Below are 57,671 nucleotides of genomic sequence, written 5' to 3'. Positions count from 1 at the left end.
ACGTTTTATACTTCTGCAACGCAGGCTCCGTTTCTTCTATTTCTACATCTGCCTCATCGTTCTCCTGGGGCTTCACGGACGGCTTGAGCCGATTGATCCGTTTAAGGTCCTGAATCTCTTGAAGCGTCTCCTGATCCTCATGTATTTTTTTCTGATATTTCTGGCTCCTTGAGGCGAAGAATTTAGATTCTTCTCCTTGCCCATATCTTCCTCGACTCGTCGAATGATCGGCTGACGGAAAAGATTTTCCGTATACATCTGTTGAATGCAATCCGTCACGCTCTCCTTGAACTCCCATTCGAACACGGGTATCTCTGCTGCTTCCTTCTCCATCTTCACTTTGAGGGCTAAAGCTGTCTGCGCCGACCGTCATCCCTTGCAACAGTAGCTCCTTCAACGCTCTCGGATCAAATTCATTCTTGTCGCACAGTTCAAATATGCGCTGCATATGGTCCCCTTGAAAATGAACCACACGTGTCATCAAGCGAATAACCAATTGCTTAAATTGGCTCCCAGCCTGTCCTTCATACAGTACACCCTGCAAAGGAACATAGGTTAAACTGACGTTTTCCCTTGAGCCTGAACCGCTCATAAAAATATAATCCTCATGCAAAATAAATTGGCGCCTATCCAGCATATATTGCGGGCTACGATGAAGGGCATCCGCCACTTCAAAAAGAATCCGGTAGAAATCGGAAGTCGATACTCCTCCTCCCTTCCATACCTGAGACAGCATACGTTGACCCGAAATATCGTAGTGCAGCTCCACCTGAAAATCGACTTCCTTGATTCTCAGCTCCAGAAGACCGGGAATCCGATTGCCAGTCATCATTCCGGTTTGCACGGAATTTAAATCATCGGTCTTAAGCCCGCCTTCCTTGTTCAAAATCATAAATGTCCCGCCGTTGCGGGCAAAATCCCTGCTTAAACCAAACAATTCATGACCTCCTTAGCATTTTCCCGATCCCCGTGAGTATCATCATATCTACCCAACTGCGTAAGTTATGGCAAAAAATAAAGATAAGCACTGATCGCTCCCGGAATGACGGCGGTCATAAAAGGAAACCTGAGGTGTGCTTCCCTCCCGTTCGTCAGCGCCTTGCCGCTGCGAAACAGAAAGAATCCTCCCAGATTAAAAGCCACACGCCGCAATCTCATGATGGTTTCCCGTCTCCACAGCAGGATCACCAAACCAATAATACCCGCGAAAAAAATCGAATAGAGAGCCGATTGCCATGCAAAAGCGGCCCCCGTCCATGCTCCGATCAAGCCAAACAGCTTCACATCACCAGCACCTACAGCTCCCATCCAGTACAGAATCAACATGAAGCCAAATCCCGTACCCAGTCCAGCCGCTGCAAATAAAAATCCATGCCAGCCCCCAAACACCGTATTAAACAGCAAGCCCACCGCCATGCCGGGCATCGTAAGCTTGTTAGGAATTTTCATACTACGTAAATCCGTGACCAGCGCAATCGCCAGCAAAACACCACATACGATATACATCCACGTCAATGCAATCCCCCCCTTAATGATAAGCACGAAGCGTTTCAAACCTTTTCCATCGTTATTTTCTCTATCTATTCGCATCGTTCCCATATATCCGTGCTATGGCGAACCATCCGTGTTCCTCTCCCCGTCGGTCGTCTTCTCTACCGAAAATGGAACCTCGATACGTTGTCCATCGTCCGTTTCGATCACAAAGCTCCATTGACCGGGTGTCGTGTTTGTACCTACAAACCAGTTCCATTCAATAATCCCGTCCGCATCGGCAGAGATCCAGCCCAAGTGTTGAGCCGTGCTTTGGCCCGACTTATAAAGTACAGAAAGATTAGCTGACGTTCCGGGTTCCACTTTGGCCTTGATCAAGTTATATACACCCTTCACGGCAGGCTCAGGCTTGGCAAGCAGCTGTATGGAACCCCGGGCATCCTTAACCGCTGTAGCATCTCCTGTACCTGCTCCCTCTCCCGTATCACCGATCCAAAGACGTTCTTCTGCCGCCGCCTGAAGCACAATGCTACGATACAGAAAGGGAACCTTCATCGGCAGCTCATAAGACAGCTCCACCCTAAAATAAGGGTCCTTATTTCCCGTAAGAGACGGCACATGCACGTTCGTTACATGTATACGGTCATACTCCAGAATGCTGTCCTCTATAAAAGGCTTTAACAGCGGCTTTAGAACAGGATCAAGCGCGGCTTCTGTCAAGCGCCCACGTAGCTCCTCCATGGGCTTTTTTCCCCCCTGCACAGCGCTTTCCACCCAATCACCGATGGGAGGTGGCAGCTGGGCAGCGAATTGGCTTGCATATTCACTCACAGATAACTTGGGCAGCTCATCCAGCGGCTGGCGGACTGCATCTATTTTCGCAGACGCCGCATCCACCGCCAGAGACACCGGATAGATTTTAGCCGAAACCTGTTTAACCGCTTCTGAAGCGGTGGTCTGCAAGGCAGTAGATACCAGCGTCATCTGTACCATATAAATTAGAAAAATAATAAAAAATAGAAACAACGGCAACACTAGCGACGCCTCTAAAACGATACTTCCTTGTTCACGGCGACTCCGTCCACCAATCCGCTGTAAATACCGATTAATAAGAAAAATGCGCTGTTTTCGTAACATAGTACACACTTCCCTTAATGCTTTCGCCTTCCTCTGAGGCAGTGCCCAGCATCTTCATCACCCCAGGTAAAAACCACAGCCGCATCCCATTCTTAACCTCGCCCCTTGCATACGTTTGCCGTTCAGCAGGATTGACATCTGTATTCAGGCGGATCAGGGCCAGCATACGGGACATTTTCCGTTCATTATTGCTATGGAGCATGAGGAACAATCTCAAATGATCCTTATACGTCATTCGAAATTTCAGAAAATCAGACAAAGGCACATACCCCTTCTGGGCCAGCATAATCATATCTTCAATCGCCTTCTCTACCCCATATAAAAGAGCTGCCGCCAAAACGACCAACGGATTGCCCTTGGAGCTATTTTTGACCAAACCCTCCATCGTGCGAATGGCCAGCCTCATAGCAAAAATCTCGCCATAAGCGGAGGCTAGGTTTCCAGTCGGATTATGGAAACCGTACAAAATGTACTCGACCTCCTGATTATTCAGCTCCAGTTGATCTCCCAAAATTTGCGCTGTATTTCCCACCCTCCCACCTGATCCGGCTAAACTGCCAAATCGGCTAAAATCCACGTGATTAAAGTAAGAAAGCGCATATTCATTCTGGAAAAATTCATCCCCCAGTTGCGTCAGCAAGCCGGATGCCGCCCCGTATAGACCATCCATACTATCCATGGAAGCTCCTGCCGCATCATAGGTATCATAGGACAAATCAGCGGATACAGACGGGCTGGATGCAGACTGGTTAAAAGAGATACTTTCATTGTAATACTGCTCCAGCTTTTGAAATGGTCCGGCACTTTGTGTACCTTTTGAAAGCATTTCAATGATCTGATAGGCTTGCTTGAGCTTGCTCTTCGCCTCTTTTTCCATCTTCTTGCGTTCTTTATCAGGTCCACGTCGCGTGTCCATTGCTCTGGCTTCACCATCGAGTACATTAGAAGGTCCTGACCAGGCATATGCATTCAAATATTGATCCATTTCCTTGAGCGTTGAGATCACTTCTTGTCTGAACATATCTGTATTGAGATTCGGATCTGTATAAAAGGATAGCGTACGGATCATACTCGTTAATCTGTTGTTAACCGTACGAATAGCTATTCGTTGCTTTTCTATATTCGCTTCCATCTGATCAAATTCCTGATCTGGAATCAATAAATCGTCAGCCTTCTGCCTTGCGCTTCCTACAGACGGATCAGCACTGGAGCTCCCTCCACTCGGAGTAGGGGCTGCGGAAACCTCATCATACCCTGCATTGGCAGCCCTCTGTTTATATTGAGCAATGACTAGACGCATCTCTTCGTTAATTTGCCTGGCTTCATTCAGCGGCTCCTTAGCCTCTACAAGCAGCTCATCATGCTCTTTTCCTACCTTGGTCATGGCTTGACCCAGACGATCAAGTGCCGATCTCGCCCTGCTCGCATATTTCTCGATCTGCATGATTTTAACGTCGTCTACACTCTTTTTATTATCCTCATACACATGCACGTAATGCTTATATTGGGCAGCAATATCGGCTACAACCTCAAGGGAATCCCAAATATACTGATTAGGAATATACGCGCCCCTCTGTTTAATGATCCGTTTGCGAACCTCTTCCATATAAGCTCCTGCCTCACGCTGCTTTTCCAGCATGTCATCCAGCTTGGCCTCACGTTTGTCATACAGCTTTTGCAGCCGTTTCAGCAAATCAACCGTATGCGAGGCCTCTTTCATGTTCTGAGAGAGCGGCTTCAGCTTTTCCAGCACTTCCACTGTAAAATCGACAGGCGCTTTATACTTCATTTCTTCACGAATCTGCTCGTTAAATATGGCATATTTACCAAGCTCTCTTTCCATGTGCAAAGAGCTTGAATCCAGCTTCGTGTTCATAAGTGGCAGTGTGTCTGCATGCGGTGTGCGCTTGGCGCTGTCGTTCAGCACTTTGACCATAATTTGCTCTCCGCTGCTCTCACCATAGGCAAACAGACCGTAATCCTGTTGCAATGCCGGATCATAGGCAGACATAACTGAACGAACCGCCGCATGGGTCAAGCGTTCGGTTTGCACATGCAGCGCGGCAATTCGTGCATAATCAATAAAAACAGCAATAAAGCCGAACATGACCGCTAAAATCAGAATCAAAAAGACCGTGACGGCTCCTAACTCGCTATCCTTAGCATTACGTCCTTTTCCAAACACTTGCTTCCTCCCTTCCATTCCATTCGTGTTCTCCGCTTCTTACGGACCGTTCTGTCCATATTGCGTTAATACTTGCCCTGCAACTGCCGGATTTATCTTTTCACCTGAGCCTCTGCCCATAAATTTTGCTCCGTAATATCGAACCAGCTCTACCGTGCGAATCCATTCCACAGGCTCTACCACACCCGAGCTCATTGTTCCCTGTAAATCCGTCTGATCCAGAAACTGGTTCAGCAAAGGAACCTTCACCATTTTATTCAGCTCTGTCGTCACCTTGCGGCTGATCAGGCTGTTCTCATATGTCATCTGTCCCTGCATACCGGCAGGCATACCTCTTTCGGCATTGGACAGCTTCTGAGCAGGCAAATCGCCTCCACCACCGCCACCGGGCACCTGCACACTTACCTGATTATTGGCTCCCGCCCACCCAAACAAAGCACCCAGCATAACATCATCCTTCAAACGCCAATAGAGCGAATCCCGTTGTCCTTGGGCAAAAGCGCCTGTACGCGGTTCCTTTAGGCTGTTGTCCCAGCTATAAGCGGCTCGTTCCGAAGCCGTAGAAGCGACCTGCACCAAGATGGATTTTTGATATATGTACAGGCAAAAAAATAACATCACAAAAATGATCAGCAACAGTATGGGAAAGACGAGGGAAGCTTCCAATGAGAAGCTCCCGTCCTCTTTGTGTGCCAAATTGCGCAGCATTATGAATCCATGAAGTCGTTACTCTTTTTATCCGCTTTTTTCAACAGACCTTCTACAATCTTCTTGATCTGATCCTTGAAAATAATCGCCACCGCAATCAGAATCGCGATAATCAGAATCATTTCTAACGTACCCAAACCGTCCTCATCCTTGTACAATTTACGAATACTGCCTGCTACTAATATCATCATCGTAGTATTCCTCCTACATATTCATCATCATTAAAGCGGGAGCACCCACCAGCACAATAACCGTTAGCAAAATCAACGCCATCGGAAATACCAGCTTAGATGAAGCCTGCTCCCCTCTTGTGCGGCTAATTGAGGTCCGCTTGTTCCATAGTGTCTGGGACAACTCACGTAAAGCCATCACAAAATCGCTCCCCCCGCGTCTCATATTCAGCAACACCGTTGTCGTAAATACCGTCATTTCTTGAATGCCGCAGCGCTTGCTCAAATGCTCAAATGCCTGTTGAAAGGAATAGCCGCTTTCCCATTCCCCCACCGTCTGACGCAGCTCCCGGTACAACGGATGTACCGTATCCGCCCCTTTGCGCTCCACGCAATGAAGCAATGCCCGTTGTACCGTCTCGCCTGCGCCGACCAAAAGCATGATTTTACTCAGTAATTCAGGCAATTCCATTAAAATTTGCTGATCCCGCTTCTGTACCTTTCCGTGTAGATCCTTGACCAGCGCGATGGGCACCAGAATACCCAGCCCCAATCCGAGCACCAGCCCGGTCGCATCCCCGCCCATCATGAGCGATATTAAAGCTCCACCAGCGGCCATCATGTATCCGTAACCCACCATCTCGGCCAGAAAAAGCATCGTTTTTTCCCCGCTGTTGCGCATACCGTACAGCTTTTGTACCGAGCGCTGGAGCTTGAACATCAGCAAAGGCAGTCTTTGGGCAGCACGTGAAGCATGGATCATGTGTACGAAAGGAACCGAGAGCCTTTGCAGCCGCAGTCCCTCCAGCTTCATATGACGAAAGCTCGCATACTTAGCAGCGTACATCCGGTTCAGCACCACCCAACCTCCCACTTGCAGAACCAGCATGACCAGACAAACCAACATCATCACGCCTATCTCTCCTTACACCTCAATTTTCATAATGTGGTTGATCCATACGAGACAGCCACCAAGCACCAATAGGCAAAAGGTAGACAAAATCATACCTGTCCCGCTGTATAACGGCATCATGTAATCTCCCGCAGTCATTGTCATAAACAGTACAAACAGAAAAGGCGCCGCAAACATAACCCTTGATTCAAAACGTTTCTGCGCGATCATCACACCGATCTCTTGCTGAATTTCCAGCTTCTCCCCTATAACACTTGAAGCCCGTCGCACGACCTCCACCAGATCACCCCCGGTTCGTTTGCAAGCTGCAAACACGTCCGCAAAATTCGTAATGTCCTCCATCTGCGCTCGACGAGCAAAATCCTGCAAAGCCGTCTCCACGGGTTGTCCAATTTCCAGACAGGCTGTAATAATGTTAAATTCAAAAATCAGATCATGATCTCCATCCGGGCTAAGCAGCCTTAAATCCTCCACGGCCTCACGAAAGCCGTTCTCCACCGACCTCCCCGCCGAAAGGGAAGACGAGAGCGAATATAAAGCCTGCTTGAATTGAATGCTTAGAGCCGACCTGCGCCGTTGCAGCAAAAACTGCCGAAAATAACGAGGCGTCACCAAAGCTCCGGCAGCGCACAGCAACGACAATATCCATTGATGATAAAAAAGATAGCCGATCATCGCGAATAGCACGCCACTAAAGAGGATACACAGGCTTTTTTGCACAGATGACAATGTATATACCGTATAGTCTGGCAGGGAAGTAGTCTGACGGGATGCTTGCTCCGGCTTCACAGCCGCTTTTCCTGGCTTCATACCGACGCTTTCCCCCTGCTCCAGCTTTCCGGCTTCATACCGGCCATTTGCAGCTTCAACGTATGTTGCAGACCTTCACCACAACGCTCCAGCCCTCCGACGATTCGTCCTTTACTTTCGCCCCGTTCCTGAAAACGATAGAGCGGATTGAGCATCACTTCACCATTTTCAAAGCCAGTTACCTCGCTAATTTCCAGCACCCGTCTGGACTTGTCGCGCAACCGTGACAGATGAACGAATATATCAATGGCCGAGCTGATCTGCTGCCGGACTACTCCAAGCGGAAGCTCTGCCCCTCCGAGCACCATCGTTTCCAGTCGGCTGACCATATCACGGATATTATTTGCGTGGCCAGTTGACAAACTTCCATCGTGGCCAGTATTCATCGCTTGCAGCATATCCAAGGCCTCACTCCCCCTGACCTCACCCACCACAATGCGATTGGGACGCATACGCAGGGAGGAACGAATCAGATCACGAATCGTGATTTCCCCCTTCCCCTCGGTGTTGGCATTCCGTGTTTCCATGGAAACCAGATTAGGGACAGTTACAATTTGCAGCTCTGCCGAGTCCTCAATCGTAATAATCCGTTCCGATGGCGGGATAAATTGGGATAATGCATTTAGAAAGGTCGTTTTACCAGACCCCGTACCGCCGCTTATAAAAATATTGTACTTGCTGCGTACCAAGTCCTTGAGCATATTGGCTACTTCTGCATCCAGCGCATCCATTCGTATCAAGTCATCCATCGTCATTGGACGCTCGGGAAACTTCCGTATCGTCATCGTCGGTCCTTTGAGAGCGACTGGCGGTAGCACAATATTTACGCGTGATCCATCCTTTAATCGGGCGTCGACAATCGGCGAAGACTCGTTCACAATCCGGTTCACCCCGGCAACAATCGTCTGGATCAAATCCTCCAATCGCTCACGGGATTCAAATTGATCGGGTGCCTGGATCACCTCACCTGCCCGCTCCACAAAAATTTCCCGATGACTGTTAATCATAATTTCCGTAACCGTGGGATCATCGATCAACGGCTGGAGCACATCCAGCCCACGGAAGGAATTGAAAATTTTACGGACCAGCGCATGCTTTTCTCTGGAGGTCAAACCTGCCAGCTCTGTGTCATGCAAAATTCGATTTTCAATATGCCGTACTAACTCTGCATCCCCTACCGAGGACGTGACGTCCAGTCCTCCCCGGATATCCGCTCGTAGTGCACGAAACCGTTCTTCATTCATGTTCATCGTCCTCCTTTAAGACCAAGCGGCGGGTGGCTGTGTTACAGTCTCCACATTCAGCAGCTCGCGGCACAGCTGGCGAATTTCCCGCTGATAAATTGGCGAACTAAGCAGCAGCTCACGATGCTGCATCTGCTTCCATGAAGGAATATAGGGCAGCGCTCCGCTCAGCTCCATAAAGTCCCGAGGTAACGAGTTGACCATACTCCCCATATAACGGTTCACCACAAAGCGGGTTTTGGTCAGCATGGCTTCAAGTCCTTCCGGCTGTGTGGCCTCCAGAACATCCAGCCATAGCCCGCACTTGTGCATGCTCATTAAATCGTCCGCCAGCAGCCAGATCAGCTTATGGCTGGCTTCGAGTACAGCTTGAGCCCGGTCACCATTTTCGGATTCGCCATCTACGATTACAACATCATACTGTCCGCTTTCGGCAATCGTCCGAATCAGCTCTACCGCCTCATCACAGGTCATGTCCATCAGTTCCTTGCGGTTATCGACAGGCTGAAAGGTGTCGGCCTGAATTTCAGAACGGCGCACACAATACGAAGCGACAGATAAGGGATTTCCCTCATGCCCCGCTGCCTTGAGATCATAAAGCAGTCTGGACAGCCCCTCTCCTTCTGCTCCGCTAGAACTGCCGGAACCCGTGAACAACGAACTTGAATCCACCGTTTCCAAATTCAAATAAAAAACCGAATACCCCTCATTTCCCAGCTGCTTTGATATATTGAGCGCAGCCGTTGTCTTACCCAACCCACCGGAAGCCGCAACCATGCCAATAATCATTCCGCCTTCCCGGCTGTTCACGCTCTGCTGCCCACTTGTCCGCTGTCTCGCCGTTTCCAAAATAAAGCCCACCAATTCAGACAAGGGCTGATATTTTAATAAAGGTTGTCCGTATTCGCTCACCTGTTCTCCCTCATGTAGCACCAGACAAGGAATATCGGAAGCTTCCCGATCTGTCCACAGACTCAAAAAGGCTGCTTCACCCACCACTACATCCGGCTTTTTCATTCCAGCCGTTTCCATCATGTATTGGCGAAATGCCTCCGGCTGCGAAAATGCCGTTACTCTCAGCCTTCTGGCGTACTCGCTTCCGTGTACATAATTCAGCAGTGGCTCGATATAATCCCGACTACCTACAGCCAGAACCACTTTTACCGGAATCATGATGCTCATCCCCTCCCCCAAAACAACAACGCAAAAAAGCACCGTTCATCAAACCGTACATACATACGGTTGGTGAACGGTGCTTCCGTCACGTGCAATCTATTTACTGGTAGAATAGCACAGCGCCTATTTTAGAGCAAGCATTTTTTATGTTAGAATTTTCTTCAAGTCCTTATGTAAACAAAAGGCGGGCATTCAAGCCCGCCTCCCATTGCCTTAATCTTAGTAGAATTTGTGGTGACGACGATGGCAGTCATGATGGCGATGATGGCGATGTTTCCGACAGTGACATTTTTTACTAAAGTCTTCATGTTTCCAGTGATCACGTTTAAATTTAGGCTTAAACTTAATGACAGTCACCTTAATGATCTTCTTAGTAATGCGTTTTCTTGGCTTGGAAAAATGACAATGATGCGAACGATGTTTAAACATTTCAAATTCGCCTCCAATTCTTTGGGATAGAATATACTATGGAAGCACTGAACAACCGGAACCCAGCATCTGACTATTTATAAAAGGATTGGGCGATTCAATCCTCTTCCTCCAACTTGATGTCCGGGTCATAGTCCGCCACGATCAGAACATCCATATGACGCGCTTGACGGAGAATTTGCGGGACGACCGCATCCTTTCCCCAACGACTGTTTCTGGAGGACTGCCCCACAATTAACTGCGTACCCGTATACCCTTCCACCGGAGTAACCAAGTTGTCAGCAATCTCTCTCCGACTGGAAACAAGCCGGATTTCGAAGGTTCCTCCCAGACGGTGGGTTAGCATTTTCAACTGTTCCAGCCGGGAGTTTAGCTTCTCCGGTATGCTTATACCGACATGAACATAGGTCACGATCCATACCGCCTTCAGACGAAAAGCAATACGAAAGCCGCGTCGAATCAGCCTTTCGGCATTGTTACTAAGCGTCACCCCTACGAAGATTACTTCCTCTCTACGCCACGGCCCTCTCAGCGATTCGTGTCGATCCCAGGATTCCAGCCGTTCATCTACATCATCTGCCAATTCCCGCAAAGCAAGCTCCCGCAAAGCAATCAGATTGCCTAATTTAAAAAAATGGCTAAGCGCTTGCTCCACCTTGACAGGATCGTATATTTTGCCATCACGCATACGCTGCTGCAACGATTTGGGAGCCACATCAATGAGCTGCACCTCATCGGCCAGCCGCATCATACGGTCGGGAACGGTCTCCCTCACCCGAATCCCGGTAATCTGCTCAACCGCGTCATTCAGGCTTTCCAGGTGCTGTACATTCATTGTGGAAATGACAGAAATCCCTTGATCCAAAATCGTCAGTACATCCTCATAACGCTTGGATCTTGAACTGCCGGGAACATTGGTATGCGCCAGTTCGTCAATAAGGACCACCTCGGGATTGCGCCTGAGAATCGCTTCGGTGTCCATTTCCTCCAAATGTACGCCATGCCGCTCGATAGTCTGACGAGGAACGGTATCCAGAGAGCCCACTTGTGCCAACGTTTCTACCCTTCCATGCGTTTCCAGTAGTCCGATAACAACATCAATCCCACTTGTCAGCAGATCATTTCCCTCTCTGAGCATCGTGTACGTCTTGCCGACACCAGGAGCAGCGCCAATATATACCTTGAGCTTGCCGCGCCGAATTTTGGCAGCCTCAGCCTGCGCTTCCTCATCGCTCAGACGATGATACGGATCATTGTCTCCTTCTTCCTGCCTCATCGTCGGCAAAATACGTTCACCCTCCTGCTCTGCGCGGTCGGCAATAAGCAGCAGGTCCATATTTTTCATCCGCTTAAAAATTCCGTTCACCAGCGAGCCCCTGATCAGCTCCTGCCACCGGGTCTGCCGGGAATGTCCCATAACGATCCGGGTAACATTACGCGCCACCGCATAATGGATAAGCTGCCGAGGCAATCTTCTGCGGGAAATGAGCGGGATTTCTTCAAATTCCGATCCTACCTTTTCAACCAGTTGCTCAATCGAGCGCTTGAAGGCCGCCGATTCCTTGGACAGCTTGCGCTTCGGATCGACAAAGGAGGCCACCAGCATATCTCCGCCCAGCCGCTTGGCGACCTGCTCCCCCCTGCGTACATAAATGGACCCGTTCCAGTGATACTGGACAGGCACCAAAATACGCTCTGTGGCTCCTGACGCCCCGTGCAAACCCAACTCCTCCCGGTGCCGTTCCAGCGAATCGTTCACATCCTCTGCCACCAATCGCAAAGCCAGCTCACGCAGCTTACCCAGATTCCCCCGGTGAAACATCTCAGGATTGGGCGCATGCATGTATCCTTTCGCCAGCCGTTCCAAAATCGTTTCCGGTGTGACATCAATCAAACGAATTTCATCCGCCAGCTCCAATGTATCGACAGGAACTGTATATTCTGCTTCTATCCCTGTTAGCTGATAAACCCACTCCGTAATTCCTTCCAGCTCATATACATTGACCGTCGTAATGACGCTAATCCCCAGCTCCAGCAGATATTGAATATCCTCCAACCGGGTTGAGAATAGGGCTCCTTCCCGGTTGCGATGTGCCAAATGATCCACCAGCACCACCTCGGGATTGCGTTCCTCCAGTATTTTCAGATTCAAATCCTTCTGCTCCACACCATCCTGAATCCAATGGATACTGAGTATCCGCTCCAGCGTGCCCACCTGCTCCACCGTCTCGCGCCGCTGCATGGTCGATACTGCACAAATTACAACATCAATACCTTCACGCTGAAGCGATTGTCCTTCCTGAAGCATATGATACGTTTTGCCCGACCCACTGACCGCTCCAATGTATATTTTGAGTCTGCCCCGATGCAGTTTATTAATGGAATCCAATATTTCCTCTGGTGATTTACGTTTAAAGCTCTCCATTTTCGTGCCTCCCTGCAACGTGACAGATCGTTCCGTCCGTTCTTGTATCGCTGTAATGAATGTACTCCCGTGTCCACAACAATTCAAGACGACCCACTCCAGCTTGCGCAAAATAAGCTACACAGAGCAGCATACGCGCAAAAAAACGCGCATTCAGGCATTTTCTACCTGTCTGCACGCTATTTTAGGCACTCATAGATGATCGCTTTCTGCGAATTGCTTGCTGTCTTCACGAACCAGTCCCCGTTGCTGGAGTAACTTTTGCCACACCACACCATGGGACGGGGAAAAGAGAAAGGCCAGCAGCAACAGCAAACCTGATACACACAGCATACATGCCGCAATAGAGGCATCCAGCACACTTGCCGTGTAAAAGCCTGCTACCGAACTGATCGCCCCAAACCCGACGCTGTACACAATCATACGGGATAACTTCTCCGTCAGCAGATAAGCCGTAAGAGGCGGTACCACGAGCATTCCGACCACCAGAATCGCACCCACGCTCTCAAACGATGCCACTGTCGTAAGCGAGACGAGACTCATCAGCAGATAGTGAAAAAAAACAACCGGAATACCTACCGAAGCCGCCAGCGCGGGATCGAAGGAAGTGATTTTAAATTGCTTGAAAAATCCCCCTACCACGAGCAAATTAATCAAAAACATCGCGCCCGTAATCCACACAGCCCTCGGACCGACATCGAAGCCGGCTATCTCCAGCGTATTCCATGGCACATATGCAATCTCACCATATAGCACGTGATCCATATCCAGATGGACATTGGAAGCAAACACGCTAACCAGCAGAACACCTATGGCAAACAATGTCGTAAACACCACACCAATGGCGGCGTCACTTTGCAGACCGCTTTGCTGGAACAACTGAATCAGATACACCGTCAGGAGTCCCAACACCGCCGCACCGAACATCATCCACACCGAATCTCTGGAACCGCTGATCAAAAAAGCAATGACAATCCCCGGCAGCACCGCATGGCTGATTGCATCACCGATCATGGCCATTTTCCGAAGCACGAGAAAACAGCCGACAATGCTGCATCCCCCTGCCACTAACATTCCAGTCAAGATTACATAAAATGAACTCATAGGGCACGCTCCTCCCTTGGCTGTGTTCCGACTGCCTGCTCCAGATTTTTCCTGGCGTTCAACCGAACGATAGCCTTGGAAATCATCCCACGCTGCGGTGCAAAAATCAGGCTCACGCCGAACACGACAGTCGCACACAGCACACACAACGGCCCTGTAGGCAGATTTTGCCCCAGAGAACTAATAATTGTTCCACCGAAGCCCGCTATAGCACCAAACAAACCCGACAGACACACCATGACACCCAGCTTCTCCGTCCAATATCTTGCAGACACCGCGGGTGTAATCAACAAGGCCGCCATCATAATGACACCCACCGCCTGAATACCGGCAACCACCGCAATAACAATCAGCAGCATCAACAGCTTATCCAGCAAGCCTGCCGGAAAACCAAGTCCACGAGCAAAGCCGGGATCAAAGCTAAGCAGCTTAAATTCCTTGAAGAACAATATACAGATCCCGATCAGTACCACCGAAATTGCCGCCATCGTGTAAACATCAGACAATACCATCGCCGCTGCCTGACCAAACAGAAACTTATCCAATCCGCTCTGATTCCCCGCCCCGCTGTGCTGGATTTCCGTCAAGAGCATAATGCCGAAGCCGAAAAATACAGACAGCACGGCTGCAATCGCCGAATCGCTTTTGATTCGTGAGTACCGGGTCAGCGCACTGATGGCAAAGGTCGCAACAATGCCTGCAATGGCGGCCCCGATCATAAATCCAAATACAGATTTTGTGCCCGTAATCATAAACGCTACACATACCCCCGGCAAAGCCGCATGTGCCAAAGCATCCCCCATGAGCGACTGCTTGCGCAAATACATAAAGCTGCCAATCACGCCGCTGCTTAAACCGAGCAAGATGCAGCCCAGTAAAATCCACTGCATATTCGGGTCGGCCAAAAGCGTAGCCAAGCTTATCATACCGCTCACCTCACTCCGAGTATCGTGCCGGAATCCGGGCTTGTTTTGAGTATACTCAGACGTCCGCCATACGTACGTTGCAGATTTTCCTCGGTAAAAATATCTGCCGTCTCTCCGAACGCCATCAGATGCCCGTTCAACAGCATGACCTGATCAAAATAATCTGTGACCGTAGACAAATCATGATGAACGACAAGTACGGTTTTTCCCTGCCGCTTCAGATCGTTGAGCAATGAAATAATGGCTTTTTCTGTCGCAGCGTCCACACCGACAAACGGTTCATCCATAAAATAAAGCTGAGCGTCCTGCGCGAGTGCTCTGGCTAAAAAAACACGCTGCTGCTGTCCGCCAGACAACTGACTGATCTGTCGGTCTGCATATTTGCTCATACCTACCTTGTCCAGACTCTCCATCGCAGCTTGACGATCAGCGACTCCAGGTCGCTTAAACCAGCCCAGTCTGCCATACCGTCCCATCATAACCACATCCAGCGCATTCGTCGGAAAATCCCAATCCACCGACTCCCGCTGCGGTACATAGCCAACCTTGAGTAGCTGCTGCTTGTAAGGCTTGCCATAGACCAGCACCTCTCCCCTGAGCTTTGGTATCAGTCCAAGCGCTGCCTTAATCAGCGTAGATTTTCCAGCCCCGTTCGGGCCGATAATACCAATCAGCTTGCCTTCCGGCACCTCGAAGGAAACGTCAAGCAGAACGGGCTTTTTTTGATAAGCTACAGATAAATCACGAACCACAAGCGGTGAATGCCCCATGTGTTTTCTCCTCCTTTATTTAAGAGCTTTAACAATCGTATTAACGTTATGCTTGACCATTCCAACATACGTACCGTCTTCCGTGCCTTCCTCACCCATCGCATCCGAATACAGCTCGCCGCCAACCTTGATTGTATGGCCCTGCTGCGCTGCTCCCTGGATGACCGCATCTATGGCCTTTCTCGGAACGCTGGATTCCACGAATATAGCCTTGATTTTATGTTCAACCAAATAATCACGCAGCTTGGTCACATCCTGAGAACCCGCTTCGGACTCTGTGCTCATTCCTTGAAGGCCTCTCACTTGAATGCCGTAGGCATCTCCGAAATAGCCAAAAGCATCATGGGCCGTGACAAGCACGCGCTGGACTTCTGGTATGCTGGCAATCTGCTCCCTCGTGTAAGCATCCAGCTTCCGCAGCTCAGCGAGATAGGCTTCTGCATTTGCCTTATAATCCTCCGCATGAGCAGCATCAAGCGCCGACAATTCATCTCTGACGGTTTCTACCGCAGACATCCAGTTTTGTACATTAAACCAGATATGCGGATCATGCTCCGACCCCATTTCCGGGCTACCTGAGCGCAACTGATCCTGAGCAATATTTTTGGACACAGGTACGACAGGTTTTTGCTTGCCGATCTTCTCCAAAATATTCTGCATTTTCCCTTCCAGATGCAGTCCGTTATAAAAAATAATATCCGCCTGATCCAGTTTGCGCATATCTCCCTGAGAAGCCTTGTACAAATGTGGGTCAACGCCTGACTTCATAATGCCTGTAACCTCCACATGATTACCGCCTACCTTGCCGACAATATCAGAAACCATGCCAATGGTAGCTGTGGCCTTTATTTTTTGCCCCGCCTCTCCGGTAGCTCCCTGCTCCGCCTTCTTACTATTAGTGCATGCACTTGCTACAACTAAAACCAGGAACAATGATCCTGCCATCAAAGCCCATCGCGGTACAATCGTCTTAAACCGTTTATTCATGTTTCAACATCCTCCTCTATTATATGTATTTGGGACAAACTATTTCATGATGTCAATTATTTTTACTAATACTATATTTTAGAGTATACACTAAAATGTTTCCCTAAGGAAACATTTTAAATATAAAAATCTATTTATCCTGTCAGTCCGTTCGATTTTAGCTCTCCGAATGTGTAATATATAGAAGATATCCAATCGTTAACCGAAAGAACATATATAAAGAAGGGGAAGATCATGGAGCAAACAGGATACGGCCCTTACCGGGACAAGCATCAACAACATCGAACACGGAAAATGCTGCTCATTTTTTTGCTGCTGTGCTGTCTGATCCCTCTCACTTCCTGTGCACGAGGGGATGTCCATGTAGATGTTCATCTGGATCAGAGCGTGGATATGGATGCTTCGTTCAGTGTAAACAATCAGACGCTGGTGATGCTGAATAATCCCGGGCTGCTGGACCGCTTGGCCAAGCGGATTCAAAGCAACAATCTAAATGTTCAGCCACTATCTGGGCAGGGAAGAAAGGGTTATCAAATCAAGGGGCACTATCAAGGAGATTGGAGTACAAGCGGAAAAAATCCCTATCAGGGTTTAAATTTACCTGAGGGATTGGAATTTAAACGCGTTGTGACCCCACATTTTTTCACAACGAATGTTGATCTTACGGTGAAGCTCGATCTGCCACGGATGCTTCCTGAAGAAGCTCGGGGACTGAGTGACAAATTGGAGCAAATGAATGTGTTCGCACGCAAAATACTGGAGCGGCAGCTTGATCTTAATTTTAGCCTGTCCTTACCGATCCAGCCAGCCGCCAGCAATGCCGACAGTATATCGGCAGACGGGAAAACGCTACGTTGGGATATTGCCCCATTAGAGTCTAATGAGCTAAAGTTATCCGTCAACGTCCCCAATCTGCGTCATATCATATATGTAGCCGTTGCGGGCCTGATCCTGATTGCGGCAGTTGTGATATGGCTGATCCGTCGTCATCGCTCCAAAAAGGGCTCTGAAAAGGAAGCTGCTCCTCCGAAACCTGAATCCTGAACAGTTAAAAAAATCGTTGCCTAATTTCTGGTGGGGGGATCTGACATTGATCCTCTTCATCCTTGCCAAACCAGCGGTATCGGTTACGTGCTACCCAGTTATAGACTGCATTGCGTATAAAGCGAGGAACGAGGATGAAGACATAGGCCATGGGATATGGAAAACAAAGACGTCTGGCAATCCGCAGAGCTGCGGTTGACCTCGTGTAATACATACCGTCTTCAATTAATACGAACGTATCCAGCTTATCCGTTGACAATCCTCCTGCACGCAATAGCTTTTGTCCCTGCTCGGATTGCAGGGAACCAAAATGAAACGTCCCCTTCGGGTCACGCTTAATAATGAAGCGGGCCGCCCCCTGACAAAAATGGCATACACCATCCACCAACACAATCGAATGATCAGACTGCTTCATAAATGCATCTCACCTCCAGGAAATAAACAACAGAATACAATCAACAATACGAATATAAACAAAAAAACGCCGAAATCATCCGACGCTTGTTTAACAATGTATAGGCTTTTACCTGTTTTGAGAACTAGCTCAATGCTTTCTCAAACAGCTGTTTCGAATTAATTTGCTCTAAAAACTCATCATGGAACTTATCCATACACTTGCAGATAAAATCCTTATGGCATACCGGGCAAGGCGTCGTTAGCAGTCGACTAATATTCGTCAAGGTCCACTCCGGATTACGTTGAGAAAAAACGCGGCACTCCGTTCCATCGGCCAAACTCATTTTAAACTCATAAAGCCCTTCTTTTTCGTTGCTGCCAGCCAGCGTGAAATTAACAATATTCGGTCTGTAAGACATCATATCACCCGTATTTTTCAAATTTGTTTCGTACCTGATGACCAGAATCACCTAAGCCATCTTAATGAATTTTGGCGATGATGTCAAATGGTCTCGGATCTCTGCGAATCGAGGTCTAGATGCAAAAGCCGCCGATGAATCGGCGGCAGGAACGTAAAGATTATGTGCTTCGCGATCAAATGACGTTCAGCTCGACGTCAATGTTGCCACGAGTCGCCTTGGAATATGGACAAAAATCATGCGCTTGACGTGCCAAATCTTCAGCCTGGGAACGTTCAATACCCGGTATTTTCACGTCCAGACGCACTGCCAATTGGAAGCCGCCGTCGCTCGGGTCCTTACCGATGGACACGTGGCTGGTTACCTCAACATGATCCACTTTTACCTTGGCTTTGCGGGCTACATTAGCCAATGCACTCTCATAACAGGCGCCATAGCCTGCCGCAAATAATTGCTCAGGATTCGTGGCCTCTCCACCCGCACCACCCAATTCCTTCGGTGTACTGAGCTTATGCTTCAAAACTCCGTCCGATGAAGCGACAGAACCGTCTCTTCCGCCATGTACCGTTGCTGATGCTGTGTATAATGCTTCCATGATTTCATCTCTCCTTCTTTATATGGTTTACATTCGCCGGGATCATCGCCTTGTTAATGATGATTTCCTTCTCGTAGGTACTTTAAACAAACCACACAAAATGAATCACTGGAGAGCGCGGATTGATAATATGACCGACAACCTGTCGTGAGCTAAAATAAGACTAACTTGCTTAACCGCACAAAAGTTGCACTAGACAAAAACTATTGTGGGTGTACAATAGGGATTAGGCAATAGCTATGTCACTAATAATATATTCCAACATGGATAAAGAAGGTGAAGCGTATGAGAAATACAAAAGGTAACCTGGCGGAAATAGCTTCATTATCGGAAGTTAATCGCTCCTTGAACATCCCGAAGGACGGCACGTGGTTTCGGAAATTCCTTGCCTTTGCCGGACCCGGCTATATGGTCGCTGTCGGCTATATGGACCCCGGCAACTGGGCTACAGACATTGCGGGCGGATCGCAATTTGGCTATACACTGCTCAGTGTCATTCTGATCTCCAATTTGATGGCCATCCTACTGCAAGCCTTATCTGGCAAGCTCGGCATTGCCACAGGTAAAGATTTGGCTCAAATGTGCCGCGAAGCCTATAGTCGCCCGGTCGCGATCGGCTTATGGCTTTTATGCGAAATCGCCATCGCAGCCATGGATTTGGCCGAGGTCATCGGTTCAGCCATCGCACTAAAGCTGCTGTTCGGTATACCACTATTGTACGGTGTTCTGATTACCGCATTTGATGTCATGCTCATTTTATTGCTGCAAAACAAAGGTTTTCGTGCTTTGGAAACGCTGGTCATTGTACTGATGGTGACGATTGCCGGCTGCTTTGGCATCAATCTCGTTTTGGCCCAACCGGAATGGAGCAGCGTGATGGGTGGCTTTGTACCGGACTCACAAATTTTGACCAATCCAAGCATGTTGTATATCGCCATCGGTATTATGGGCGCTACCGTGATGCCCCATAACCTGTACCTGCATTCGTCCATCGTACAAACTCGTAAATTCGAGCAGACGTCAGCAGGCAAACGGGAGGCTATCAAATTCGCGACATGGGATTCGAGTATAGCGCTCATGTTCGCCCTGTTTATCAATGCCGCGATTCTGATCGTCGCCGCAGCCGTGTTCCATACAGCAGGAAAAACCGATGTGGCGGAAATCAGCGATGCTTTCTATCTGCTGTCGCCATTACTCGGAACCACACTCGCCAGTATCCTGTTCGGGGTGGCGCTGCTCGCTTCCGGTCAGAATTCAACCGTAACCGGTACCTTAGCCGGGCAAATCGTCATGGAGGGCTTTCTCAGCCTTCGTCTCGCGCCTTGGCTGCGCCGTCTGGTAACCAGACTCATCGCTATCATTCCAGCGGTGATCGTCACAGCAATCGCGGGTGAAAAAGGGGCCGAAGAATTGCTCGTGCTAAGTCAGGTCATTCTGTCCATCCAGCTTCCCTTTGCCATCATCCCATTGCTGATCTTCACCAGCGACAAAAAGCGTATGGGTGAGTTTGCGAACAAAACATGGCAAAAAGTATTAGCCTGGATCGTGACCGCTGTCATTATTATCTTGAATGTGGTGCTCATCGTTCAAACGATTTCAGGATGACAAGACGTTCGGATATAACCATTAAAAAGAGGTATTCCACAGGCCATAAACGGCCAAGGAACACCTCTTTTTATCGTTTATTTTTCCAATATGTTTAGAATCAACTCTGCATTCTTTTCAACAAATGTAGCATCAAGCATGCTTTCATGATCTCCATAACCATCACGAATGGAATACTCTCCAATTGTAGAATGCTGCCACATATGAATATCTCCACGTACATGTTTACTTTGACTCTGAAGAGATTTAATAACATGAATATGAGCCGCAACATGTCCAGAATTCATTAAATTATCCAAATAAGCATAGTATCTTTGAATCTTCTCACCAACATGGTGATGAAAAAACTCTCCTTCACTTTGCAATTGTGGATATTTTTCTAACATAAGATCTACCGTTTCTTTCGCATATTTACGACTCTCTTCCGTTGTAAGCCTCTCTGAATTTATTTCTGTAATGTAAAATGAGTCCAATAAAATGAGCTGGCGAACCTTATCCCCCTGTTTTTCAAGGGCCTTTGTAATTTCAAAAGCCAAATTGCCTCCCGCTGAAATCCCTAGAAAAACGTAAGGTCCCTCAGGCTGAACTTCTTTTATAAGACGGATATATTCTGCAATGAGACGGTCTTGTTCGATCTCAAGAAAATTGAAACTATACAATCGATAGGAACCAAGGAATTCAGCAAGCCTTTGATATACAACCCCTAAAGCCACTACCGGCGGGAAACAAAATATGTTCCGGTCTCTTTCTCCCTGTGGATTAAACAACATTCTTTCGTTAGAAAGGTCGCTAATCTGCATCTCATATGAAGAAACTAGGAATGCCATCTCTCGAATAGTCGGTGTCACAAATATCTGTCGAATCGGAAGCTCTATTCCGTGCCCTGTAGCTAGTCTCGCCACAAATTTAATTACACTTGTCGAATCCACTCCCAATTCAAATAGAGAGTCGCCTACACTGATGGAACGATGCTCCAAAACCTCTTCCCAGATTCGTACCATAATGCACTCCATCTCCGTTACTGGAGCTTCATATTTCTTTTGAAATATGGCTTTAGCCGATGGCTCTGGCAGTGCTTTTCGGTCTAATTTTCCATTAGGTGTCAAAGGAATTTGATCCAGACAAATATAATGGGTGGGCACCATGTAATTTGGCAATGCACGACTAATTCCTTCTTTAATATCCTGGATGTTCAAACTTGGTTGGGTCACAATATACGCGCACAGTATTTTATTTCCTCTCGAATCAGGGGTATACAAAACCACTGCTTCCTTTACTCCAATAATTTGAAGAATTTGATTTTCAATTTCGCCAAGCTCTACACGATAACCACGGATTTTTACTTGCTGATCGTTACGTCCCAAAAATTCAATATATCCTTTTGAATTCAGAATTCCTTGGTCTCCAGTGTGATATAGCCTGCCAAACTTCGGATGATTTAAGAATGAAAATGCCGTTTTTTCTTCTTCATGAAGATAACCTTTGGCTAGGCCAACACCTCCAATGTAAAGCTCACCTTTTACACCTGCTGGACAAAGTTCCTGATCATAATTCAATACATAATAAGTTTGGTTAGCTAATGGCATTCCGTAAGGTATGGAGGCCCAATCTTCATGCACTTCATAAACAGGATAATAAATGGACCAAATAGAAGCCTCTGTTGCCCCACCCATACTTACTACATTCGCGTGAATATATTGTCTACGAATTTTATCAGGTAGACTGAGAGGTATCCAATCTCCACTAAGAATGACCAAACGCAAAGAACTGTTTTTCTTGCGCGATCCAGACGACTGGTGCATACTATTCCAGTAATAGCAGCTTTCCTCTTCTTCTCCAAGCACATGGTTCAACATCAAGTCCATTATAGCTGGCACGGAGTTCCAAATTGTAATTTTATGTTCCTCCAGTGTCTTGGCGACTTCTGTAATATCGCGTTGATCATCAATAAGTACTAAAGCCGCTCCAACCGCTAACGCTCCAAATAGATCATAAACCGATAAATCGAAACACATGGATGATAATCCAATTATACGATCCTGCTCATTCACATTGAATTTACGATTTATATCCTGCACCGTGTTAGCTACCGCCCCATGTGTAACAATGACTCCTTTAGGCTGGCCTGTACTGCCTGAAGTATAAATCACATAGGCTACATCATCCGGATCATGTTCGACCTGGAGAGCTTCACCAGAATAAACTGCTAATCCTTTCTTAACGTATAGTTCCGGTTCCAACGTTAATTTACAACCACTGTGATTCCTAATATATTCACGACGTTCCTCCGGATAATCAGGATCAATTGGCACATAAGCAGCTCCGGCCTTCAATATACCTATTATATTCACAATGGTTTCAATACTCCGATTGGCTAATACACTAATAAAATCACCACGACACACGCCATATTCATGTAAATAGCGAGCCACTCTATTCGAGCGTTCATTTAATTCCTGATAAGTGATATGGCTATTCTTATAAATCACTGCAATTGCCTCTGGCCAACGAACAACCTGCTGTTCAAACAAGGAATGGAGTGTAATCCTTGGAATTTCTTCACAAGTATCATTAAAAGCTGAGATCAGCAGATGATTTTCACGTCCCCATGGGAACCTATTTCCTGCATCTGAGTTTAAGGAAAATTCCAGCAGCATAAAGTACTGTTCAAACATCGCTTTAATCAATACCGAATCAAACAGTTGTTCAACATAATCCCAAGTGATCGTGAGTCCGCCATCTACTTCCAGAACCTGATAATCTAAAAACACTTGGGAGGTTTGAGAGACCGCTGTCTTTACATCCCCCATATAATAAACAGACTCATCTGTACCTTTTCCCGTATCCAGCAACATGCTTGTGAATACAATGGGCATCGCTGCCTTATGGGTTACAGCACCACGATGACGTACAATCTCTCTGATAAATTGAATTCCGTCGTAATGCCTATGTTCGAGCGCCTCCATCAACACGTTTTGCACGGATTCAGCCTGCTCCCAGAAAGATTTTCCTCCTTCAAGCGTGATGTCAAGCAACATAACGGACGTAAAGTCACCAATCATCTTATTTACATCTTTATGAAATGGATAACGATTAAAAATAGTACAATTGAGCGCCAATTGGGATTGATTGCTCCAGTAAGACAACACTTTGGCAAATACAGTACATAGCACTGCAGTTGGTGTCAGATGATTTTTTTGTGAAACTTGCTTCAGCTTTTCGTATAGTTCCCTATTCCAGTGTTTGGTTACCCTTTTGAATCGCGGTTGTACAATCAGGCTTGGTGAAGAAATATACGGTAAAGCAGGAGGATCAGGAAAACATTCCAGTTTATCCATCCAGTATTGCCGATCCCTCTTATATATTTCCGAGGATTTGAACCCCGTATAAGCCATCATGTAGTCTCTGAAAGTAATATCCACGCCTTCCAAATCTAAATCTGGATCATGGTAAAATTTCATAATTTCCTGATGAATGAATTGAAAGCTTGCCCCATCCGTTATTAACATGTCATAACCAATAAAAAGGTAAAACATTTCTGCAGAACATTGATAAGCCTTATACTCAAATAGAGGCCACTGATCGGTCTTGAAAATGTAGTGAGACATGCGCTCTCTTTCCGTCAGTATTCTCTGTTCCTGATCTTCCTTGGAGAGATCCTCCATCGGAATAATCTCGATATGATATTCTGGCACATCATCCAATATTTGTTGCTGTCCGCTCGGCAAGATAATCGTTCGCAGCATAGCATGGCGTTCAATAACTTTTTGTAGGGCTCGATTAAACCGATCCATGTCCAATGAAGTTTCTAACTCAATATATACATGAGTTGACACTCCGCCCATTTCAAAATGGTCCTCGCGTCCCATTAGATAAGCCATCTGCACATCCGTTAGCGGAAACGGCTCATACATATGCTCCGGATCAGGTGTTAACTCCGGATACACGATGGCCGCTTGTGTATCTACGCCTTCCTCGATCCGTTCTGACAGCTTCGCTATGGTATAATACTGCAGAAAGTCTCGCAGATTCAAATCGATTCCCATTTCCCTGCTTATTCTTGTTCGGATTTGCACCATCAGAATCGAATTTCCACCCAATTCAAAAAAATGATCATGGATTCCAATTCGTTCGACTCCCAATACCTCTTTCCATATTTCCGCCAGTTTCTGCTCCGTTTCATTTCGTGCTTCTTCATATTTCAAGTTCATTTGCTGCTCCACATTCGGGATCGGCAGCTCTCTTCGATTTACCTTGCCATTAGGGGATAATGGTATTTTCTCCAGCTCCATATAATACGACGGCACCATATAATTCGGTAGTTCCCGCTGTAAATATATTCGCAGTTCCTCCGAGGTTACTTCCTCCCCATCTGGAACATAGTATGCACATAGAAATGCGTGATTGCGATCATCCCTTTGTTCCATCACCACCGCATTTTTGATGAATTCATGTGCTAGCAGACGCCCTTCAATTTCGCCCAGCTCTACCCGGTACCCCCGAATCTTTATTTGCTGATCCTTCCGTCCCTGAAATTCGATATAACCTGCCGGACGCCATACTCCATAATCTCCGGTTCGGTATAATCTGCCCAGCTCTGGATGTTCCACGAAGGATTCTCGGGTTTTCTGTTCATCATTTAGATAACCTGCCGCAAGCCCCATCCCACCAATGTACAGTTCCCCTTGTACATCCACCGGGCAAGGCTTCAGCTCATAGTTCAGCACATGCATCTGCTGGTTCGCCAGCGGTCTGCCATAAGGTATCGAGGCGGTCTGTCCATCCCATTCCTCGATTGGGTAGTAGATGGACCAGATCGAGGCTTCTGTTGCTCCTCCCAAGCTAATCACTTCTGCATGCGGACAATATCGCTTAATTTTCTCTGGCAGGTGCAGCGGTATCCAATCCCCGCTAAGCAACACTGTTTGAATTCCATCATTGTGAAAGTCAGCCGTGACGTTGGCGAGCACCATTTCCATAATAGCCGGTACGGAATTCCATAGGGTAATGCCTTGATGCTCTATCGTGTATATTACATCATCGACATCTCGCTGATCGTCAATCAATACCAATGCCGCTCCGGCTGCCAAGGCACCAAATAGATCATACACAGACAGATCGAAACACATGGAGGACAAACCTATCATCCGGTCCTGCTCATGGATACCGAATTTATGATTAATATCCTGAATCGTATTGGCTGCTGCTCCGTGTGTTGTGATTACGCCCTTGGGTCGGCCTGTGCTGCCCGACGTATAGATCACATACGCCACATCGTCCGGATGATAATCCATCGGAAGAGCTTCGTCAGAATATTCTGCTACGCCAGCTGTATCGTACAACTCCGGTTCTACAGTCAGCTTACATTGACTGTGCTCGTGGATGTAGTGGCGCCGTTCTTCCGGATAGTCCGGATCCACCGGTACATAAGCTGCTCCAGCCTTCAAAATACCTATAACATTAGCAACGGTTGCGATACTCCGGCTTGCCAATACGCTAACATAATCACCACGACATACACCCTGCCCTTGCAAGTAACGGGCTATTTGATTCGAACGTTTCTGCAGTTCTCCATACGTAAGGCATTCATCCTTATGCGTTAATGCTACTGCTTCTGGAGTGCGTATTGCTTGCTCCTCGAACAGGCCATGCAAGGTGGTGTACGGTATCGGTTTCTCTTTATTATTGTAGCTCTCCATCAACTTCGTTTCTTGTTCAGTAATTTTTATGCAGTTGGTATGCAGAGTTAATGTATCAATATATTGCTTGAACATTGAATGAATTACATTTTCATCGAATAGTTGCTCAACATAGTCCCAAACGATTCTCAACGAACCATTGTCTTCAAAAAGTTGGTGATCCAAGTAAACTTGAGATGTCTGCCCGGCCCCCATTTGTATCTCACCTAGTTCATACCAACTAACTTCGCCTCTTTCCTTGCTCCCCAGCAGCATGCTTGTAAAAACAACAGGCATAACAGCACGATTACCATAATTATGGTATTTAGATATTTCCCGTATCAATTCAATACCATCATAATGCCGATGCTCAAGTGATTCTAAAAGGCGCTCCTGGATCCGTTTAGCTCTCTCCCAATACCCTTTCTCGGATCTGAAATCAATTTCTATTAAAATTACGGAAGTAAAATCCCCAATCATGTCTTTTACATCTTGATGAAACGGCAGTCTGTTGAAAACGGTCAAACTCACGGCTAAATGAGGCTGATTACTCCAAAAGGCCATCACTTCTGCATAAGCAGTAAGAAGAGCGGCTGTAGGCGTTATATTGTACTTATACGCCTGTTTTTTGATTTTCTCCCAGGTTTCTCTATCGATTTCTTGCTCCAGACGGCAAAAACGAGGCTTAATCACACCGGACGGATCCGCTTTCAAAGGAAGCTCCGGAGCTGAAGGAAAATCCTCCAATTTATTCAACCAATACAGTTTGTCCTTCGCATAGGTTTCCGAATTTTTAAAATGCTGCAATGCCAGAATATAATCCCGGAATGTGCTCTGTAACTGTGATGGCATCCAATTTGGCTCTTTATAGAATTTAACCAGCAGCTTGCCGATCAGTTGAATACTTGCTCCATCCGTAATCAACATGTCGTAGCTAATAAACAAATAATGAATTCCTTCAGATAATTTAAAAGCTTTATATTCAAAGAGCGGCCATTGGTCTGTTGGAAATACATAATGAGACATTCGCTCTCTTTCTGACACTATCCGTTCTTGTTGCTCAGACGAACTCATATGGGTAAGGTCAACCACTGTTATTCGATATTCCGGTACATTCTCCAGAATAACCTGCTCTCCGGTAGGAAATACGACTGCGCGCATCATGGGCTGATATTTAATGACCTGTTGTAATGCACAATTAAGTCTGTCTAAATCAAAGTCTGTTTTGATTTCAGTATATCCATGAGTTGACACTCCACCCAGCTCAAAATGGTTCTCGCGTCCCATCAGATAAGCCATCTGCACATCCGTTAGCGGAAACGGTTCATACATATGCTCCGGATCAGGTGTTAACTCCGGATACACGATGGCCGCTTGTGTATCTACGCCTTCCCCCATCCGTTCTGACAGCTTCGCTATGGTATAATACTGCAGAAAGTCTCGTAGATTCAAATCGATTCCCATTTCCCTGCTTATTCTTGTTCGGATTTGCACCATCAGAATCGAATTTCCACCCAATTCAAAAAAATGATCATGGATTCCAATTCGTTCGACTCCCAATACCTCTTTCCATATTTCCGTCAGTTTCTGCTCCGTTTCATTTCGTGCTTCTTCATATTTCAAGTTCATTTGCTGCTCCACATTCGGGATCGGCAGCTCTCTTCGATTTACCTTGCCATTAGGGGATAATGGTATTTTCTCCAGTTCCATATAATACGACGGCACCATATAATTCGGTAGTTCCCGCTGTAAATATATTCGCAGTTCCTCTGAGGTTACTTCCTCCCCATCTGGAACATAGTATGCACATAGAAATGCGTGATTGCGATCATCCCTTTGTTCCATCACCACCGCATTTTTGATGAATTCATGTGCTAGCAGACGCCCTTCAATTTCTCCCAGCTCCACCCGGTACCCCCGGATCTTTACCTGCTGATCCTTCCGTCCTTGAAATTCGATATAACCTGCCGGACGCCATACTCCATAATCTCCGGTTCGGTATAATCTGCCCAGCTCTGGATGTTCCACGAAGGATTCTCGGGTTTTCTGTTCATCATTCAGATAACCTGCTGCAAGCCCCATCCCACCAATGTACAGTTCCCCTTGTACATGGACCGGGCAAGGCTTTAGCTCATAGTTCAGTACATACACCTGCTGGTTCGCCAGCGGTCTGCCATAAGGAATTGAGGCTGTCTGTCCATTCCATTCCTTGATTGGGTAGTAGATGGACCAGATGGAGGCTTCGGTTGCTCCTCCCAGGCTAATCACTTCTGCATGCGGACAATGTCGCTTTATTTTCTCTGGCAGGTGCAGCGGTATCCAATCCCCGCTAAGCAACACCGTTCGAATTCCATCATTGTGAAAGTCAGCCGTGACGTTGGCGAGCACCATTTCCATAATAGCCGGTACGGAATTCCATAGGGTGATGCCTTGATGCTCTATCGTGTATATTACATCATCGACATCTCGCTGATCGTCAATCAATACCAATGCCGCTCCGGCTGCCAAGGCACCAAATAGATCATACACAGACAGATCGAAACACATGGAGGACAAACCTATCATCCGGTCCTGCTCATGGATACCGAATTTATGATTAATATCCTGAATCGTATTGGCTGCTGCTCCGTGTGTTGTGATTACGCCCTTGGGTCGGCCTGTGCTGCCCGACGTATAGATCACATACGCCACATCGTCCGGATGATAATCCATCGGAAGAGCTTCGTCAGAATATTCTGCTACGCCAGCTGTATCGTACAACTCCGGTTCTACAGTCAGCTTACATTGACTGTGCTCGTGAATGTAGTGGCGCCGTTCTTCCGGATAGTCCGGATCTACCGGTACATAAGCTGCTCCAGCCTTCAAAATACCTATAACATTAGCAACGGTTGCGATACTCCGGCTTGCCAATACGCTAACATAATCACCACGACATACACCCTGCCCTTGCAAGTAACGGGCTACTTGATTCGAACGTTTCTGCAGTTCTCCATACGTAAGGCATTCATCCTTGTGCACTAATGCCACTGCTTCTGGAGTACGCGCTGCTTGCTCCTCGAACAGCCCATGCAAGGTGCTAGGCGGGACAGCCTTGTTCGTATTGTTGTATAATCGGATAGCTTCCTCATTCTCTATTTCAATTTCCAGATTTGAAGAATACATAGCATTTAACAAAAGAGAATCAATGATTTGCGTAAACTGTCTGAACATACCTTCAATCATTACTGGCGAAAATAATTCATCTACATAATCCCAAAATAACCATAATTCATCTTCTACTAACGTAGCCTGGAAATCAATATATACCTGTGAGGTTTGAGTAATCCCTGTTTTCAAGTTTCCTAATTGCTCAAGACCGGGTGCGTGTTCTGTGTTATTTTCAGAAAGCACAGAGGTAAATACATATGGAATTACAGCCTTACCATGTCTAATGCCATGATGTCTCACAATATCCCTAATAAACTCAACACCCTCATAGTGGCTATGCTCTAATGCATCAATTAATACAGACTGAACATCTCTGGCCTTATCCCATAATGACGTACCAGGTTTAAATGAGATTCCAAGCAGCAGGTTTGATGTAAAGTCACCTACAATATGCTCTACCTGTTCATGAAAGGGGTAACGATTGAAGACTGTAAGATTAATGGACAAGTTCGCTTGATTGCCCCACACGGAAAGAAGATATGAATAAATGGTCGCGAGCAAGGCGGATGGAGTCACTCCATTTTGTAAAGCCAGCTGTTTTAAAGAAATCCACTGTTGTTGATTGTATATCTTTTCTTTTCTCTGAAATTTTGGCGCTTTTATTTGTTCAGGATTACATTGTAAAGGGAGAACAGGTGCTAATGGAAAATCTTCAATTTTATTAAGCCAGTATTTTCGATCACGTTCATATATTTCTGAATGCTTCAAATCCGAGTAAGCAAGAATATAATCGCGGAAGCTAAAGTCCAATTTAGGCAATTTGGCATTCGGATTGTGATATAAATGCATTAGATCACGACCGATAATATCCATACTCGCTGCATCAGCAATAAGCAGATCCCTGCCCATACACAATAGATGCTTATCATTCTCAAGCTGAAAAGCCTTAAATTCGAACATCGGCCACTGTTCAGGAACAAACACATGGTGCGACATCCGGCTTCGCTCCAAAAGAATCCGCTCTTCTTGTTCTCTCCTCTTGAGGAATCGAAGATCTTCTATAACCATTTGATACTCCGGCACGTCTTTAAGAATACACTGCTCACCGCTTGGCATGATAATTGCTCTTAGCATCGGGTGTCTCCGAATGACTTTATTCAAGCATTGATTAAAACGCACCATGTCAACGTCAGTCTCCACCTCGGTATATACATGAGTAGAAACGCCGCCCATTTCAAGCTCATCATTTCGACCTAGAAAATATGCCATCTGAATATCAGTTAACGCAAAAGGAGCGTTTATATTTTCTACATCGGAATGCGCTGTTGGGTATATTTTTTCACTAAGCTCTCTTGTCCCACATGTTACACAATGATTTGTAATTTCCAAGAGATGATTCTTAAAATTCAAGGCAACTTCAGTCAGTGTTTCTTCATCGTATTCATATTTATTGTATATAAAAGAAACCCTTAGCTCGCCTTCCATGACTGCTCCAGTTATATCAATGGAATAACTCCGCTCCGATTGCGGATCAAGCATCTGGCCTTGAGACATATCAGAAAGCGTAAAAACTCCCTGATCTATACTTTGAGCAAATTCACCTAAATAGTTAAAACAAACTTGAGGCTGAAGTCTCCACCTCATCATGTTTTTGTAATTCAGGTCAGTAACATATTTTAACAAACCATAACCGATCCCTTTTTTCGGAATTTGCCGCAATGTTTGTTTTACATGTTGAACCGTATCCTGCAGAGAACAAGATGACGAAAGATCGATTACTACAGGATATATCGTAGTGAACCAACCGATCGTCCGAGAGACATTAATATCGGGGATTATGTCTTCTCTCCCGTGACCCTCTAACCCGATAAGAATCTGTCTATGATGTGTCCAATCTCGGAATGCGCTCCCTAATGCGGCTAATAATAAATCATTAATTTCCGTATTATAAGCCTGATTGGAATGACGAAGCAGGTTGTCTGTGTCCTGCTTTGATAGTTGAATATTTATCGATCGTGTATCCTTGACAAAGTTGGTTGAACATGTGTGATCCTTAGGCAGAGGCTCAATGTACCGCTGATCAATATTCATCCAGTATGGAATCTCATCAAGTAATACCGGACTATTCGCATACTCCTCCAGAGCGCTAGCCCAGCCCTTATAAGAAGTTGTCTTATACGGTAATGAAGGCTTTTCTCCTGAGCTAAGCTGTTGATAAACTTGTGCTATATCTTCGAGCAATATTCGCCAAGAGACACCATCAATAATCAAGTGGTGTGCAACAATAAGGAGATGATCTCCTTCTATAGTTTGGAACAATCCCAATTTCAGTAGAGGACCTGCAGTTAAATCCATGCTCATTTGAATCTTTTCTGAAAGATTTGTGATACGCTCTCTTACATCAAGTTGACCTGATAAATCAACAACCTGCAACCAAGCCGACCCTTTCATGTCCTGATTTGTTTGTATAATAGAGTCTTGCCCGCTTGTATACACCATACGTAGAGCATCATGATGGTAAATAATACAATTCATCGTTTCTTGAAGTATGTCAGGATCAAATCCTTCTTCTCTATACAACATAAAAGACTGATTCCAATGATGCCTTTGTATCCCCTGTTGTTCAAAAAACCATTTTTGAATAGGCGTAAGTGGCACCATGCCTTTAACAACACTCTGATCTACAACTTTTGTTTGTACAGCTAATCCTTGAGTTAATTGTGCAATCGTCGGATTCGCAAATATATCTTTGATTCCGATATGCACTTGATGACGCTGTAAACGTGACGCCACTTGAATGGCTTTGATAGAGTCGCCCCCGAGCGCAAAAAAATGGTCGTGAATGCCCACTTTTTCTACACCCAGCACTTCTTTCCATATCTCTGATGTCACTGTTTCAATGTTAGTTCTTGGTGGTGTGTATGCAGCAGATACCTTTACTTTGATGTCTGGCAATGGTAAGCTCTTACGATCAATCTTTCCGCTTTGTGATAGAGGAAATCTGTCTAACTTTATAAAATAAGATGGTACCATATACTCTGGAACATGCTGGACAAGATAGTCTTTTATAGCATTCTCATCAATAGATCGGGATCCAATAATATATGCGTATAAATGTCCATTATTTTCAGCATCCATGTATACTGTAACTAGTGCTTGCTGGATACCTAAATATTGATGTAGGAGGTTCTCAATTTCTTCAGTTTCAATTCGATACCCTCGGATCTTAATCTGAAAGTCTTTTCTCCCCATATACTCAATATTTCCATCAATCATCCATCTTGTTAAATCGCCTGTTTTGTACATATTTTGACCCATTCTAAATGGATCTCTTACAAATTTCTCTTTTGTTGCTTCAGGAAGATTCACATATCCTACAGCTACGCCTGTACCCGCAATACACAATTCTCCTGCTACACCAACTGGCTGTAATTGGCCATCCTGGTCTATAATATACATCTGAATATTATCTATCGGTTTGCCGATTGGTATAGAATCCATACCAAAATCAGAAGGACAATCAAAATAAGAATCGTGTATAGTTCCTTCTGTCGGTCCATATAAATTGGAGAAAATAATATTTTTATCTCTTCTCCATCCATCGTTAAACCGCTGAACGTGCTTGCTTGTCAGTGCTTCTCCACTGGTAAATACTTTTTGTATAGACGATAAACGCTGAACATGTCCTTCTCCATATTCCAGATAGTCTAAAAATGCATGTAACATGGATGGAACAAAGTGAATTACCGTTACTTTCTTTTGTTCAACCGTGCGGATAATGATTTCGGGATCTTTTTCTCCTCCAGGCTCCAACAAACATAGAGTAGCTGCGCCCTGAAAGTACCACCAACACAATTCAAACACGGACACATCAAAGGTGTAAGCTGTTTTTTGCATGATAACATCCGCTTCTGTGATCGAATACTTTCGCTGCATCCACAACATATTGTTGACAACGGATCGATGCTGAACCATAACCCCTTTGGGTCTACCAGTAGAACCTGATGTGTACATGATGTAAGCCAAATCCTCAGGAGTATTAACACTATCTAGATTGGTGTCATCCTCGTTATCGGACAAGTTTATATCCAGGAGCAGAGTTTCTGTTTCTAAACCTAAGAGGCGTTCGTTCCAAATCGTATTTGTTAAGACAAGGTTAGTTCCGCTGTCTTGCAGCATATAACGAATCCGATCTTTGGGATAGTCGGGGTCAATAGGTATATAAGCACCGCCTGCCTTATGAATCGCCAATATAGATATGATCATTTCAAATGATCTGTCAAACATTATTCCAACGGTTTGATTACTGCATAATCCCTTACGCCGCAGTATTCTGGCTAATTGATTGGCGCGTTTGTTGACCGCTTCATAGCTCATATTTTTATCGCCAAGGATCAGGGCGGTTTTGTCAGGATAAGCTATAGCTCTGTCCTCAAAAAATTCGTGTAAATTTTTCAGGCCAGAAAAAACATGGTCTGTGTTGTTGAATTCTATTAATATGCGTTCTTTTTCATCTAATGTGAGAATCGAAATATTTCGTACAAGTACATGTGGATTCTGAGTAATAGCGGTAGTGACCGCACGAATATGTCCAGCAACCTTTTGAATATCTTCATTTGAATAGCAAAATGCATTATATTTTAAGCATACAGATATTTCCTCAGAGGGTATCACAATGATATTGAAATCATAGTTTGTCTGATCTTTTAATTCAAAATCATAGATCTTCAACTCATGGACACGCTGTCCGTCCAATAAATTGAATTCCAAAGGCACATTTTCAAAAACTACAATATGATTAATTAAATTCTCTCTCAGAGGAGTAGCCGCTTGTATCTTCATCAGGGGATAATGACTGTGCTCTTGGGATTCAATCATTTGCTCATGGATTAATGACAGCAGGTCTCCAAAATGAATGTCTTGCTCAAACTTTACTCTTACTGGATTGGTATTGATCAGCATGCCGATCATTTGATCTATTCCAGAAATCGCTGCATGCCTTCCTGAAACAACTGTTCCAAAAACCACATCATTGGTATTGTTATATCTTTTTAACACAATGCTCCAGACTGCTTGAATAACAGCGTTCAGCGTTACACGATAGGTAAGTGCCAGTTCCTGAAGTTGTTTAGTCATTTCCCGATCGAAGGTAAACTTTACTTGTTGCTGTAAATAGCCTTCCTTCTTCTGTTTTGATTGCCATGGTAGATCAGTGGCCTGTTCAATGCCCTCTAAGTAGTGATTCCAGTATAAACTTGCAGAATCTTGATCCTGTTGTTTAAGCCATTCGATATAGTTTTGAAAAGAGTAGATTTCCTTTAGATTAGGTGTTCGATGTGCAGATAACGCACTATATATTTCAAAAAGCTCTTGCACAATCGAACTTAAGCTCCAACCATCTACAATAATATGATGAAAACTTAGAAGTAAACGGTAATGCTGTGTGTCTGTCCGAAAAACAGCAAGCCGAACAAGCATATCAGCAGTTACATCGAAACCTTTAATTTTTTCCTTACTGGCATAATGAGATATAAATTCCATCTGACTATTATGATTCATTTCAGTCAAATCTTGAAAAATCATTCTATTTTCCCGTTGCTCTACAACTAATTGAATTGGTCGCTTCGCTTTGTCAACATTAAAAAGCGTGCGAAAAACATCGTGTCGCTGTACAAGTAATTTCAAGCTCTTATTCATAATATCTGGTGAGAGAGGCCCTTCTACACTGAAGAAAAGCTGAACTATAAAATTACCCTGATTTTCTTCACGTAATGTATGGTACAGAATTCCTTCCTGCATCGGTGTTAGCGAATAAATCTTTTGTAACAGTTGCTTGGACGACATGACTCGTTCCCTCCTGTTAATTGATCTTGGAATTCAACTCCGTCTGAAGTTCATGCAGATCACTTGCGGAAATCCCTAATTCGTCATAGCCATTTTGGATAGTAGCAGCATTCATGGTTTGTACTTGTCTCGATTGTTCCTTGATGATAAAGGCGCTTAAGTCGACTACACTTGGATGTTGAAATATATCTTTGGTAGTCACTTTAATATCTTTCGCTCGAAGTTGCGCTGAGATTTGAATAGCCTTTATTGAATCCCCTCCCAGTGTATAAAAGTCTTCCACTACACTTACGTTTTCAATCCCTAACACCGTTTTCCATACGCAAGCTACCGTCTCTTCCATACTGTTCCTTGGAAGTACCGCTTGATCCTGAAAGAGCTGACTCGTATCCGGTAATGTAAGTTTTTTACGATCCACTTTGCCGTTTGTGTTTAGGGGTAACGCCTTAATCTGTACAAAAAAGGCAGGAATCATGTAGTTCGGTAGCCTTTCAGCAACCCATTGTCTAATTTTTTCTGCATTAATCTCTCGATTTGCGGCATAGTACGCACACAAACGTTTATCTCCATGTTTATCTACATGTTCCATGACAAGTACTTCTTTTACAGTCTGATTTTCAAGAATCCGCTTTTCAATTTCACCTAATTCAATTCGGAATCCCCTAATCTTTACTTGATGGTCATTACGCCCTAGAAATTCAATTTCTCCGTTTGCAAGCCGTCGCCCTAAGTCACCTGTTTTGTATAATCGTTTTTCAAAAAGACATAAAAATTTCTCTTGAGTTAATTGCTGATTGTTGAGATAACCTCGTGCGAGACCCTCTCCAGCAATGCACAGTTCCCCAATTGCCCCAATTGGCTGTGAATGATTTTCTGAATTAAGAACAAGCACCTCCGTATTTTTAATTGGTCGACCAATCGGAATTGTGTCCAAGTCCTCATTAAGTTCATGAACTTCATGATACATCGCATAAACCGTACTCTCTGTCGGGCCGTACATATGGATAATTTTACCTACACCCATCCACTGAAAAGCTTTATTTACATGCACTATTGATGCTCGTTCGCCACCAAACAGTACCTTCCTTACATTTGAAAAGCAATGAATTTCATGATCTACGAGTGTATTAAAAAGAGCAGTTGTCACAAAAAACACGGAGACATTTTCTTTTAAAATCAACTGAGCTAACTCAGATACATTAAGCACTGTCTCTTTATCTGCTAAAACAAGTCTTGCTCCATTTAAAAGACTCCCAAATATATCAAAAATAGAGCCATCAAAAGCAAAGTTGGACAACTGAAGAATGGTATCTTGCGGTGTAATTTGTATATAATCTGAGTCTTTCACAATTCTCATTACATTGATATTTTCGATCATTATTCCTTTAGGTATACCGGTCGAACCGGAAGTATACATCACATAGGCCAAATGGCTAGCCTCTGATATTCGTAGTGGATTGCTCTTATCCCGATCATTTGTTTGTTCCAGCACATCCTCAAGAACTACAATCTGACGTATGTCGGTACCTCCCAGTTGTTCCAATAGCTTTGTAATTAAAGGAAAATTCGATCGTGAAACCACAATGATTGATAAGTTAGCATCTTGTACAATAACCTTTAATCGCTCGATTGTATTTTCCGGATCAAGAGGTGTGTAGCCTGCATTTGATTTTAAGATACCTAGTATCCCAACGATCATCCCTGGTGAACGCTCCGTAAGTAGTCCAATTAGTTGATCAGGTTGTGCACCTAGATCTTGTAAGGCATAAGCAAGTCTGTTAGCCTGCCTATTTAACTCTCCATAAGATATGTTAGTGTCCCCAAATGTAAGGGCCGTTGCAAACGGCAAAACTTCAACTTGCTTTTCAAATAGATCTGCAAGTGTTTCTTTGCCGCTACGCTCCATAATCTTCGCACTACTCAATGCAATAATTTCGGTCTCCTCTTCAGCACTCAAAATACAAATATCTTTCAAGCAAACGGAAGGCTCACTACAGATTTTCATTGCGACATTATACATATGATTTGCCATTCTTCTCACAGTATCTTCAGAATAAATATTGGAATTATAGATAAACGTTATATTTGTTTTATCACGCGGAAGCACTGTAATACTTAAGTCATAATTAGTATGTTCTATAACATCAACGTCCTTGATGTTTATATTGACTTCAGATAACAAATTTTTCCATAAAGGATTTAATGGAGTATTATCAAACACATAAATATGATTAAACAGGCTTTGTCCAATCGACTGATTTTGAATCTGTGAGAGTGACAAATGCTCGTAGGGCTGGGAATTTAAATTTAGATGATGAATTTGCTGCATTAGTGAAACAAAAGTTAGGTCCCCCGCTGATTGTATACGTACAGGAACCGTATTAATAAATAACCCTATCATTTGATCAACTTCTGATATCTCTGGCGGTCTTCCTGCTACAACAGAGCCAAATACAGCATCGTTAGTATTATTATATTTTTGCAGCACAATCCCCCAAAGAGTCTGATAGACTGCGTTTAATGTGACTTGATTGTTTCGGGCCAACTCTTTTATCAATTCAGACAACGGACGCTCCAATTGAATAGAATGTTTACCTAAGCTATAATCTTGAATTGATTTTTTTTTATTACTACGTGTCTGACCCGGCAGGGTAGAACCTTCTTCAAACCCTTCCAAATAGTCTTTCCAATATTTAAGTGCGCTTTCTTGGTCTTGTTTTGCCAACCATTCTATATACTGACTATAAGGCTGCTCCATACAAATGGATTTGCTTTGTCCTTTAACTAAAGAAGTATAGATTTCAAATAACTCACAAAGGAGTAAATCTGAACACCAGCCATCCATTAAAATATGATGAAAAGCGAGTACACAAGTCCATTCCTTAGGGCTTGTTTGTAGCATCGATAACCTAATGAGCGGATCTTTCGTCAAGTTGAATCCTCGCTGACGATCCCTTTTTAAATATTGCTGAATCCACAGCTTTCCATCCAGACTCGATATATCTGCCCTGCTTTCACAAATAAATTGAAGAGGCCTTTCCGTTAGCACTACCTGAAGTGGTCGTTTGACCTTTTCCATTAAAAAAGTCGTTCTTAATACATTGTGCCGTTGGATGATTGTCGAGAAACTTTGACGCATAAGTTCAACATTAAGATGACCCCCCATAGTCAGGATCAGTTGAACTACATAAGTGTTTGGGTCCGTATCTGATAGGGAATGATATAATATCCCTTCTTGCATGGGAGACAATGCATATATATCCTGAATTTGTTCTTTCGAAAACGGATTCATTTTATTCACCCGCCTAATCTAATGGATTTAGGTATTTAACGAATTGAGAAGCTCATCATAAATCAAATCTAAATCCTCATTCTTTAAATTTTTCATTGTAAAATCACTTGGAGTGCGCACCTGCTCCTTCTTGTCTATGCAATGCTGAATAATCCTGATAAGCTGCTTTTCATACCCCTCCGCCAAATGTTGGATTTCTTGTACACTAATTCGTGTACTATCATAGCCGATAAAAAAATGTAGTTGATCTCCCTCGATATATCCTGTTATTTCAAGTGCATAACACAGTTCATTATTAGGACTAATATTCCCTAATCCCTCAGGTCCAAAGGAAGCTGCACTACTGTAAGGAGAAAGTTGGAAATATGGAGAATTTGAGATTTGGTCAAGTTGACCTAAATAATTAAAATTAATTTCTGGCTCAATAGAAAATATCAAGGGCGCCCTCAAACTTTCCGGGCTAAGATATTTTAGTACCTCATAGTCCAAACCTTTATTCGGAATAGTTCTAAGATTCTCTTTGGTTTTTATAATCCAATCAGGCAAATTGTCAGGTTCATGCATGCATAGAAGTACGGGGCACTGAGATGTAAACCAACCGACTGTACGTGTAATATTAATATCAGGTAAAATATCAGTACGACCATGGGATTCCATATTGATTACAATTTGTCTGATTTCAAGCCAGTCATGCAGAGCTATCCCTAAAGCAGTTATCAAAATATCATTTATTTCGTTGTTATACGCATGATGAACTTGACCAAGAAGCCATTTTGTGTTTTCTTTTGACAGAGCAAATTTTAAATTACGTTTGTTCCTTTGTGTTGATACCTGTACTTGATCTCTCTTCCACAGTAATGATTCCTGATTAACTTTTGTATTAAAATCCAGCCAATAGGGTATTTGTTTTACTATCTCCTCACTACATGAATATTTTTCTAATGCCTCGGCCCATACTCGGTATGAATCTGTTTTCCCTTGCAGTACAACCTGTCTCTCTTCAATAAGCTGCTCATAGGACTTTGAAAAATCTTCCATTAATATACGTAATGAAATTCCGTCCATCACTAAATGATGTATAGACAGCAACAAATGATCTCCTGTCTTGGTTCTGAACAGTCCTAAATGTACCAATGGGCCTATTTCCAGATTCTTACTTCCTTGAATCTCCGAAATTTGGTTGATAATAAATTGTTCTTCATCCTCATGCGGCACGTTGAGTATATTGAAGCTGAATACCTCAGGACTCATATCCATGTTCGTCTGCGTTAAAATGCCATCCTCCATTTGGTAAGTCATTCGAAGCGCGTCGTGATGCTCAACCAACGTTTTCAAAGCACTGAACAAAACCTCCGTTTCATACCGCTCTGGATTATAAAACAGGACAGATTGATTCCAATGATGTTTATCTGTTAACTTTTTTGTAAAAAACCAATGCTGAATAGGGGTAAGGTGGACATTCCCCAAAACTTTACCTTGGTCACTCTTACGGAGAATCTGTTGAATTGACTGACCAAATTGTGCAATAGTAGGTTGTTTTAAAAGATGATGACTACTGAGCTTTAGATTATGAGAGTTCAACTTTGCAGATAATTGAATGGCTTTAATTGAATCACCACCCAAATCATAAAAGTTATCATATATGCCCACCTGGCCTACACCAAGAACCTCACTCATTAGTAGGCATAAAAGTTCCTCTAAAGCAGTGCGAGGCTGCTGATGATTAAGTTGTCCCGATAAATCCCTAGTTGGAATAGGAAGAGCTTTTCGATCCACTTTTCCATTAATGGTCATAGGAAGTTCAGATAAATAAACAAAATAAGTTGGCATCATATAAATCGGCAATTCTTGCTTGATAAACTGACGCAACTCAGTTGTGTTTATCGCATTTCGGGCTACATAATACGCGCACAACTGCAATTGATCCTGCTCGCCCTGAATAGTCTGCACCACTACTTCTGTGATTTCTTTATGTTTAAGAAGAATTACTTCGATTTCTTCCAATTCAATCCGATGCCCACGTATTTTTACTTGCTGATCCGTCCTCCCATGATATTCCAAATTTTCATCAGAAAGCATCCGAACTAAATCACCGGTTCTATATATTGTTGTTTCTGGAATTGTTGGATGTTGGATGAATTTTTGTTTTGTAAGCTCTGGACGATTCAAATAGCCTCTTGCTAGCCCACATCCGCTTATGAAAAGTTCTCCAATTTCTCCACAATCAACAGGGTTCAGTTGCTCATCGAAAATATAAAAATTCGTATTCGGCAATGACGAGCCTATAGGAACCGAATTACCTTCAAAAAATGCTGAAGGAGCCATCCATAAAGAAGCACATATGCTCGCTTCGGTGGGTCCATACGCATTCACATAAGTTGTATACGGGCTCCATTGATTTACCAAATTACCGGATGATGACGATCCTGCTGTTATCATCAACCTTAAATTCGTAATACGCGAAGCTTCCAAATACACAGCATAACTTGGGGGCAATGTTAGTACAGTAATCATATTTTCTGAAACATAGGACTCAAAATCGAGGGTCTGATGTATTATTTCCTGAGGAATAATATATAAGGTTGCCCCATTAAAAAGTGCCATAAAAATTTCCCATACAGAGGCATCGAATGAAAAGCTGGCGAACTGACCAATTCGATCTTTTGAAGTAATATGGAATTTATTTGTCCAAATTGACTGTAAATTTTCAATTCCCTTATGTTCTAATAAGGTTCCTTTAGGCTGCCCTGTTGAACCTGATGTATAGATTAGATAGGCAAGATCGCTTGAGCAAACATTCCGCTCCAAATTGTTGGTCGAACGATTGGAATACAGTTGTTCAGTCACTGTTAATTTACTTAATCCCGGATGATTAGGAGATCTTAAGTGCTGTTGTGTAAGCAGCAACTTCAAATTGCTGTCACTCAGCATGAATTTAATTCTCTCCTCAGGGTAACCTGGATCAAGGGCCAAATAAGCTCCTCCAGCTTTAAGGACTGCTAATACTGCAATGATCATATCGACAGAGCGTTCCATCATAATTCCGACAATACAACCAGTACAAACATTATGCTCAACCAATACTTCAGCTAATTGATTGGACTTTTCATTTAATTGTCGATAAGTGAGGTATTTTTCACAACTGACAACAGCGAGATGATCTGAATTAGCTACTACTTGCTTTTCAAATAGACTGTGGATAGTCATATTGTTATTCCTCCCTGCCGAGGTTCCATCGTTCTATTTACTTGAGCCCAACTTCAATGGAGTGCAGCATAACCTGACTGGAATTTAGTTTGAAATATTTTTTAATTTTACGGAAATTCATATCACCAATAGAGCACAACCCCACCTGCTCAAGCTCAGCTACTTGAGTCAACAGTTGCACCATAATTCCACAGTCAATAGCGGCATACAAATATCCCATTCCACCATATTTCGGCATTGTAACCTCGCTGTTATAAACCATAAATACAGAAAAAGCCGATGTGTTAAATATTTCTTGATTTTGAGCATAATGCGCTTCCTGTGTGATAACACAGGCACTGCTTACCATTTGAAGCATATTACATACAGGATTATAGTAATATAAGCCTGCCTTCACCTTTTCTATCCGGGCATCCTTAACGTAAATGAATATATCGATTGGATATAGTCCGCCATCGGTTGCATAGAAATAGCGAATCTCCCCATCAGTTATAGTCTGTTTAAAAACAGAGATAAGCTTTGAAAATGTTTTAAATGGAAGTTTACGATTTATATCAAAATTACGAAAAGATCTGCGATTTACAATTTCTTCTGGGAAAGAAACATCCTCTAAGGGAAGATCGTACTCCATAACATTCGAAAATGTGCGTTCAAGCTGTTTTTGTTTGAATTGATTGTATTGTTCCGGATCAATGAAAGTGTCTTCGTGGTGGAGGTTGTGTACAAGGTAATTATGCGGATAAAGAAGCTCCTGAGGTGATAATATAGAATTTACTAATATACGTTCATTAATCAAATGTTTGATAAAATCACAAAGTAATTCTTGATTTAAATGAGAATAATGCTCAATAAGTGATTCCAACTTTATGCCTTTTTGCGTTATGTAGTATAACTCAGGGAATAATTCAAGTGCTATACCAGAGAATACTGAATGCTCAATTTCAATGGTGTCCTCTGTTTTACACCAACGAACGGATGGAGACCAGAAATACTTGGCTTCATTCTGAATTAATTTGGATAATTGAACAGGGGCTTGCTTATGCATAATAGTTCCTCCTCTAAATTTGACCACTTTAGAAAACTGACCACCGACTTATTATGCTTGTTGTTTTTTTATGATAGGATATCCGTACCATTTCACTATGCCAGCCGAAACACCAACGACAGTAGAATTGGAGGGAACATTTTTTAATACAACTGCACCTGCTCCTATTTTGGAGTAATCGGCCAATTTTAATAGGACCTAACACTTTGGCTTCCGCACCTATAACAACTCCAATACCATGATCTATAAAAATCCCATCCCCCATCTCCGCACCTGGGTGTATATCTATTCCCGTAAAAAAACGTCCCCAATTAGATAATATTCGGGCGAATAAATACAAACGAACTGAAAAAAGAAAATGAGATACTCGATAGAATATGAGAGCATGAAAACCCAGATAACATAATACTATTTCAAGCCAACTATTTGCTGCCGGATCCATTTCTCTAATAAAGCAGATATCGTTGATCACCTTGCTTAACATTTCAGATCACTCCCCTTACAGAAAGTATCTTTCCGATCTAAATGTAAGTCTCGTTATAAACTACTCATATGTTCCCTCCTCTCAAATAGAAAACATTAATAACTATATATTTTTTAAAAAATATATAATACTAAATATTTAGTATACATCACAAGAAATATTCTACCTCCTTATTTTCCTAAAGTAAATATTGAATTAATGTTTTTCAAGCTAAATTTATAATCAAAAGCTATTGTAATTTCATTAGACTTAATCAGTAAAAAAACTACCCCATATAAAGGGATTATTTTGACCGCTTCTCTAATGACATCTTTCACAAATTGATACCGTTATTCAATAACCAAGCGGTACTGTTGGATTAAGCAACTAAACCTTTACTTCATTGGACTGTAATGATATAATCCGACTATAATCCTATACTAAAATTTTAGTATAAAACATTTAGCAATAAAATTATGGAGGAGATATCATTTTGAGTACGACTCGTGTAATGGTTCTTGGTCTTTTATTACAATATGGAGCAATGTCCGGATATGAAATACAACAAAAGATGCAATCCGCTCAAACGGATAAATGGGCTTATGTGCAACCAGCTTCTATATATCATGCCTTAAAAAAGCTGGATTCAGAAGGAATTGTACATTTGAAAACGTTAGAACAGACAGGGAATCGGTCAAAAGCTATATATGCGATCACGGAGACTGGAAAAAGTGAGTTTAGTCGGCTTTTAATCGAATCATTTAAAGAATCTTCTGTTGTATTTCCAACAGCACTGTACACAGCTTTAACTTTTATGGATGAGGCTGCGCTCCATGAAATTGAAGAGGCTTTAAGCTCTCAACAGCAAGCCATCGAAAAAATCTATAGAGATATGAAATTGGGGCAGGAACAAAAAGCTGAACTTATGAATATCCCCGTAAACGTCATGTTAATTTTCAGAAATATTTATGATCAATGCGAGCTTCAATTAAAATTTGTTAAACAAATCAAAGAGGAAATCAGAAAAAATTCATGAGGAGGATGTAATAATGAAAAGGAGTAAAGGGGCACAAAATAAGCAAAAAGCTGCACTAATTGTTGTCGGATTAGCTGTATTCATTGATATGTTAATCTATGGATTAGTCGTTCCCATTCTACCAAGGTACGCAGATTCTCTGGGAGCAACTCAAACCGAAATCGGATTCTTATTCAGCAGTTATGCAATCGCATTATTTATAGCTACACCTATTTTTGGCCTATTAACGGATCGGATTGGGAGAAAGACACCTCTATTATGGGGGTTAATTGGACTCATAGCCTCCACTTTAATGTTTGCCATAGCCCACACTCTCTGGCTGCTTGTAGTGGCACGCGCTCTTCAGGGAATCGCAGCCGCAATGACCTGGACAGCAGGGCTCGCTCTCTTGGCTGATCTATATCCATCTGAAGAACGTGGCAAAGCCATGGGCTTGGCATTATCCGGTCAAGCCGCCGGGACCCTTCTCGGACCGACAATTGGCGGTTGGTTGTATCAATGGGGAAGTTACCAGCTTCCTTTTTACTTTGCCATCTCCTTGGCCGTCATCGATGCTGTACTTCGGTTAATACTCCTGCATGATATTCCGGAAGCGAAAAATGAAAAGTATATTTCCCCTTTCTCGTTCATGAAAAATAAAGATTTGCTTTTGGTTATTGGAGTTGTGATTATCGGCGCATCCATCCCAAGCGTACTTGAGCCCACATTACCGTTACACCTACAGCACAATTTTAGCGCTAACCCTGGACTTATTGGATTATTATTTGCCATTCCCACCCTTGCTTATGGCCTGGCAACGCCTTTTATAGGACAGTTTTCCAGTAAGGTCGGCTATAAAAACGGAATTCTCCTCGGTCTACTTATGGTATCCATTGCTCTTCCTCTGACCGCACTTCCAGAAACATTATCGTTTCAAGCTGTCATTTTAGCTGTTTTAGGGGTGAGCATGGGTATGGTTCTTGCTCCCTGCTTACCTCAACTTGCTGATATTTCTCAACGAAGTGGAAATCATTCTTATGGAATTACTTTTGCACTTTATAACACGGCATACTCGATTGGCCTAATGATCGGCCCTATTTTGAGCAGTACTCTTACGGATCTAATGAATATTAAGTTGTCTTATTTAATCATAGGTATTGTTGTATTTATATACATGTGCGTACTCGCTTCAGCCTTAAGGAAAGCCAAAAATTCATCAAGCAATGTAAAGCTAAGTAAATAAGCGAACAAAAATTCATATCCCCCATAAGGAATAAAACACTTTCTTGCAGCTTTATCCATCCGAGAGCATCCCAATCCCATAAAAAAGGTATCCCTCAAGCTTATCGCTCGGGAATACCTTTTTTTGATCCTTCTATGGCTTGGCTGACTGTACCTGCGTTTGCGCTTCAAGCGCAAGGTTCAGCTTGAGCACGTTCACACGCGGCTCTCCAAATACTCCGGCGCTGCGGTCTTCGGTCTGCTCCTGCACCAGTGCTTTCAGTTTATCCGGCGCAATACCCGTCAAGCGGCTAATACGCGGAATTTGAACCCGTGCCGCCTGTGGCGAAATATGCGGGTCCAGGCCGGAGCCGGAGTTCGTAATCAGGTCCACCGGAACCTGACTGATCGGTACATCCGGATTATTTTTCTGCCAACCTGCTATCGAATCCTTAACCCTCTGTATCAAGGCCGGATTGGACGGTGCGTAGTTACTGGAGCCTGAACCGGCCCCATTATAATCAATGCTTGATACCCGCCCCTGAAAAAACGCTGGATTGGCAAAGGACTGCCCGATCAGCTCGGAGCCGACTACCTGACCCTCCGCATTACGAAGCATACTGCCATTCGCCTGCTGCGGAAACAATACCTGTGCCACGCCCGTGCTAACCAGCGGGTAAGCGAGGCCACACAGCAGGATCATCAGCACCGAGGTACGCAACGCCACGCCAACAATGGTGCCTCCCCGCATCTCTTCTCTCTCCGGCTGTCCATTCGGCACAGCATCCGTCTCTGGACGCTTGTTATTCCCCTGCCCGGCAGACCCGGCTTTTTCGTGTGCAGCAAATCTGCGTCCGGACATCATCCGATAAAAGCCACTCATGTTGCTCACCCTTTCTGCTTCCATTCAGTATCCGAAATGCACACCTTCACAGGCTGCGTTAAATCCACAAATGCACCAGCAAATCAATGGCTTTAATGCCGACAAACGGCACCACCATACCACCCAAACCGTAAATCAGCAAATTCCGTCCCAGCAGGCGATCCGAGCTCATGGGCTTATACTTCACGCCCTTCATGGCCAGCGGGATCAGAAGCGGAATAATAACAGCATTGAAGATCAGCGCCGACAAAATAGCAGACAACGGAGAGCCAAGCCCCATCACGTTTAATGCGCTCATTTGCGGAATCGCCAGCATGAACATTGCCGGGATAATGGCAAAATATTTGGCAACATCGTTCGCGATACTGAATGTTGTCAAAGCACCGCGTGTCATAAGCAACTGCTTGCCAATAGCGACCACCTCAATAATTTTGGACGGATCGGAATCCAGGTCTACCATATTGGCGGCTTCCTTGGCCGCGACCGTACCACTGTTCATGGCCAGCCCGACGTCAGCCTGTGCCAGCGCAGGAGCATCATTCGTACCGTCTCCGGTCATGGCAACCAGCTTGCCCAGCTCCTGCTCACGGCGAATGACTGCGATTTTGTCCTCCGGCTTGCTTTCAGCCACAAAATCATCTACACCCGCTTCCCGTGCAATTGTCGCGGCTGTCAGCGGATTATCCCCGGTACACATGATCGTGCGTATGCCCATTTCCCGGAGCTGATCGAACCGCTCCTTCATGCCCGGCTTCACCGTGTCCTTCAAATAAATAATGCCATATATCCTATCATCCAGCGCGACAGCCAGCGGCGTACCTCCTTCAGAGGCCACCTGATTCGCTTTTTCCTCCAGATCGGCTGGAACGCTGCCGTTTTGCGATAGTACCCACTGCCGGACAGAGTCCACCGCGCCCTTACGTACCTTTCGTCCATCGGCCAGATCCAGACCGCTCATCCGAGTTTCCGCCTTGAACTCGATAAAGGTCCCTCCTGCTGCCAAGGATTCATCCAGCGTGTGCTCCTGCTTGCGCATCAACTCCAGAACTGAGCGCCCCTCGGGCGTCTCATCCTTCATCGAGCTCATCGCAGCCCACTTCACTAACTCTGTCTCCTCTACGCCCCCTACAGGCACGAATTGGCTCGCCATCCGGTTACCAAAGGTAATTGTACCCGTTTTGTCCAGAATCATCGTGTTGATGTCCCCGGATGCTTCTACCGCCTTACCTGACATCGCCAGCACGTTAAACTGGGTGACCCGGTCCATACCGGCAATCCCGATGGCTGACAGCAGTCCTCCAATCGTTGTAGGAATCAGGCAGACCAGCAACGAGATCAGCACGGGAACAGGCAGGTCAATGTTAAAATGACGGGCAATCGGTGCCAGCGTAACCACCACGATCAGAAAAATAATCGTCAAGCTGATCAGCAGGGTATTCAGCGCAATTTCGTTTGGCGTCTTTTGCCGCTGTGCGCCTTCCACGAGCGAAATCATTTTATCAATGAACGTCTCACCCGGCTCTGTCGTAATCCGCACCTTAATTCGGTCACTGACCACGCGCGTCCCGCCGGTTACCGAGCAAAAATCACCACCTGATTCCTTGATCACTGGAGCCGATTCTCCCGTAATCGCCGATTCATCCACTGAGGCAAGACCTTCAATCACCTCACCATCACTCGGAATCATCTCGCCCTGGGACACCATCACAATGTCACCTTTACGCAGCTCGGTCGAGCTGACCACCTGAATCTCATCCCCGACAAGCTTGTTGGCTTGTGTGTCCTGCTTGGATTTTTTCAAAGAGGCAGCCTGCGCCTTACCCCTCCCCTCCGCGAGCGCTTCGGCAAAGTTAGCAAAGAGTAATGTGAACAGCAGGATAATAAAAACAGCCAGATTAAACCCCATTTCGTTGCCAGTTCCAAAATAACCGGGAAACAGCAACATGAGCAGTACGACCAATGTACCGATCTCCACGACGAACATGACAGGATTTTTCATCATGATCATCGGATTTAATTTCATAAAGCTATCCTTGATCGCATGCTTCAAGATGCTTTTGTCCAGCATGCGTTTGCGTTGTTCCTTCATGATCAAGCACCCCGTTCATCCATTCTCATTTTCTTCTTCCTGTTCATCTTCTTCACATGGTCAGAAATTCAGCCACAGGCCCCAATACGATTACGGGCAAAAAGGTCAACGCGCCGATCAACAGCACAACCCCGATTAAAATCGCACCAAACAGCTTGTTGTCCGTGCGAAGTGTGCCCGTCGTCACCGGAGTCGGTGCTTTGGCATTCAATGAAGCCGCTACAGCCAACAGTGCAACTATAGATACATATCGTCCGAAGAACATAACAATCCCTGTTGTCGTGTTCCAAAATACGTTGTTATCCGTAAGACCTTCAAATCCCGAACCGTTATTAGCCGCAGATGAAGCATATTCATATATCACCTGAGTCAATCCGTGATACCCGGGGTTTGTGACCGCATCGTACCCCCAATGACTCATAAAAGCGAGCGCAGTCGGCACCAAAATGAGAAACGGATGTACCAAAATGGCAATCGCGATCAGCTTCATTTCCTTGCCTTCAATTTTCCTGCCCATAAATTCCGGGGTCCTGCCGACCATCAATCCACATATAAACACACCCAGAATCGCGTACATCAGCATATTCATCAGCCCGACGCCCTTACCGCCGAAAATGACGTTCAGCATCATTTCACCCAAAGCAGCCATACCGCCCAGCGGGGTCAGCGTATCGTGCATATTATTCACCGAGCCAGTGGTTGCCGCCGTCGTTACAGCCGTGAACAACACCGATTGTCCAATGCCGAAGCGAACCTCTTTCCCTTCCATGCTTCCCTGAGAAGCATCCACACCCAGTGCATGAATCAACGGATTGCCCGTTTTCTCTGACACATACGTAATGGATAGGAAGACGAGGAACAATACCATCATGGAGCTAAAAATAATCCAGCCCTGCTTGCGATTACGGGCGAACAGTCCAAAGGTATACGGCAGCGAAGCCGGCATCACCCACATCGCCAAAATTTCCAGCACATTCGTCCAGGGATTTGGATTTTCAAAAGGATGCGCCGAGTTGGCCCCATAGAAACCGCCCCCGTTCGTGCCCAAATGCTTGATCGATTCCATCGAAGCAACGGGTCCCAAAGCAATCTGCTGCTGTGTTCCGCTCAGCGTTGTAATATCCGCCGTAGACTGAAGCGTCTGCGGTACTTTCAGTCCGACCAGCACCAGCGTAAGTACAAAGGCCAACGGCAGAAAAATCCGTATAATTGCTTTGATAAAATCCTGAAAAAAGTTGCCCATCCCTTCACCGCGCCGCGTCAATCCTCTCATAAAAGCCGCAGCAACCGAAAAACCGGAAGCAGCCGAAGTGAACATCATCATCGTTACGAACGCCATCTGCGTCAAATACGTAAGTCCGCTTTCTCCGCTATAATGCTGGAGATTCGTATTGGTCATAAAGCTGATCACTGTATTAAATGCCAGTGAAGCTTCCATATTGCCGTTTCCAGCCGGATTACCGGGAAGCAGTCCCTGCAAGCGCAGCAGCACATAGCTGATCGCCACAAGCACGACATTCGTAGCAATGAAGCTCATAACGTACGTGGTCCAACGCATGCTCTCCAGCTTTTTCAATCCTATAACCTTATAAATCAGCTTCTCCGTCCCGCCAAACACCCGATCTGTCCGATTCGGTTCATTTGAGAATACATGATATATATAGGTGCCCACTGGTTTCACCAAGAGCAGCAATATCACAATCACAATTCCAATCTGCAGTAGCTCCATCATCTATTCCCTCCTCCAAAATGCTCCTGCGTTTGGGACAACAGACGGTTTCATAGCACCAAGCGAGTGCACACGTTTGCGAAAGCCCGCTGCCTCTGATGCCTCATCCACGATCTGCTATCCCTCGTCCGCTTTATCCTATACCTGAATCCTGATTAGAACTTTTCAGGATTCAGGAGTGCGTAGATTAAATACACAAACACAATAGCCGTAAGCGCAAGCACAACCATCATCCTCTTCGCCCTCCTTTGGAGGTCTGCGCATTACACCAGCGTACAAACAACAGTATCGCTCCATAACTCACAGCCATCACGAGCAGCATGTATATATCCATCATGTTCATACCCTCCCGTACCAGTCCTTAATTCATCATTCTTACACTCTCGTAAAATCGCTATAAAACTAAATTCAAAAATTTTAATGTAAATTAGCCATATCGTAAGCGACTATCCGTTCAGCAGAAAACCCACCTCTCCATTCAAAGTGTAGATCACATGGTCCGCTCCCAAACCTCGATAAATCCCTTGAGGATTACAGCCGTGTGTAATGACATAGACCGAATCCGATGTCAGCGGCCGGCATATTTGCAGAAAACGGCACGTCAGATTCAAGCTGTTCTCAAACAAATACACGCAGCCAATTTCTTTTTTGGGAAAATTCCACTTCCCTGCTTGCATCGTATTGATGCGCACAACATGCTCCACACCCATTTTTTTGAGCTGTCGTTCCTCCTGAGCGCTATTCGTCAGAACCGCAAACGCCAGTTTTTTGAACATAAGCAATTTCACAAAATTTCTGCCCGATTCATTCGGTGCAGTGACAATGATTAGCCGACCTTCCATCAGTAGCTCCTCTCCCGGTATAAAAAGACAACAAAAAGAAGCCGAAGGAAAAAGGCTTTCCTCCGGCTTCTTACGTAACCATGATAAAATAAACCATGGCTACACACGGCGGTTTGTTGCCTCTCCCTGTACGCTTACGAGGTTAGCTGTCGGATTCGGACGTGAGAGTCGCCCTATTTCTGGCACTTGGCCGGAAAATTCACCCCATGAGACACACGGCTCTGAAAGCCGTAGAGTTCCCGTTCGGTTCCCCCGCTTTTGCAACTGCAAAATTCAGCGCTATAGACAATTCGTTGCTGCTTCATTCACTTAATTTGAAATTACGTCTTGAATCATACACCCGCGCAAGGAACACTGTAAAGCTCACCTGCGGGGTTATAAATCGGTCTTTGGAGCATAAGAGATTAATAATAGCGCTTACAACATAAATATCCTTCTCCCAGCTCCTTCAATCTCGGTTTTTCATCTCTTTTCGAAAATGTCGGGCATGTCAATATTGGCGTATGGAGAGCATTTTTTGTCCCTTTTTTGTAAAAGAGAAAGAAAAACTGCTGTATGCACCTGATAAACGCCGATTGAGCCTGTTTTACGATGAGAAACAGCGCCAATTCACCCCATTTGCAGTGCAATTTTCCGTTTTGGACAAAATACGATTTTACAGTCGCAGACGGCGCATTACATCTATTATAGACTTGCAACCCTTCGTTAAATTGCTTACAATTTAATTGTGGAATATCAAATAAGGAGGGATACCATGACCGTTTATGAATATGATGCGCAAACCCTGCAAGGGAATGAGATTCCGTTGTCAACATATGAAGGAAAAGTTCTGCTTATCGTGAATACAGCCAGCAAATGCGGGCTAACCCCCCAATACAAGGCGCTACAAGAGCTATATGACCAATACCATGAGCAGGGTCTTGAAATCCTGGGGTTCCCCAGCAACCAGTTTGCCAAGCAAGAGCCGGGTTCCAGCGAGGACATTTCGGAGTTTTGCCAGATTAACTATGGAGTTACGTTCCCGATGTTTTCCAAAACAGATGTCAATGGCGATCAGGCGCACCCTTTATTTCGCTACCTCACCCGGACAGCTCCAGGCGTATTAGGCTCCAAAGCGATCAAATGGAATTTTACTAAATTTTTAATTACACGCGAAGGTAACGTATTTAAGCGCTACGCCCCACAGACAACTCCAGATAAACTGGCGGGGGATATCGAGAAGCTCTTGTAGCAAAGCTAACAAGCCACTTCATCACCGTTCACAAGCAGCCGATCCAGGCGGCTGCTCCTGTGGCTAGAAAAAAAGGGATATAACAAAAAAAGCATCCAATCACGTAAAAAACGTGTCAGGATGCTTTTTTATCTGTGTCTTGCATGTAATGCGGTCGAGAGGACTCGAACCTCCACGGGCGTACGCCCACTACCCCCTCAAGATAGCGTGTCTGCCATTCCACCACGACCGCAAATTCCAATGTTTCGAGGCAACAGATTTATTATACTCCCTTGTATTCTATTTGTAAACATAAATACAATAATTATTTTAAAGTTAAATAAACTAACATATAAAAGCTATAAAAATATTTAATTTGACATGTAAGCATCATAAGTGTAAATATATATTACATAATATCACTAAAATTTTTCTTAATTCGATTTTAAAGTCACTTAATATAACATAAAAACTATACTCTAAGGAGGCGAACCGCTTTGCAAAAAGGCAATCGTTTGCTGAACTACGCATTGCTGTTGGACCCTTCCCTGCCTGTCGGTGGCTTCACTCGTTCCTACGGGCTAAAGGAGCTGTTTCGAAATGGTCGTTTAACCTGTCTGCAAGACCTGGAACACTATGCACGCACCGATCTGCATCCTCAGTTCACATCCCTCGATGGCATGGCTATCAAAAGTCTTTATATCGCTGTTCAGCAAAATGATGGTTGGCGTATCGCTCTTATTGATAAAATGCTGCACGCCCAGCGTTCTTCCCTACAGCACACGAAAGAGTCACGCCTATCCGGCCAACGCCTGCTCAAGCTCGCTAAGGCTTTGTACCCTTGGCTTGAATTCGATCGACTCGAAGCTATACTCATCCAATACAATGCGATTGGCACACTCGCAACCGTTCATACCTGGATTAACGTTTCTCTTGGAAATGATGTAGAGCAAACCATTCACGGCTACCTTGCCGCGGCAGTATCCTTCTGTGTCGAAGATGCTTCCAAACTACTCCATCCTCCTTATGAGGAAAAAAATCCTGTTATTCAACGAATGACCAACGAGCTTCTAGACGCATGGAAGCAATTCAACACCCCTGAGACTGAGCCAACCGCATTTCAGCGTCGCCTTCTGCAAAGACACTGGTCCAACTCCTACATTACGCAGCCACCCTATATGAGCAGCAACCACCCGCGCGGGTGAAATTCGACTGATTCCTTCGTCTGGCCCCATTATACGCCTCCAGCATCCCCCTGATGCCTATTTTCACCCTTCCAGCACCAACGCCAAAAGCACTCCCACCACTTTTTTTCAGTGGCAGAGTGCTTTTTTTATCTAGAGCACAATTGACATTTCTCACAGTTAACAGGCTCCAGATGGATTATCCAAACCATTTATCACTTAAATAAGTAATAAATTTATCTTAGTTACGTATTTTAGATTGTAAAAACACGTATAAACGTGTATCATAGTTTTAGATGGTTAATTCTAACATGTTTACTGATGATTATTATAACACACCAATTATTCCGCAAGTATCCGTAAGGGGCGATTTCACTTGAACAACAAAATGCCTGTCACCTCCTTCGGGTGGGCCATCAAACAAAGGCTTGTCGAACTTCGGCTGGATCAGAAAACATTTTGTGAAACGTATAACATCCCGCCTTCACGCTTGTCCAATCTGATTCACGGCACCCGCAAAGCACAAAGGTACAGAAAACAAGTTGCTGCAATCCTCAACATCGACGATAACGATTATAAGGAGGCATCACCACTCTGAAACCAACGATGTGAGCGTCCCCCAAGTATATGGCACGCTATAACATCGGCAACCCAAATAAACTCGTCAATCGAACCCGCCGGTCCGTTTTACAGGTTTTCAACCTGAGTGATCTTTAGCGAGAAGATCATTCAGGCTGTGTTTTGTCATTCTCACCTTTTTGCTTACGATATTTCGCAAATTCCACATATTCTAATATGAAATTCTGTTCTTCTGTATCCAGATCCTCTGCCTGGCAATTCAATGGCCCCATCACTCCAAAAAAATAAGCAGCCTTCTGCTCCTGAAGTACGCCCTCTCCCGGCTTGACACCTTTCATTAACCAATCCAGCGATACATTAAAAAAGTCCGAAATCTGGATTAAATGCATCGTTCCCGGCGTTGTTTTGCCTCTTCTCCAGTCTCCAAGATTCCCCGAGCTGATTTTGAGCTTTTCACAAAACGCCTTCTTCGTCATTCCCCGATCCTTAATCAAGGCTTCAATTCGCTGATAAATCGTTTGGTCTCCCAAAATTATCCCCTCCGACACCCTTACTTTTCTTGAACTATTCCCAAAATTTCAACCTTCATTGCAACCATACTTATTCGGTAATCATCACTTTAATATTCTGCACCCGTTTATTCCGTCGTTGAATCTTCCTGCTTTTTCTCTTTACGGAAGCGGGTAAATTCAATATACTCAATTATAAAATCCTTTTCTGTTTCACTAAGCTGCTCTCCCTGGCAATTCAGTTGCCCATATGCATCAAAAAAATAAGGGTCCTTCGACTCCTTCAGCACCTCACCCTGTACATCCCGCCCCAACATGATCCAGTCCAGACTGGCATCAAAAAACGAAGCGATTTCAATGAGCTTATTCGTGCCCGGTGTCGTCTTGCCTCTCTTCCAATCACCAAAATTCCCTGTACTAATACCCAACTGCTCGCAGAACGCCTTTTTCGTCATTCCCCGTTCCTTGATAAGCTCCTCAATTCGTTGGTAAATAGATTGCATAGAAGTCCCTTCCTCCCTAGCAGGCTCTCAGATAACGATATCATGTTGCCTGTTTCCATTTCAAAGATCACGTATGTTAAAATTGCCGAATTATGTATGTTGGTTTTCATTATACCACAATATGCAACAAAAACCGCCTGTTTTCCGAAGAAAACGGCGGCCTTCCGTCAGTTCGCTTACACCAATTACGGAGTAGCGTTGTCGATTTTAAGAAAAATCTGCTTTAATTCGTTCAAAGTTTCACTCAGGTGCAATAAATCCTCTTCCGACAGAAGCACCAATCTTTCTTGAATTTTACTGGAAAAGGTATTGAATACCTGCTCACAAAAAGCATCGCCCTCTTGTGTAATCGCCACATTCACGACTCTGCGATCCGAGTCACACGACTGGCGATCGGCCAACCCATGCTCCACCAGCTTGTCCAAAAGAGGGGTCATGTTCGGACGCGAGACATTAAGCTGTTTGGATAGTTCAGATACCGTTGACAAGCGCACCTCCCGCAGAAGCATTAATACTTGAAAGTTATTAGGCGACAAATGTAAAGGAATATCGAGCGTGCCGAAGGTGAAAAATTTCTTCTTCACAATCGGAAACAAACCCAAAATATTTTCTGATATATCTCCCAACAGTTGAGTGTCCATATTTTTCACCGTCACTTCATCAGTTTATACTTATCATTCTATAACATTATGGCGTTATATTATACTATAGAATCATTATTTCATAATTATGACTATTTTATTGTATCATTACATAAACAAAAAAAGCCTCTACCGCGAGAGACTTTTTCGTTCATTCCATTGATGCGGTCGAGAGGACTCGAACCTCCACGAGCGTACGCTCACTACCCCCTCAAGATAGCGTGTCTGCCATTCCACCACGACCGCATAATAAAATATAAATGGTGAGCCATGAAGGACTCGAACCTTCGACACCCTGATTAAAAGTCAGGTGCTCTACCAACTGAGCTAATGGCTCATGCTGTTCATCCAAGATGTCCGCCATCAGACTTCAGGAATTTCCCTTAAGCATGTAACATGTAGTCCATAAAGACAACAATGACCCGTAGGGGAATCGAACCCCTGTTACCTCCGTGAAAGGGAGGTGTCTTAACCGCTTGACCAACGGGCCGCATTTTTATACACCAACTTAGCGACAAGAAAGAGTATATCAAATAGAAGAATGAATGACAATACATATTTTTAAAAAATTTAAAATAAGTATTTTACCGAGAATTAAATCGCATCTTCACTTACGTAAATCCACTTATTTTACGTTATTAGAAGCATAAAAAGAGATTATATTGCAAAACGACTTAACTTTACTTATAATCACTTACAGAATACCGAAATCATTTTGAACAGAGGAGCTTTTTATGTATCAAGAAGAGCGGATGCTAAAAATTGTTGATTACCTACAGCTTCACAAGCGTATTTCGGTGGATGATATTTGCGAATTTTTTAATGTATCACGAGATACGGCCCGCAGGGATCTGGTAAAGCTAGAGGAGCACCAGAAAATTATTCGAACCCGTGGCGGTGCCCTTCTACCCACACTGGATCACGAATTAACCAGAAACTATAAAGAGAGACTACTCACTGTATCCGAGGAAAAGCAAGTCATTGGACAAATAGCTGCCAGTATGGTTCGAGACGGAGATCGCATCATTCTCGATTCCTCCACCACTGTACAGGCATGTGCCGAAAGGCTCCATGTACAGGAGTGCTCGGTCATTACCAATTCGATTAATCAGGCTGATGTTCTTTCCGAAAAGGACGGCGTTTCGATTCATCTACTCGGCGGACGCTTGCAAAAGGAGCACCGTTTTGTCTACGGTTCTTCCGCCATTGCTACCCTGTCCCGCTATTTTGTAGACAAAGCTTTTGTTGGGATCGGGGGCATTTCTATCCATGGACTGAGCATTAATCATGAAGAGGACGGTATGCTCAAGCACCAAATGATGAAACAGGCCGATCAGGTGATCATTCTTGCGGATCACTCCAAATTTGGTAAAAACCTTCCTTACCGCTTTGCCGATTTATACGAGGTGGATATCGTTATCACCGACTGTTTGCCGGACCCGGCTATGCTGGATGTTTTTCGCCGTCATGATGTTGAAATTATTGTTCCGTAATGTGAAAAAAGTATGAGATATATAGAAGAAGACTGGAGATGGAGAAATGAAACTGTTTGCGATTGATTTGGATGGAACGCTGCTAAACGAGGAAGCAAAAATAAGCAAGGTGAACGCAGACGCGATCCGCAAGGCACAGCAGCAAGGCGTTCAGGTGACCATTGCCACGGGCAGAGCCGCTTATGATGCCTGGAACAAGCTGGAGGAAGCAGAACTTGTGACTCCCGTCATCGGAGCAAACGGCGCGACCATACACGATGCACATCGTCGCCAGCTAACCTCTACACCGATGGACCGGAGTGAAACGTTTGAAGTGTTGAGCTGGCTGCGCGAAAACGATTTTTACTATGAGGTCATGACAGACCGCGCTATTTATTCTCCACAAAACGGACATCAGCTACTGGCTGTTGAAATGGATCGCCTGTTAAGCGCCAATCCGGATATTTCGCTGGATACTTTGCTACATGCAGCCGAGAAACAATATGAACAGACCGGGCATACCCGTATTCCCTCGTATGAAGACATTCCGCTGGATGTGGAGATTTATAACGTGCTGTGCTTCT

40 protein-coding genes, 4 tRNA genes and 1 riboswitch (2 of these 45 running past the window's edge) are annotated in these 57,671 nt (G+C 44.6%); of the genes, 9 read left to right on the top strand and 35 right to left on the bottom strand.

Going from position 1 to position 57,671, the window contains the following annotated elements; genetic code table 11:
- From AC0WRU_RS06580 to AC0WRU_RS06505, 16 genes are all read right to left on the bottom strand, one after another.
- Positions 1–937 carry the start of a DUF6382 domain-containing protein gene (locus AC0WRU_RS06580; RefSeq protein ID WP_476127710.1) on the bottom strand. The gene continues 956 nt to the left of window position 1, outside the view, so 937 of the gene's 1,893 nt are visible here — the first part of the coding sequence; it begins with the start codon at positions 935–937; the stop codon falls past the left edge of the window.
- Positions 938–1,002: 65 nt separating this feature from the next.
- Positions 1,003–1,515: an A24 family peptidase gene (locus AC0WRU_RS06575; protein WP_476127709.1), complete on the bottom strand. Its 513-nt coding sequence runs from the start codon at positions 1,513–1,515 to the stop codon at positions 1,003–1,005.
- A 93-nt stretch (positions 1,516–1,608) separates the two neighbouring features.
- A complete protein-coding gene (locus AC0WRU_RS06570) occupies positions 1,609–2,628 on the bottom strand; it encodes a pilus assembly protein (protein ID WP_476127708.1) in 1,020 nt (339 codons plus the stop codon).
- The gene (locus tag AC0WRU_RS06565; RefSeq protein ID WP_476127707.1) at positions 2,597–4,813 is read right to left on the bottom strand and encodes a hypothetical protein; all 2,217 of its coding nucleotides are present in this window, start codon (positions 4,811–4,813) and stop codon (positions 2,597–2,599) included. The genes AC0WRU_RS06570 and AC0WRU_RS06565 overlap by 32 nt, the downstream gene beginning before the upstream one ends.
- 39 nt (positions 4,814–4,852) lie before the next feature.
- Positions 4,853–5,521: a TadE family protein gene (locus AC0WRU_RS06560; RefSeq protein WP_476127706.1), complete on the bottom strand. Its 669-nt coding sequence runs from the start codon at positions 5,519–5,521 to the stop codon at positions 4,853–4,855.
- On the bottom strand, positions 5,521–5,712 hold the full coding sequence (locus AC0WRU_RS06555) for a Flp1 family type IVb pilin (protein WP_476127705.1): 192 nt from the start codon (positions 5,710–5,712) through the stop codon (positions 5,521–5,523). Before AC0WRU_RS06555 ends, AC0WRU_RS06560 begins: the two co-directional genes overlap by 1 nt.
- A gap of 13 nt (positions 5,713–5,725) precedes the next feature.
- The gene (locus AC0WRU_RS06550) at positions 5,726–6,598 is read right to left on the bottom strand and encodes a type II secretion system F family protein (RefSeq protein WP_476128588.1); all 873 of its coding nucleotides are present in this window, start codon (positions 6,596–6,598) and stop codon (positions 5,726–5,728) included.
- 18 nt (positions 6,599–6,616) lie between these two features.
- Positions 6,617–7,414, bottom strand: coding sequence for a type II secretion system F family protein (locus tag AC0WRU_RS06545; protein ID WP_134910690.1), 798 nt, complete (start codon positions 7,412–7,414; stop codon positions 6,617–6,619).
- Positions 7,411–8,658: a CpaF family protein gene (locus AC0WRU_RS06540; RefSeq protein WP_476127704.1), complete on the bottom strand. Its 1,248-nt coding sequence runs from the start codon at positions 8,656–8,658 to the stop codon at positions 7,411–7,413. The genes AC0WRU_RS06545 and AC0WRU_RS06540 overlap by 4 nt, the downstream gene beginning before the upstream one ends.
- A gap of 15 nt (positions 8,659–8,673) precedes the next feature.
- The gene (locus tag AC0WRU_RS06535) at positions 8,674–9,831 is read right to left on the bottom strand and encodes a P-loop NTPase family protein (protein ID WP_476127703.1); all 1,158 of its coding nucleotides are present in this window, start codon (positions 9,829–9,831) and stop codon (positions 8,674–8,676) included.
- Between the two features lie 529 nt (positions 9,832–10,360).
- Positions 10,361–12,688: a histidine kinase gene (locus AC0WRU_RS06530; protein ID WP_476127702.1), complete on the bottom strand. Its 2,328-nt coding sequence runs from the start codon at positions 12,686–12,688 to the stop codon at positions 10,361–10,363.
- Positions 12,675–12,866: a hypothetical protein gene (locus AC0WRU_RS06525; protein WP_476127701.1), complete on the bottom strand. Its 192-nt coding sequence runs from the start codon at positions 12,864–12,866 to the stop codon at positions 12,675–12,677. Before AC0WRU_RS06525 ends, AC0WRU_RS06530 begins: the two co-directional genes overlap by 14 nt.
- 14 nt (positions 12,867–12,880) lie before the next feature.
- The gene (locus tag AC0WRU_RS06520; protein ID WP_476127700.1) at positions 12,881–13,792 is read right to left on the bottom strand and encodes a metal ABC transporter permease; all 912 of its coding nucleotides are present in this window, start codon (positions 13,790–13,792) and stop codon (positions 12,881–12,883) included.
- On the bottom strand, positions 13,789–14,718 hold the full coding sequence (locus AC0WRU_RS06515; RefSeq protein WP_476127699.1) for a metal ABC transporter permease: 930 nt from the start codon (positions 14,716–14,718) through the stop codon (positions 13,789–13,791). The genes AC0WRU_RS06520 and AC0WRU_RS06515 overlap by 4 nt, the downstream gene beginning before the upstream one ends.
- Positions 14,719–14,723: 5 nt before the next feature.
- On the bottom strand, positions 14,724–15,488 hold the full coding sequence (locus AC0WRU_RS06510; RefSeq protein ID WP_476127698.1) for a metal ABC transporter ATP-binding protein: 765 nt from the start codon (positions 15,486–15,488) through the stop codon (positions 14,724–14,726).
- A 15-nt stretch (positions 15,489–15,503) separates the two neighbouring features.
- Positions 15,504–16,475 carry a metal ABC transporter solute-binding protein, Zn/Mn family gene (locus tag AC0WRU_RS06505; RefSeq protein ID WP_476127697.1) on the bottom strand — a complete coding sequence of 324 codons (972 nt, stop codon included), beginning with the start codon at positions 16,473–16,475 and terminating at the stop codon, positions 15,504–15,506.
- 234 nt (positions 16,476–16,709) lie between these two features.
- On the opposite strand from AC0WRU_RS06505, the gene AC0WRU_RS06500 reads away from it, so the two are divergent.
- Positions 16,710–17,519, top strand: coding sequence for a DUF3153 domain-containing protein (locus AC0WRU_RS06500; protein WP_476127696.1), 810 nt, complete (start codon positions 16,710–16,712; stop codon positions 17,517–17,519).
- Between the two features lie 4 nt (positions 17,520–17,523).
- On the opposite strand, the gene AC0WRU_RS06495 is transcribed toward AC0WRU_RS06500, so the two are convergent.
- The 3 genes from AC0WRU_RS06495 to AC0WRU_RS06485 all read right to left on the bottom strand — a co-directional run bounded on the left by AC0WRU_RS06495 (position 17,524) and on the right by AC0WRU_RS06485 (position 18,929).
- On the bottom strand, positions 17,524–17,934 hold the full coding sequence (locus AC0WRU_RS06495; protein WP_476127695.1) for a thiol-disulfide oxidoreductase DCC family protein: 411 nt from the start codon (positions 17,932–17,934) through the stop codon (positions 17,524–17,526).
- 124 nt (positions 17,935–18,058) lie between these two features.
- A complete protein-coding gene (locus tag AC0WRU_RS06490) occupies positions 18,059–18,385 on the bottom strand; it encodes a hypothetical protein (RefSeq protein WP_025682429.1) in 327 nt (108 codons plus the stop codon).
- A 124-nt stretch (positions 18,386–18,509) separates the two neighbouring features.
- Positions 18,510–18,929, bottom strand: coding sequence for an organic hydroperoxide resistance protein (locus AC0WRU_RS06485; RefSeq protein WP_476127694.1), 420 nt, complete (start codon positions 18,927–18,929; stop codon positions 18,510–18,512).
- A gap of 285 nt (positions 18,930–19,214) precedes the next feature.
- Here AC0WRU_RS06485 and AC0WRU_RS06480 point away from each other — a divergent pair, with 285 nt between their 5' ends.
- Entirely contained in the window at positions 19,215–20,534 is a 1,320-nt protein-coding gene (locus tag AC0WRU_RS06480; protein ID WP_476127693.1) for an Nramp family divalent metal transporter, read from the top strand.
- A gap of 77 nt (positions 20,535–20,611) precedes the next feature.
- On the opposite strand, the gene AC0WRU_RS06475 is transcribed toward AC0WRU_RS06480, so the two are convergent.
- From AC0WRU_RS06475 to AC0WRU_RS06460, 4 genes are read right to left on the bottom strand one after another with little or no spacing between them, the layout of a single operon-like run.
- A complete protein-coding gene (locus AC0WRU_RS06475) occupies positions 20,612–35,203 on the bottom strand; it encodes a non-ribosomal peptide synthetase (protein ID WP_476127692.1) in 14,592 nt (4,863 codons plus the stop codon).
- A gap of 16 nt (positions 35,204–35,219) precedes the next feature.
- The gene (locus AC0WRU_RS06470; RefSeq protein ID WP_476127691.1) at positions 35,220–38,495 is read right to left on the bottom strand and encodes a non-ribosomal peptide synthetase; all 3,276 of its coding nucleotides are present in this window, start codon (positions 38,493–38,495) and stop codon (positions 35,220–35,222) included.
- Positions 38,496–38,522: 27 nt separating this feature from the next.
- Complete coding sequence (locus tag AC0WRU_RS06465) at positions 38,523–41,702, bottom strand: amino acid adenylation domain-containing protein (RefSeq protein WP_476127690.1); 3,180 nt, start codon at positions 41,700–41,702, stop codon at positions 38,523–38,525.
- A gap of 37 nt (positions 41,703–41,739) precedes the next feature.
- Positions 41,740–42,747: a SagB/ThcOx family dehydrogenase gene (locus AC0WRU_RS06460; protein ID WP_476127689.1), complete on the bottom strand. Its 1,008-nt coding sequence runs from the start codon at positions 42,745–42,747 to the stop codon at positions 41,740–41,742.
- Positions 42,748–43,703: 956 nt separating this feature from the next.
- Here AC0WRU_RS06460 and AC0WRU_RS06455 point away from each other — a divergent pair.
- Together AC0WRU_RS06455 and AC0WRU_RS06450 are read left to right on the top strand one after the other, a co-directional pair.
- Positions 43,704–44,246 carry a PadR family transcriptional regulator gene (locus AC0WRU_RS06455; RefSeq protein ID WP_476127688.1) on the top strand — a complete coding sequence of 181 codons (543 nt, stop codon included), beginning with the start codon at positions 43,704–43,706 and terminating at the stop codon, positions 44,244–44,246.
- Positions 44,247–44,259: 13 nt separating this feature from the next.
- A complete protein-coding gene (locus AC0WRU_RS06450; RefSeq protein ID WP_476127687.1) occupies positions 44,260–45,468 on the top strand; it encodes an MFS transporter in 1,209 nt (402 codons plus the stop codon).
- 132 nt (positions 45,469–45,600) lie between these two features.
- Here the strand turns inward: AC0WRU_RS06450 and kdpC are convergent, their stop codons facing one another.
- The 5 genes from kdpC to AC0WRU_RS06425 form a co-directional block, all read right to left on the bottom strand.
- A complete protein-coding gene (gene kdpC, locus AC0WRU_RS06445) occupies positions 45,601–46,329 on the bottom strand; it encodes a potassium-transporting ATPase subunit KdpC (RefSeq protein WP_476127686.1) in 729 nt (242 codons plus the stop codon).
- A 58-nt stretch (positions 46,330–46,387) separates the two neighbouring features.
- Entirely contained in the window at positions 46,388–48,418 is a 2,031-nt protein-coding gene (gene kdpB, locus AC0WRU_RS06440; protein WP_476127685.1) for a potassium-transporting ATPase subunit KdpB, read from the bottom strand.
- A gap of 52 nt (positions 48,419–48,470) precedes the next feature.
- Positions 48,471–50,147, bottom strand: a complete 1,677-nt coding sequence (gene kdpA, locus AC0WRU_RS06435; RefSeq protein WP_476128587.1) for a potassium-transporting ATPase subunit KdpA — start codon at positions 50,145–50,147, stop codon at positions 48,471–48,473.
- 155 nt (positions 50,148–50,302) lie between these two features.
- Complete coding sequence (gene kdpF, locus AC0WRU_RS06430) at positions 50,303–50,377, bottom strand: K(+)-transporting ATPase subunit F (protein ID WP_420795084.1); 75 nt, start codon at positions 50,375–50,377, stop codon at positions 50,303–50,305.
- A 216-nt stretch (positions 50,378–50,593) separates the two neighbouring features.
- Positions 50,594–50,989, bottom strand: a complete 396-nt coding sequence (locus AC0WRU_RS06425; protein WP_476127684.1) for a hypothetical protein — start codon at positions 50,987–50,989, stop codon at positions 50,594–50,596.
- A 115-nt stretch (positions 50,990–51,104) separates the two neighbouring features.
- Positions 51,105–51,278: riboswitch (cyclic di-AMP (ydaO/yuaA leader) on the bottom strand.
- Between the two features lie 465 nt (positions 51,279–51,743).
- On the opposite strand from AC0WRU_RS06425, the gene AC0WRU_RS06420 reads away from it, so the two are divergent.
- Positions 51,744–52,220: a glutathione peroxidase gene (locus AC0WRU_RS06420; protein WP_476127683.1), complete on the top strand. Its 477-nt coding sequence runs from the start codon at positions 51,744–51,746 to the stop codon at positions 52,218–52,220.
- A gap of 149 nt (positions 52,221–52,369) precedes the next feature.
- Here AC0WRU_RS06420 and AC0WRU_RS06415 read toward each other — a convergent pair.
- Positions 52,370–52,452, bottom strand: a tRNA-Leu gene (locus AC0WRU_RS06415).
- Positions 52,453–52,696: 244 nt separating this feature from the next.
- Here AC0WRU_RS06415 and AC0WRU_RS06410 point away from each other — a divergent pair.
- Both AC0WRU_RS06410 and AC0WRU_RS06405 read left to right on the top strand, forming a co-directional pair.
- Positions 52,697–53,404, top strand: coding sequence for an urease accessory protein UreF (locus AC0WRU_RS06410; RefSeq protein WP_476127682.1), 708 nt, complete (start codon positions 52,697–52,699; stop codon positions 53,402–53,404).
- Positions 53,405–53,759: 355 nt separating this feature from the next.
- Positions 53,760–53,981: a hypothetical protein gene (locus AC0WRU_RS06405; RefSeq protein WP_025682795.1), complete on the top strand. Its 222-nt coding sequence runs from the start codon at positions 53,760–53,762 to the stop codon at positions 53,979–53,981.
- A 127-nt stretch (positions 53,982–54,108) separates the two neighbouring features.
- On the opposite strand, the gene AC0WRU_RS06400 is transcribed toward AC0WRU_RS06405, so the two are convergent.
- From AC0WRU_RS06400 to AC0WRU_RS06375, 6 genes are all read right to left on the bottom strand, one after another.
- Positions 54,109–54,492 carry a helix-turn-helix domain-containing protein gene (locus tag AC0WRU_RS06400; protein WP_014280376.1) on the bottom strand — a complete coding sequence of 128 codons (384 nt, stop codon included), beginning with the start codon at positions 54,490–54,492 and terminating at the stop codon, positions 54,109–54,111.
- A 107-nt stretch (positions 54,493–54,599) separates the two neighbouring features.
- The gene (locus AC0WRU_RS06395) at positions 54,600–54,974 is read right to left on the bottom strand and encodes a helix-turn-helix domain-containing protein (protein ID WP_025682796.1); all 375 of its coding nucleotides are present in this window, start codon (positions 54,972–54,974) and stop codon (positions 54,600–54,602) included.
- Positions 54,975–55,159: 185 nt separating this feature from the next.
- Positions 55,160–55,615: a MarR family winged helix-turn-helix transcriptional regulator gene (locus tag AC0WRU_RS06390; RefSeq protein ID WP_025682797.1), complete on the bottom strand. Its 456-nt coding sequence runs from the start codon at positions 55,613–55,615 to the stop codon at positions 55,160–55,162.
- Between the two features lie 163 nt (positions 55,616–55,778).
- Positions 55,779–55,861, bottom strand: a tRNA-Leu gene (locus AC0WRU_RS06385).
- A gap of 15 nt (positions 55,862–55,876) precedes the next feature.
- Positions 55,877–55,952 (bottom strand) — tRNA-Lys (locus tag AC0WRU_RS06380).
- A gap of 81 nt (positions 55,953–56,033) precedes the next feature.
- Positions 56,034–56,105: transfer RNA gene (locus tag AC0WRU_RS06375), tRNA-Glu, on the bottom strand.
- A 244-nt stretch (positions 56,106–56,349) separates the two neighbouring features.
- Between AC0WRU_RS06375 and AC0WRU_RS06370 the strand changes: the two genes are divergently transcribed.
- Entirely contained in the window at positions 56,350–57,108 is a 759-nt protein-coding gene (locus tag AC0WRU_RS06370) for a DeoR/GlpR family DNA-binding transcription regulator (RefSeq protein ID WP_476127681.1), read from the top strand.
- A 46-nt stretch (positions 57,109–57,154) separates the two neighbouring features.
- On the top strand, positions 57,155–57,671 hold the 5' portion of the coding sequence (locus tag AC0WRU_RS06365) for a Cof-type HAD-IIB family hydrolase (RefSeq protein WP_476127680.1). The gene runs 356 nt beyond the window's last position; 517 of the gene's 873 nt are visible here — the first part of the coding sequence; its start codon is at positions 57,155–57,157; the stop codon falls past the right edge of the window.

This window comes from Paenibacillus sp. 1-8, assembly GCF_056316205.1.
Note: the sequence above shows the minus strand (reverse complement) of the source record. Positions and strands in the feature narration are given on the sequence as shown.

What these genes read in the sequence shown, in the direction of transcription:
- AC0WRU_RS06570 (WP_476127708.1), bottom strand. Translation starts at nt 2,628, where the DNA reads ATGTTACGAAAACAGCGCATTTTTCTTATTAATCGGTATTTACAGCGG.
- AC0WRU_RS06560 (WP_476127706.1), bottom strand. Translation starts at nt 5,521, where the DNA reads ATGCTGCGCAATTTGGCACACAAAGAGGACGGGAGCTTCTCATTGGAA.
- AC0WRU_RS06555 (WP_476127705.1), bottom strand. Translation starts at nt 5,712, where the DNA reads ATGATGATATTAGTAGCAGGCAGTATTCGTAAATTGTACAAGGATGAG.
- AC0WRU_RS06550 (WP_476128588.1), bottom strand. Translation starts at nt 6,598, where the DNA reads ATGTTGGTTTGTCTGGTCATGCTGGTTCTGCAAGTGGGAGGTTGGGTG.
- AC0WRU_RS06545 (WP_134910690.1), bottom strand. Translation starts at nt 7,414, where the DNA reads ATGAAGCCAGGAAAAGCGGCTGTGAAGCCGGAGCAAGCATCCCGTCAG.
- AC0WRU_RS06540 (WP_476127704.1), bottom strand. Translation starts at nt 8,658, where the DNA reads ATGAATGAAGAACGGTTTCGTGCACTACGAGCGGATATCCGGGGAGGA.
- AC0WRU_RS06535 (WP_476127703.1), bottom strand. Translation starts at nt 9,831, where the DNA reads ATGATTCCGGTAAAAGTGGTTCTGGCTGTAGGTAGTCGGGATTATATC.
- AC0WRU_RS06530 (WP_476127702.1), bottom strand. Translation starts at nt 12,688, where the DNA reads ATGGAGAGCTTTAAACGTAAATCACCAGAGGAAATATTGGATTCCATT.
- AC0WRU_RS06520 (WP_476127700.1), bottom strand. Translation starts at nt 13,792, where the DNA reads ATGAGTTCATTTTATGTAATCTTGACTGGAATGTTAGTGGCAGGGGGA.
- AC0WRU_RS06515 (WP_476127699.1), bottom strand. Translation starts at nt 14,718, where the DNA reads ATGATAAGCTTGGCTACGCTTTTGGCCGACCCGAATATGCAGTGGATT.
- AC0WRU_RS06510 (WP_476127698.1), bottom strand. Translation starts at nt 15,488, where the DNA reads ATGGGGCATTCACCGCTTGTGGTTCGTGATTTATCTGTAGCTTATCAA.
- AC0WRU_RS06505 (WP_476127697.1), bottom strand. Translation starts at nt 16,475, where the DNA reads ATGAATAAACGGTTTAAGACGATTGTACCGCGATGGGCTTTGATGGCA.
- AC0WRU_RS06500 (WP_476127696.1), top strand. Translation starts at nt 16,710, where the DNA reads ATGGAGCAAACAGGATACGGCCCTTACCGGGACAAGCATCAACAACAT.
- AC0WRU_RS06495 (WP_476127695.1), bottom strand. Translation starts at nt 17,934, where the DNA reads ATGAAGCAGTCTGATCATTCGATTGTGTTGGTGGATGGTGTATGCCAT.
- AC0WRU_RS06485 (WP_476127694.1), bottom strand. Translation starts at nt 18,929, where the DNA reads ATGGAAGCATTATACACAGCATCAGCAACGGTACATGGCGGAAGAGAC.
- AC0WRU_RS06480 (WP_476127693.1), top strand. Translation starts at nt 19,215, where the DNA reads ATGAGAAATACAAAAGGTAACCTGGCGGAAATAGCTTCATTATCGGAA.
- AC0WRU_RS06475 (WP_476127692.1), bottom strand. Translation starts at nt 35,203, where the DNA reads ATGTCGTCCAAGCAACTGTTACAAAAGATTTATTCGCTAACACCGATG.
- AC0WRU_RS06470 (WP_476127691.1), bottom strand. Translation starts at nt 38,495, where the DNA reads ATGAATCCGTTTTCGAAAGAACAAATTCAGGATATATATGCATTGTCT.
- AC0WRU_RS06465 (WP_476127690.1), bottom strand. Translation starts at nt 41,702, where the DNA reads ATGACTATCCACAGTCTATTTGAAAAGCAAGTAGTAGCTAATTCAGAT.
- AC0WRU_RS06460 (WP_476127689.1), bottom strand. Translation starts at nt 42,747, where the DNA reads ATGCATAAGCAAGCCCCTGTTCAATTATCCAAATTAATTCAGAATGAA.
- AC0WRU_RS06450 (WP_476127687.1), top strand. Translation starts at nt 44,260, where the DNA reads ATGAAAAGGAGTAAAGGGGCACAAAATAAGCAAAAAGCTGCACTAATT.
- kdpC (WP_476127686.1), bottom strand. Translation starts at nt 46,329, where the DNA reads ATGAGTGGCTTTTATCGGATGATGTCCGGACGCAGATTTGCTGCACAC.
- kdpB (WP_476127685.1), bottom strand. Translation starts at nt 48,418, where the DNA reads ATGAAGGAACAACGCAAACGCATGCTGGACAAAAGCATCTTGAAGCAT.
- kdpA (WP_476128587.1), bottom strand. Translation starts at nt 50,147, where the DNA reads ATGGAGCTACTGCAGATTGGAATTGTGATTGTGATATTGCTGCTCTTG.
- AC0WRU_RS06425 (WP_476127684.1), bottom strand. Translation starts at nt 50,989, where the DNA reads ATGGAAGGTCGGCTAATCATTGTCACTGCACCGAATGAATCGGGCAGA.
- AC0WRU_RS06420 (WP_476127683.1), top strand. Translation starts at nt 51,744, where the DNA reads ATGACCGTTTATGAATATGATGCGCAAACCCTGCAAGGGAATGAGATT.
- AC0WRU_RS06395 (WP_025682796.1), bottom strand. Translation starts at nt 54,974, where the DNA reads ATGCAATCTATTTACCAACGAATTGAGGAGCTTATCAAGGAACGGGGA.
- AC0WRU_RS06390 (WP_025682797.1), bottom strand. Translation starts at nt 55,615, where the DNA reads ATGGACACTCAACTGTTGGGAGATATATCAGAAAATATTTTGGGTTTG.
- AC0WRU_RS06370 (WP_476127681.1), top strand. Translation starts at nt 56,350, where the DNA reads ATGTATCAAGAAGAGCGGATGCTAAAAATTGTTGATTACCTACAGCTT.